We start from the raw sequence: 57,671 nt of genomic DNA, 5'->3' as shown, positions 1-57,671 counted from the left end.
TTCCACGTGATCCTGGAGCTTTGTACGGGTGCCTCTGCAATCTTCGGGGCGCTCGCTGCGGAGGAGGACTCCGCGGAGGATGGCTCTGGGGCCTGCTGACATGCGTCCAGTGCGGCCTTGATCTCCGGCGGGAGGATGTTCCGCACCACCTGTGTGAGTTCCTCCGTCAGGCGCTTGGCTGATTCTGCAGCCGCCCGATCCTGAGGTGTGGAATGGTCATCAGAATTGTCTTTCAACGAGCAACCAGCCAGCACTGCCTCGAAGTCTGAAAGATCCCGCGCCACTGAGGGCCCGGGGGCCAGCACGCACAAAGTCGAGCTGGCGGTTAGCGATAGGTTGTTGATTGACATTATACGTCCTCTGATTTGAGATCGCACCACAAGCCGGTCATGTGGCGCAGCCGAGAATCGCGACGAACAACGAGCAAGAAATGTCGATAGGCTTCGATGGCTCCTACCACGTGCTTCCGATTGCTCAGTGCGCCCCAGCGCTCAGTTCCGCTACAATCTATAGGCACATCGCCGTCTAGATATTCACGCCATATGGTAGGTTCGATTAGCTTTCCAAAAGCTGACGGCGCTCAGAGGTTTCACAGCGGCGGGACGCGCAATGATAGTGTGAGAGGCGGTGAGCGGTTCTCGATATCGGAATCGGCTTGCTTGTATGCTGATCGCTCGCCTCCGAGCCAACTGGGTCGAACTAACGAAGCCGAGTCTGCCGCTCTGCGGATGGTCTCGTGCGCTGATCCTTGCAACAACGTCGCAGGTCTCCGCAGCATCTTATGGTGAAATCATCCACGCGTAGCGACCTCGCGCCTAAGCCCAACGAGAGTGTTGGCGCTTGCGTTGATGCTGCCGACGGTATTGCCCCGAGCGGATCGAAGCTCAGCTGCGCTAGGCATTCTTCATGTCAATTTCTTAGCCGCTTGGCGAGTGTTCGCTCGAATCTACAGGCCAAAGGGAAGGGTCCAGCGACGGTTTGAGACGAATAAAATCTTCTTCTCGCCATTCCGCCGTGTGAGGCACACCCAGGACGGTGAACGTTGTTGTCCGGACATCCCTGGTAGGTATGAGATCGCAACTTCTTAGCATTTCGATCTGAGCGGGCGTAGCTGTTTGGCCGGTGAAGACCCAGTCGTCCTTGGCGCGACGACCGTTCGCCATGGCGAAATCTCCAATTTCCGGCGGAGCAACCCCTGCGGGCAGCGTGGGCTCAGCTTGAGACGGTCCAGCGTGAGGTGACCCGGCCCGCATGAGCCAAGGCTCAAGATCTTGCCAAACAAGGTCGTTGCCGAAATCGGAGGCGTCCGCGCGGTGTTGAGCGATCGGCTGTTGGGAATTGGACCGCTCGCCGCCGCTCAATGATGGCTCGACACGCGATGATCTGGCTCCGAGTTGCTGCCAAATTAGGTCCTGGCTGTATTCGGGTATTTCATGCAATGCCATTAGTTCACGCTCAAACTCCCTTGGACCGGCGGGCGACGAGCACGAGTGGGACGCTGGGCCGTTGTCCGCCGGGCTTAGCGCGTTGAAGTCCATCCTGCTTTTCCTTTTGACAACGGAGTGGCTTTCATTCTTGTGGGACGAAGCTCATTTGCATGACGGGCTTCGTGGTGTTGTTCAAAAGCTCGCATGAGGCGCTAAAGTGGCAAAGCGCTCACCGATGCTGCTGGCCAGAATTCTGGTTCGCATCCGTTGCTGCGGCCTGGACGTTGACAACGCCACCCTGCGGCATCGGCCATCTACACATCCGCGCTCTGACAATGGCAGCAGTAGCTTTCGAAGAGCTGACAGAGGGCATAAGCAGACGTATTGCATCTCTTCCTAGGTCATCTGTTTTTATCACGTCATCTCTTACCTGCATCGGGTGTGTGGACCACGCCGTTTTGATGTGGCGCCTCCGGGGAAGGAGCGTCATTCGGTCGTCCTTCGCGAATGACCACGCTGGAGGATCCCCGAAATAGCATCAAAACCGACTCGTGCGGCGGCTTTTCGGCACCGCTCGAGTTTCGCCGTGCCTGTGCCTCGGCCGCAAGTCCCTTTATTGTTTGCTCCACAAGCGCGACAAAGCGGGGTGGACCAGAGGCGAAGACGAGGCCATCTCCCGGTACGGGTCTCACGATGTAACGCTCGTCGGAGATGTTGAGCGCATCGAGTGCCGCCTTGAACGCATCAAAGCTGATTGGACTCAACACGAAAAGACGGCTTTGCGCCTCGCGCGCATCGGATACGTAGAGCACCAGCCCATCGTAGTACCATTGAAGATTGTAGAGATTGATCAACCGTTCGAGAAACTCTCGCGGTGGGAGATCCGGCATTCGCCCGCGAATCCGCCCCTTCACGCCTGTGCTGACATTGACTCTGATATTTAGGTTGTTACCGAATTCCTGCAGTGCGGCCGCGAGGTCCTGATCCAGAACTGTGTAACTATAAGGCGTCGATGGCAGCGCCAGGGGAGCGCCGAGCGCCTCGAATACGCCCAAGCAAATGAAAACACCAGCATAGAGAACTTTCTTCAAGATGTGCAGCCTTGTGGATGGGATGAGCATTCCTGCTATTGTTACACTTGAGAACAAGCACCGGAATTCGTCTCAAAATTGGAAAGCCGATGCTTCGTGCCAAATTGGAAGCTAACCGTGATCATTAGATGACAGAGTCTCGTCAGTTTTTGGTCAGCTTGCTTCTCTAAGGTGTGGCCCATTCGTGTGAACGAACGGCTCATCTCACCACGTAACAGAAATGATTTCCTCCATGTTGTTTGGCGTTACGTCGATCTCTGCCAACTCGGTCGAGTGTGCCTCCAACGGCTGTTTGCCGGCAATCGGCCAGTTTGACGAGAGTCTTGCGCAGGCGGCCTCGAACCAAGGTGTCGCCTCTTCTGTGCCCGAGCGCGCGCCAGCGCCATCTCTGCCGGAAGTGCAGCGCGCAGTCACGCCGGCGATCCCGCTTGGCGATCGCATCCTTCAGAGCATTTCTGCTATTCACCAGGGCAAACCACTTCCGTCGGGCGCAGTTTCGCCGACGCTCGTCGGCGAGCCTGATCCTACCAAGAGTCTCCAGCTTGGGCCGGCTGCGCAACCGGTCTTGCGTGTGCAGCAAGTCGAGGTACATCCAGCGGGAAAACCTGAAGACGCGGATCGTTTCGACGCGGCGCTGGCGAATCTGCGGGATGTTTACAACGGCGTCATCCAGGTTTCGCTCCTCTCGAAGGGGACGGGTGCTGTTAGTTCATCTCTGAACAAGCTTCTATCGGCGGGCTGAGCGGGCCGTTGGCTGTTTTGACGAAAGACAGGATCGGTAATGGCCGACCCGCAAGAAAGCGGCTTCATGCTCTCTTCCTGCTGCTGCTTTTGCTGCCCCTCGCCGGTTGCAAAGCTGATCTGTATACCAAAGTTCAGGAGCGTGAAGCCAACGAGATGCTTGGGCTGCTCCTGAGCAAGGGCGTCGATGCCATCCGTGTCGTGGGTAAGGATGGGACCAGCACAATTCAGGTGGAAGAAAAGCAGCTCGCCTACTCAATCGAGCTGCTGAATGACCAAGGCTTGCCGCGCCAATCCTTCAAGAGTCTTGGTGAGGTGTTCAAGGGGGCGGGCCTCGTTGCCTCTCCGGTTGAGGAGCGAGCCCGCTACGTCTATGCCCTCAGTGAAGAATTGTCGCGCACGATCAACGATATCGATGGGGTTCTCTCCGCCCGTGTTCATGTCGTTCTGCCGAAGAATGATCTTTTGCGACAGGATGCAACCCCGTCCTCGGCGTCGGTTTTCATTCGACACGCCTCCAACGCGAAGCTCTCAGCCTTGCTGCCGCAGATCAAGATGCTCGTCGCCAACAGCATCGAAGGTCTATCGTACGACAAGGTGGCGGTCGTGTTCGTGCCGGTTGAGCGGGCTCATCATGAGGTCTCTGTTGTGCCAGCGGCAGCTTCCGCCGAACCAACCAAGTTCATCGCAACCCACATTGCGATCAGTGCAGGAGGTGCCCTCGCCGCGTTGGGCATTCTAACTTACGTGCTGCTGAGCACACGTGGGCGACAGCTTCGTCAATCCTGGCGCAAAGTGACGAATCTCGGCAGAGGTGCCAGCAAGCCAGCGGTCCAGTCCGCCGGCAGAAAACTGTCCTCCGATCCGAAATAGGCGGCAAGAAGGTCCGTATCGATGGCATCCACTGACCAAAATCATTCACTTAACCCGCATTCCGATCGCCTACGCGAGCTTGCCGCTTTGATTCATCCGGACCGGTTTGCCGGCCATCTTGATGGCCGCCTGTCGGCCGCCACAGTGCTGCAGTTGCAGAAGACTCCGAGACTGCAGCAAAGACTGGTCGAATTGCTGCTGGGCAGTGAGCTGGTCTCAAACGGAACCGACTGGGGTAGGGACATTCTGCTCGGGCATGATCCGCGTCGGGCGGCCCTGCTCGCCGGCAGTATCTGGCATGCCCGTTCGGTGCTCAAGCTTGTGTCAAAGCATGATGCAGCGATTCTGATCGAAAATGTTGGTGTGGAAGCGCATGCTTTCGCAATCCGACACATATCCCGCGCCGTCGCAACCACATCGATTGACGATCCGCAGAAGCTCGCTATCCAGATTGAACATGACGGATGTGCCTGCCTTGGTGCTTGGCTCAAGGACGCATCAGAGCTTGACCGTGTGCGCGTTCTTTTCCGCTTACCTGCGGGGACCACCGCCGAATCCCCAGCAGCCGAACACCACAATTCAGCGGGTCAGTTACTGTCTTTGGTGGTGGCCCACTTGGCCACGGAGGAGCCAGCGGCATGACGGCCAATGAAGCAGTCTTGCCAGATAGCCCGCGGATACGACCGCTTGGTCCGCTCATACCAGCCGCGGAAGTCGGTATTTGGTACGATGCGGTGCAGACGCGCGCGCTAGCCGAGCGATATCTGCGGCAGGTTCGCAGTTGGGCACGGAAAGCCTATCAGCAGGAGCGGCAGCGCGGCCATTGCGAAGGTCTTAGGTCAGGCTCAGACGAAATGGCACAGCTGATCGCCCGAGCTGCTTCCGATGTGGCCCGGCGAAAAGCCGTTCTGCAGCAGGAGTTGCCACAGCTCGTGATTGAGATATTGACCGATTTGTTGGGCTCCTTCGATCCGGGTGAGATGTTGGTAAGGACCGTTCGTCACGCCGTCGAGCAAAGATCTGGCGGCGCAGAAGTATGCCTTCACGTCTCTCCTGTGAATGCTGATGCACTAAGGCATGAATTCGCGGCGTTCGATGGAACGGATGGTCGGCCGAAAGTCAGAATTGATCCGGACCCGGCCGTGGGGCTCGACCAGTGCGTTCTGTGGAGCGAGTTCGGCAGTGTCGATTTAGGACTTGCCGCGCAGCTCCGCACATTGCGTCTCAGCCTTAATCCATCTTCTTAGGAAGCGATCCGTGACCACGCAACGATCAGGCCATCATCAAGCGGCCGGAGAAGGAGATGTGCATGCGGCGATAGCATCTTTAAGATTCGCAGCAAAGGATGTCGATACGCGTGCCGTGCGGGGACGGATCACGCGTGCGATTGGCACCTTGCTCCATGCCGTGTTGCCGGGGGCCCGTGTTGGAGAACTTTGCCTGTTGCAGGATCACGCATCCGGATGGTCACTTGAAGCGGAAGTCATCGGTTTGCTGCCGGACGGGGTGTTGCTGACGCCCATTGGCGAGCTGGTCGGCTTGTCCCACCGCGCGGAAGTGCTCCCGACCGGGCGCATGCAGGAGGTGTCAGTCGGACCCGACCTGCTCGGCCGCGTGATCGATAGCTTTGGCCGTCCACTCGATGGCAAGGGGCCGATAAAGACGGTCCACACGTGTCCGCTCCGCGGCAAGGCGCCCAACCCGATGAGGCGGCGTGGCATCGTGCAGCCGTTTCCGCTCGGTGTTCGCGTGCTGGATGGACTTCTGACGTGTGGCGAAGGTCAGCGGATCGGGATCTATGGAGATGCCGGTTGCGGTAAGTCGACGCTGATGTCGCAAATTGTAAAAGGCGCGGCCGCCGATGTCACCGTCGTTTCGCTCATAGGAGAGCGTGGACGTGAGGTGCGTGAATTCATCGAACGTCATATTGGAGATGCCATCGCTCGCACGATCGTTGTGGTTGAGACATCCGATCGATCGGCAATGGAGCGGGCGCAATGCGCTCATATGGCGACCGCACTCGCTGAGTACTTTCGTGATCAAGGGCTGCAGGTTGTTCTGATGATGGATTCGCTGACGCGCTTCAGCCGTGCGATGCGCGAAATAGGTCTTGCCGCAGGAGAACCTCCCACCCGGCGCGGCTTTCCTCCTTCCGTCTTTGCGCTGCTGCCTGGTCTGTTGGAGCGAGCCGGTATGGGCGAGCGGGGTTCGATCACGGCGTTCTATACCGTGCTTGTCGAAGGTGACGGCACTGGCGATCCGATCGCCGAAGAGTCGCGCGGCATTCTCGACGGTCATATCATTCTTTCGCGCGCGCTCGCCTCGCGAGAGCATTTTCCCGCCATCGACGTGCTGTCGAGCCGAAGTCGCGTCATGGATGCGGTCGCCTCTGATCCACATCGCAAGGCGGCATCCGTCTTCCGCGATCTGCTCTCGCGCTACAATGAGGCGGAGTTCCTGATCAAAGTCGGTGAATACAAGCCGGGCAGCGATCCACTGACTGATCGGGCAATCGCTTCAATCGAAGAACTGCGCGCATTCTTGCGCCAGGGACAGGACGAGCCGTCTAGCTTTGAGGAGACCGTTTCATGGATGTCGCGTCTAACGGCCTGAATCTCGTGCAAGCGTCGAAATTGCGGCTGGTGAAAGACATGAGAGAGCGAAGCGCGCTTCGTGAATTGTCGAACATGGAAGCCAGGCGCCGGATTGCGGTCGAAGCGCTACAGCGAGCGTCTGAGAATCTTGAAGGCGCGGAGAATCGTCGCGCCAAGGTCGAAGCTGAACTTTATCAGGAGTTGGCCTCGCTCGAGACGATGTCCGTGGCCGAGCTCGATCGTCGCTGTCAACTCGTCCTTGGGCGACTGGCAGCAGAGATCGAATCGGCACGCCAGGCGCGTGAGCAGGCGCGCGTCGCGCATGAGCAGGCCCAGCGGACAGTGAATGAGGCGCGGACCATATGGGCCAAGCGTTCGGCGGCGAGCCAAAAATGGCAGGAGATTGAGGGCAATGTCGAACGCACTACCGCTGTCCGTTCGGAGTGTGCAGCCGAAATCGATGCCGAAGACGAGGTTTTGCTCCGACATCAAGGTGGCTCGCGCAGCCAGGCAGTCGGTGGCTCGAACTAATGGCTGGTTGTCTTATGACGTCGCGAGCTGCGCCCGTGGAACCTGTCGGTAAATGCCGTGGGTGAACCCGTACTATTTCAGCCAGCGGTAAAGTTGTCGCATCGCGTGGTCTCGTGGATCAACGAGGTCGCCGCACCGCGCACGGTTCTGCAGAGCCGCCTTGACGATAAGCCGGTATCGATCCGTATAAACCGGCTTGTTTGGCAGGCCGAGCCATATGCAATGTCGATGCTCGACTGCGTCTTTTGCGCCGGAGGCGAGACCGCTGTCTTGTCCTTGCCCCGCCTTCTTGTCGAGGCGCTGATTTCGACGGTCCAGTCTGGCCTTGCTTTACCTTCCGACCCAACCCGTTCGCTGCTTCTCGAACTTGCTCTGGAACCTTGGCTCGCTCGATTAGAGATCATGCTCGCGCGGAATTTGCAGCTGATCCGCATTGAAGGCGCAAAGGCCAAAGGCCCCTACTTGGAGCTCGACGTTACTTTCGGATCCCTGGCCGCCGAGGCCCGCCTGTTCTTGTTCGCGCCTCTTGACGGTCTGGTTCCGTCTGCGTTTCGTGTGTTAGGCGAGTTGATCGGCCAATTACCGCGAGAGTTAGGCAAGATTTCTTCGGAATTGCCGGTCGTGATTGCGAGAGAGATCGGCTTGCTGCGGGCGCCCGTCAGCCTTCTTCGTCAAGCACAGCCCGGCGACGCACTGCTGCCCGACGTCATTCCATTTGCCCATGGCCAGCTCATCCTCGCTGCGGACAAGTTGTGGGCGCCGGCGCAGGTCGCGGGCGACAGACTTATCCTTCAGGGACCATTCCGCCTGCAGTCCCATCCTCTAAGGTATGCAAATATGACGATACGCCCCCAAGCGGAGCAAGCAATCCCGCCCTCGGAAGCCGACATCGACAGTGTTGAGATCACGCTTGTGTTTGAATGCGGCCGCTGGCCCATCCCGCTGGGTACGCTGAGAAGCATCAACGAGGGGCACGTATTCGAGCTTGGCCGGCAGCTGGACGGTCCGGTCGACATTGTCGCCAACGGTCAATTGATCGGCCGCGGCGACATCGTACGTGTCGGTGAAGCGTTGGGCATCCGGTTACGCAGCAGGTTGGCCGTCAATGGTTGACATTCAACCGAGCATCCTTGCGCTTGTCGCGGCGACCGTCGGCCTTGGCTTGTTGACATTCGCAGTCGTCACGACGACGGCGTTCATCAAGGTTTCCGTCGTTCTCTTCCTGATCCGCAACGCGCTCGGCACTCAGTCCATACCACCGAACATCGTTCTGTATGGCGCTGCATTGATCCTTACCGTGTTCATAGACGCCCCGGTCTTTGAGCAGACATACAACCGCGTGACAAAGATGCAACTTCGTTACGAAACCGCCGACGACTGGTTGACCGCCGCCAAGGAGGGCAGCGAGCCGCTGCGCGCCCATCTCAAGAAGTTCACCACTGAGGAGCAGCGCACGTTCTTCCTGTCGTCAACGGAACATATCTGGTCGGAGGAGATGCGCGGCAACGCAACAGCCGATGATTTTGCGATCCTCGTGCCGTCCTTTTTGATCTCGGAGCTTAAGCGTGCGTTTGAAATCGGTTTCCTTCTCTATCTTCCGTTCATCACAATTGACCTGATTGTGACGACAATTCTGATGGCCATGGGCATGTCGATGGTGTCACCAACAATGATATCCGTTCCTTTCAAGCTCTTTCTGTTCGTCACAATCGACGGCTGGTCGCGGCTCATGCACGGATTAGTCTTAAGCTACGCATCTCCGGGGAATTGAGATGGACGAGGCCAGCATCCTCACCCACCTCAGTCGATCACTGGTCCTGTTCATGATCTGGGTTCTACCGCCGCTCCTGGCAGCCCTGGTGGCCGGATTGGGTATCGGCATCGTGCAGGCAGCAACCCAGCTCCAGGATCAAACCTTGCCGCTTACCGTAAAGCTTCTCGTCGTCGTCGCCGTGCTCGTTCTGTTTGCTCCGGTGCTGAGCGCGCCGCTGATCGAGCAAGCCAAGCATATTTTCACTGAGTTCCCCGCGCTCACAGCGAGGTATTAGTGCGCGGAACGCAAAGCTGTCTAAGTGTTAGCTATAGCGCGCGTTTGTCGGCCTTCTGTGAACCACAAAGGCGAGTTCGTCAGCTTATCGAAAGCTCGCCTCTCCAGCAGGAGACGATAGATATCCGAACTGTCCTGTTCGGCTCCCTGAGCCTGGCGTATTCGGAGGAAGAATGACCCATTCGGAAGTTCTATCCATTCGATTTAGGTTATGCTCACGTGATGGAATTACCTGCTGTGACCTAGTCCTCGATGCATTGCCTGGCGAGTTGTCGACGCAGTGAACGGGCGAACCGCTTTGATTGCAAGCGGCCCCACGGTTCTGGCGTTCTGGTGAATGAGCCTGCGAATGAAGGTGCCGCTCGGGACCGATCTCCACAGACTGCGAAATTGATGGAAGCGTCGAGGCCCTCAGATCTCCAAACCGCGCTGTGGCCGGTGAGAGCGGTAGAAGCTTGGCTTGTAGGCCGCGCAGCGGCGCGATTTCACCGGTGGTGCTCTCATCGAACGGTTATACCTCTGCGCCGGATGGCTGTAGGCATATGGATGGTTGAAGCCGAAGGCACCTGCCCTGTGGGAGGCCTGTCGCTCTGCAACCGCTGGAACACGAGATCCTTGACGTCTCACATCATGGCGACGCGAGTGCGACGGTTGCATTGGCTGAAGGAAGGATGAGCTGAGCTAAAATGGATGCCTTGTCACCCACCGAGACGCAAACTCTGATTCAGACTGCTGTCGAGTTCATCGTGGCGGCCGGGCTTGGCGCGGCCCGGGCCCTCGGCATTATGCTGGTCCTTCCGGTATTCACGCGACCGCACATTAGCGGGATTATCCGCGCAAGCGTGACGGTTGTGATTGGAGTGCCTTGCTTGATGCAGATCAGGAACGGCTTGAAGACACTAGATCCGGGCACCCGTATGATTGCGATCTCGCTCCTCGGTTTGAAGGAGATCTTTATCGGCCTGCTGTTCGGTTTTCTGCTTAGTATACCACTTTGGAGCATCCAGGCCGTTGGTGACATCATTGATACCCAGCGCGGCATCTCCAGCCAGGTAGACGATCCTGCCACACGCAGTCAAACCGCTCCTATGGGGCTCTTTCTCGGGACTGCCGCGGTTACGATCTTTGTTGTATCAGGAGGTCTGCAGACCATGGTCAGATGCCTCTATGGAAGTTATCTGATCTGGCCCGTGTATCGGCTGCTACCGCCCCTGACCCACCAAGGGGCAATGGAGTTTATCGGGCTTCTCGACCATATCATGCACACGACCCTCGTGGTCGCCGGGCCTTTGCTGGCTCTGCTGCTTCTGATCGACGTATCCCTCATGCTGCTCGGGCGCTTTGCGCCGCAAATCAAGCTGAACGATCTGTCTCCGACCATCAAGAATGCCGCCTTTGGCATCATTATGGTCAGCTACGCCGTCTTCCTGATCGAATATATGGGAGCAGAGATCATTCAGTTCAGCGGCGTGCTGGAGTGGCTCGAGAAGATCTTGAAATGAACGACACGAGCGAAGAGAAAAACCTTCCACCAAGTCACAAGAAGCTGAGAGACGCGCGTAAGAAAGGGCAGAGCCCGCGCAGCGCCGACTTTGTGACCGCGGCAAGCCTTTGCGCTGGTTTCGGCTGCCTGTGCTTCAGGGCGGGCCCGATCGAAGACGGATGGCGCGAAGCCGTGCGGCTCATCGACAAGCTGCAGGAACAGCCCTTCAACAGTGCGGCCCGGCAAGCGTTGGTCGGATTGATGGACCTTTCTATAACGGCCGCGGCTCCCATCCTAGGTGCGGCCTTGGTTGCGGCGATTCTGGCCGGTGTCTTGGCCGGCGGCGGGCTGACGATTTCGGTTGAGCCGCTTAAACCCGGCTTTGAGAAATTGGACCCCGTCAAAGGGCTGAAGCGGATTTTCTCCCAGCGCTCGGTTGTCGAGCTTGGAAAGTCTGTCGTCAAAGTGTTGGTTCTTGGCGCTACGTTCGTTTTCACTGTGCTCGCAAGTTGGAGGGCACTGGTATACTTGCCCCTTTGCGATTTGAGCTGCTTTGGTTTTGTCTTTAAAGAGCTCAAAGTGCTGATCGCGATTGCTGCCGGCGCTTTTCTGATTGGCGGCTTGGCCGATCTGCTCATTCAGCGTTGGTTATTCATGCGCGACATGCGCATGACGCAGAGCGAAGCCAAGCGCGAGTCCAAGGAACAGGATGGCAATCCGCAGATCAAGGGTGAACACCGCAGGCTCCGCCGGGAGTCGGCGAACGAGTCTCCGCTCGGCATCCATCGGGCGACAGTGATACTGACGGGGCGAGCGACATTGGTTGGGCTGCGCTACGTTCGGGGCGAGACCGGCGTCCCGGTATTGGTGTGCCGCGGTGAGGGCGAAACGGCTTCGCAGTTACTGGCGCAGGCGCGCGCCCAACGTCTAAGCATTGTCGAAGATCATGTCTTGGCGCGCCAGCTGATCCGAAAAGGTGCGATGGGCAAGGCCGTTCCGATGGAGTGTTTCGAGAGGGTTGCAAAGGCAGTCTTTGCCGCCGGCCTAGTTTAGCGTCGCGCAAAACAGCGATGCTTAAATCTCTGGTCAACGACCCAACTGTCTCAGAAGCGGATCTGCAAGCTGCGCGATCCCAAGAAAAGGACCGAGCAAAGATAGGATTCCGGGAGGCTCGTCGGCCGATTTCAAGACTGTTATGGATAATGCCAACCGACGTCATGCTGCTCGCGTCTTACCAGCCGATTATTGGGTTTCTGGCGCAACCCTGTTATGCGTCTCATCCTCCAAATTGCTCCTGTTGCCCGCCGACGTGGCCCCACGTGCGGTGAGGGGAAGCACTGCACGATCACCACTGGTCGGCATGACAGCGCCATTGCCTAACAAGTCGCCAGGTTCATTGACCATGACCGCAAGGTTATTTCGGACTGAGCAGCCAAGGGTTGGATTGAACGAATTGTCGTTCACCGTAGGACCAACGATGGAAAGGGAGGGGCAGACCGGAGGATGGGCTTCGAAAGTGATCGCTTCGATCCTCACCCCGGAACGAGCCGGCAAATCCACGCGAGAAGCAGACAGGCGGATGTTGTAGTTGGCAACGCCCATGGCGCGAGCCTCGTGGGCCACCTGTGCAAGGAGTCTGGGTGGGCCGATGACGCCCACATGGAGGGCATCCCGCCGGCCGCGACTGGTCGCTGCAATAAAGCTCCGCAGCCGATGCCGTTCGGGGCCACGAAGGTTCTGCAGGAACAGCACGCTACTCTTCTGCTCGACCTGGATTTCTTGGTCAGCCGGCGCCGGCCGGATCGAGGCAGTATTTGCGCAGCCCCCCAATGTTGCTCCAATAAGGATCGGGTAGCACAGATGTCGAAAAGTCATTTGGCGATCCTCATTCGATAATAAAGCCGGCGCTGCCGGTCAATCCTGGTGCGCTGGCGCGAGGCGCATCGCGCTCTCGCGGCGGCCGGGCTACCGTGTTCGTCAATATCCGCCCCGCGTCTGAGGGCGGTGAGATCCGGTCGCTCGGCGCACTCATTCGGTTGGGATTCGGTCCCGGCCGCACGATGTAGGGCGTGACAATAATGACCAGCTCGGTTTCACGTTTTCGAAACGATGAGGAGCGGAAAAGCGCGCCCAGGATCGGCACATCGCCGAGCCAGGGAAACTCGCCAATATCAGTGTTGAAGTTGCGTCTGATGAGGCCGCCGATTGCAAAGCTCTGACCGCTCGCGAGCTCGACCACGGTGCTCGCCCGCCGAGTCGAGAGGGCAGGGACCGCCATGCCATTGATTTTGACTTCGCCTTCGCTCGATAGTTCGCTGACTTCGGGCTTCACACGGACATTGATCTGATTATTGTTGAGAACCGTCGGAACGAACTCAAGGCTCACACCGAACTGACGAAATTGGACCGAAACCTGCCGGTTGTCCTGCATCACCGGAATAGGGAATTCGCCTCCGGCGAGGAAACTTGCGGCTTCGCCGGACATCGCCGTTAGATTCGGCTCAGCAAGGATTGAGGCGAGGTGCTCGCTCGCGAGAGCGTCGAGAACAGCGCTCAGGTTGGTATTGCCGGCGCTAAATCCAATCCCGATCGTGCCGCCGCCGCCGGCCGCGCCGGACCCGCCCCCTTTGCCGCTCACAAGGAAAGCGCCGTTTGGGCTCGAGGCCGTGAAGTTGATGTTGAGATCCTTGACGGCGCTGCGGGAGACTTCTGCCACCCGTACACTGAGATTCACCTGCAGTGAGCCGGCGACCTGGATCTTGTTGACAACCAGCGCGCCTGCGCCAAGAAACTGCTCAGTGACCTTCCTGGCGGTCTCGACCACATCCGCATTAGGCGCCGTACCGCTAAGGATCGCGCCGCGCGGGGTATAGCTGACCTGAATTGGATAGTCGCCGACCTCGGCCTTCAGCGCGGCCCGCAAATCCTCGATCGGTTGGGTGACGACAACACGCAGCTCGGCGAGAGCCTCTCCGTTGTCGTTCAAGGCAAACAGGCTCGTCCGTCCGGCCTTTTTGCCAAACACGAAGATCGTGGTGTTCGATGGCGCCTGATAATCCGCAATCGCTGGGTCGGCTATAAAGATGCTCGCAGCCGGTCCGGTCAGATGAATTGTCTTGCCCTGTGAGGAGGTAAGGTTGATCGTGCCCGTGGTGCTGCCTGGCGCCGCACGTGGCGGTTCCCCTTTGCCATCCCGCTTTGCCTGAGCTGTGACAGCAAGCGGAAATAGCAGAGCGAGACTGCACAGGACGTAGCAGAGGCGGGTAAAAGCGGCATAGTGCGAGCCGCTGGCGACCATCGGCGGCTCGCCGGCGTCATTGTTAACCACGTTCAAGGGAGTGCTGCTTTCAATTCGATCGGCTAGGCAGCCGATGCTGCGCCGATGAGTTCAAGGGTGTAACCGACACCGCGCGCGGTCTTGATCCTGAGCGTTGCACCCGCTTGGCTCAAATGCGTGCGTAATCGATAAATCCCGACTTCCAGCGCATTGGTCGACACCTCATCGTCAAATGCATACAAGCTATCTTCGAGCGATGCGCGCGGCACGGTACGGCCGGCGCGGTTGAGCAGATGTTCAAGAATGCACACTTCGCGGCGCGCAATTCTCAGTATTCGACCACCAACCGAGACTTGTCTCGCGATCGGATCGAAATGTAGATTCCCGAATGTCACCACCGGCGCCAACATCTGCGTTGACCGTCGCAAAATAGCTCGCATGCGGGCAATGAGTTCGTCGATAGACACGGGCTTGGGCAGAAAATCATCCGCGCCGGCGTTGAAGATCGCAATCCGCCTACTGAGATCATTGAGATTGCTCATCATCATAGTCGGCATAGACCGCCCCTCGCGCCGCAACTGCTTTAGCCAGTCCAATCCGTCTCCATCCGGCAAAGCCAATTCGAGCAGGACCATGTGGTAGTTCGCGCAATCGAGCGCGGCGGCGGCCTCATCCAGCGTGCGTGTCACGTCAACGGCGAAGCCGCGATTTAAGAGTTCGTCCTTCACGTCGCGAGCGAAGTCCGCGTGATTATCAACCAGGAGAATTCGCATTTCATCGCCTTTCGTCCATCCACGCCAAGACCTGAGCACGTCACGATCAACCCTGGGGCTCGATGCAACTGAGAGGCGGGTGCAATGATGTGAATTTGAACAGCCCGACCCGGGCCGGAGCATGTCGACAGACGATCGATATCTGCGGATCCCTCGTCATCGGATGATCCGCGGACCGCCGCGGGCTTCTTACGCAGCCGGCGGCGCTCAACGTGGCCCGCACGCCAGCAAGAGATCTGATCTCGTTTGAATGCCTGTAGGCCGCGGTAGCCTGCTGACGCCTCCGCAGGCCGCTTACAGCCGTTCTTCCATGCACTGCGCCGACGCCTGCGGCGCGATTAGAACCAAGCCGCGCAATCGAAACCAAAGCGTGGAAGGCGATCGAATTTGTGACCGCTCGAATGAGCCGAACCGACATTTAGAAACTCTCCGAATTCGTCTTGATCCGCGGTCAATCTTGCTGGGCTGTTGAGCCGTCGTGTCGTGGAGGTGTCGACGATGCAAGTTCTTCCGCATTCGAAGACACTTTACGCGGCGCATCTGGTTGGTGGCTTCACAAGCCGAGATGAGACGTACAAGCGATCAATGCCGCTCTCGGCTTTATGAACACCCTCCCCGCAGTCCTGCATGGCGCCAGAATGACTGGTTCTCGAAATTGAAGTTGGCGTGTGCCCGGCAACGGAGACATAGCGACCACCAGCATACTGCTCGCGGGCCGCGTCTTGCCGTTCTTGCGGGGCGATTGGCACTACATCCTCTGATCTGCGCATAAGCGATGTCGGACGCTGGCCCCGGGGAGGAGCAACGTAGCAGCGTGACGGGGAGGAGCGGCGGAGCATTGTGCTTTTGAGACGTTCGCAATTCTTGCTACCTGTCAGGAAGAGTTCACGCGAGCGGGTTTGTGTCGCGGGCTGTCGTAAATCCTACAATCTGACGCAAGGTGAGATTCAAGTACCTTTGGCCACTGCTCGTAGCATTCCTCCGCGAAGTCGCCGAGAAGTCCGAAGCGGGGACGATGCACTCCGACCACCATCGAGCTCTGGGCAACGGTCGTTTCTCTCGCTAATGTCATGAGATTTCGTCGATCCAATTAAGGCGGAGCTTGAGCCAAAGTCGATGACGGTGTGAAGGCACTCGTCTTTGCTGGGACTTAAGGCGGGACGTCACGGTGGTCCGGCTGACCCCATGCGCGACAACTTAGCAAAGAGACGGTGGCGAACCGTGTGATGCGTCTATGTGAAGAGCGGGCGCGAACTTCTGGGCTGCAGAGGCGCAAAGGCGCAAGGCGCGCTAAGCGGCAAGGGACGGTAGAACAAGCGATTGCCACGCGACATTCTTGAATGCTGCCTCCATAGATCGCGATCGATTATGAGGCTTTTAGGTAAGTTCGGCAAAATCGATTGTTTTGATGGAACGCATCCAGGTCGCGAATAGGCCGTGTGCGGCCACATGGTTTGCCGCGGAGCGATGCCTCCTTGATCTTCGCCATTGATTGATTCGCGCGCCAGCTCTTTTGATTGATGCGCTCACAACGGCATGTCGAGTTGCGACGGGATCGATGATCCGCCTTGCGCGGTCGCGTCATCCGGGCTCCACGCCAGGTGTGCCGGCGGCGATCGGATCGATGTTGGCAAGGCCGCGGCACCCTGATGATAGCGGTGGAAGAGCGAATAATGGTGCGAGCGTTTCCCCGAGAGAGCGTCAGCCACTCTGGGATGGGCGCGCTTAGTCCTTGCGCAGGTATGCGCTGATCTGAACATTATTCGCAAAGCGATTATCGCTGTCGTGAAACAGCGCCGCAGGGGCCAATGTTCCTTAGGTTGGTCGTCTTGGTGACCATGACGGAACGTCTGCGCGTGGCGCGCTCGCCGCTTGTCTAGTCATTCCTCTCCAGTTGTCCGCTTGTAGGGGTTTTCTTCGTTTGCGGTTCGGTAGCTGTCCAAATTGCCGCCCAGGACAAAGCGTTCGGTCTCTCGTGTTGGCGTTCTGCCCAGAGAGCACATCAGATCCAGGTCCGCATCGACGTTGTCCTGATCTTCCACATTCATCCTAAGGCGAATAGTGCTTAGTACGGCGTCCAAACTGCGGATTTCGGTACGGCGTATGTGTGTAGCATGTTCGCATTGTTGGCGATCGCTCTTGCCCAGTGGTCAACCGACACGGTGAGTTTGGATGGATCTTCGACGAGTGAGACAAATGGAGAAGCCGTTGTCTTGCCGCGCATGTGCCATCCAGCCTGGCGCGCCCGATCCAGGGGATATCGTTCCACAGGACCTCCAATGGAGGAATGATCCCGCGCCGTGTTGCGGACATGTTTTGGAAACGATACAGCTTGAGATAGGACGATGCCTCTATGTTTTCGAGAATGCGGTCCTGATCGACACGGCTGTCTCGCGGTGCGGTTGCGGGGGCTCATCGTGCTGATTGCTGTTCGGCCACGGCTATCTCGTTCTTGAGCGCTTCAAGCGTGGCACCTGTTAACGTCGCGGCAAGTTGCGCGCGCGCGGACGAATGATGCAGCTGGATAATGAGTGGACACCGGCGCCGCTTCATTTGCGAATTCGGTGATCCGGCAGCGGGAGCAGGTATTTGATGAACCGAATGCAGACGATGTAGCTGGTTTTCGAAGTCTGCTTGATCGTCCGACAACCGCACCGGTGAGCTGGCTTGAAGGCTCAATTCGTCTGCTTGCCCCCATCCTGCTGGCGCGGATGCAGCAGCGCATCTTGAGCGTCTCAGGCGACGGATACGGGAGCTGTTTGAGGGGCTGATGGTAAGCGCCGTTCCGCTCCCACCTTCTCACGGCACATGGGATAGGCGAGTTTCACGATCTCTTTGAAGGGATCGGCTTGTGTCTATGCTTGACCATACGCTTAATTCGGACGTGACGGCGCGCCGGCTGGAAGTGATCACGGAGACGGGACGCCGTCGTTGGTTCTCCAAGGACGACAAGGCCCGGATTGTCGAGGAGACGCTGGTCGCAGGCGCGGTCGTTTCCGAGATTGCCCGGCGACACGGGCTGACCCCACAACAAGTGTTCACCTGGCGCCGGCAAGCACGCCGGCAGCCGGCGCCGATGGCGGACGATCCGCAGTTTGTACCGGCGGTGGTAGACGCCATGGCACCAGTCGCGGTTGCTGGCCATGAGCGCAAGACAGCGCGACGTAAGGCCAAGCCGGATGTCGGGGCTCGCCGTTGCGATGCCGGGTGCATCGAGATCGAAGCCGAAGGCGTCACGATCCGGGTCGGCCGAGGCGCGGACGTGGCGATGATTGCGGCCATCCTCCATGCGCTGAAGGCAAGCCGGTGATCGGCCCGTCCGGAACTGTCCGGGTGATGGTGGCAACCAAGCCGGTCGACTTCCGCAAGGGAATGGAGGGCCTGGCTATGTTGGTGCGCGAGCACATGAAGGCCGATCCGTTCTCGGGTGCTGTTTATGTGTTCCGTGCCAAGCGGGCGGACCGGATCAAGCTGATTTTTTGGGATGGTACGGGTTTGTGCCTGTTCGCCAAGCGGCTCGAGGAAGGCGTCTTCCGCTGGCCGAAGATCGAGGACGGCGTGATGCGTTTGTCGGCGGCGGAATTGTCGGCGTTGCTCGAAGGGCTCGATTGGCGGCGTGTTCACGCGGCACGGGAGACGGTCGTCCCGACGCAAGCCGGATAATTGTGGGCCGCGCTGCGGCGAAGTGAATCAGGGGCATCGAGCACGTCGTCAGGCGGGCGCGAATATGCTCTGATTTGCCTGTGAGCGATAACCTTCCTGATGATCCCGAGACGCTGAAGGCGATGCTGCTGGCCGAGCGGCATGAGAGCGAGCGGCTGCGCCAGATCATCAAGGAATTGCAGCGTCATCGCTTTGGCCGCAAGGCAGAGTCGCTTCCCGAGGAGCAGATGCTGCTAGGCCTCGAGGACGTCGAACAGGTTGCGGCCTGTACAGAAGCCAGCCAAGACGAGACAGCTCCGGAAGGCCGGGCCGAACCGGCGCGCAAGCGCCGCAACAATCGCGGAGCACTGCCGGCGCACCTGCCGCGGATCGAGGTCGTCGTCGACATCGACGACAAGATCTGCCCCTGCTGCCAGGGCGAACTGCATCGGATCGGCGAGGACAGGAGCGAACGGCTGGACATGGTGCCGGCGCAGTTCCGCGTTGTCGTCACCCGGCGCCCCAAATACGCCTGTCGCGCCTGCGAGGACGGCGTCCTGCAGGCCGAGGCTCCGGCCCGGCTGATCGAGGGCGGACTGCCGACGGAGGCAACCGTCGCCCAGGTTCTGGTGTCCAAATATGCCGATCATCTGCCGCTTTACCGGCAGGCCCAGATCTATGCCCGCCAGGGCATCGCTCTCGATAGATCGACGCTGGCGGACTGGGTAGGGCATGCCGCCTTCCATCTGCGCCCGCTGCATGAGCGCCTTCTCACGGTGCTTCGCGCGAGATCCAAACTGTTCGCCGACGAGACGACGGTGCCGGTGCTCGATCCTGGTCGAGGGCGCACCAAGACCGGCCAGCTCTGGGCCTATGCCGCCGACGACAGGCCCTGGGGCGGCCTCGATCCGCCCGGCATCACCTATGTCTATGCACCCGACCGCAAGGCCGAGCGGCTGTTCAGCCATCTTGCCGGCTTCAAGGGCGTCCTGCAGGTCGATGGTTACAACGCCTATCCAAAGCTTGCCGAGCGTGGCGAGGTCGAGCTTGCCTTCTGCTGGGTGCACATGCGGCGCAACTTCTACGAACTCGCGACAGCCGGCCCGGCGCCGATCGCAAGCGAGGCGCTCAAGCACATTGCCGCATTCTATGCGATCGAGAAGGAGATCCGCGGCTGCAGCGCGGAGGAGCGCCGCCTCGTGCGGCAGCAGAAGAGCCGACCACTGGCCGATGCCTTCGAGGTATGGCTGCGCGCCAAACTGGCTCTCATCAGCCAGAAGACCAAGCTCGCCGACGCCATCCGCTACGCCCTCTCGCGCTGGCAGGGACTGACGCGCTTCATCAATGACGGCCGCATCGAACTCGACAACAATACCGTCGAACGATCAATCCGTGGCATCAAGCTCAGTCGCAAGAACGCGCTGTTTGCCGGATCCGACGGCGGTGCCGAACACTGGGCTGTCGTCGCGTCCCTGGTCGAGACTTGCAAGCTCAACGACGTCGATCCGCTCGCTTATCTCACCAACGTCCTGACCAGGATCGTCAAAGGGCATCCCAACCGCGACATCGACCAGCTATTGCCCTGGTCCTACCGCGCTCAAGCCCTCAAAGCCGTGGCCTGAGCACGACGCTTACGATCCGACGGCGGTGCCGAACACTGGGCTGTCGTCGCGTCCCTGGTCGAGACTTGCAAGCTCAACGACGTCGATCCGCTCGCTTATCTCACCAACGTCCTGACCAGGATCGTCAAAGGGCATCCCAACCGCGACATCGACCAGCTATTGCCCTGGTCCTACCGCGCTCAAGCCCTCAAAGCCGTGGCCTGAGCACGACGCTTACGGCTGATGGTTCTGCTCAATCTGTCATTCCGCGCGATGACACTCGCGAGAAGGTAAGTTCAGCGAACCTGACCTACGATGTTGTGATGTCGGAATAGCCGTCACGACCACTTGCGTCGGATTGCGACCGATTGTCTTGTTCGAAATGCAACGACGCTTCATGTCCGTGATCGGTCAAGCGCGTTGCGACGATCACGTCTTGTGGCGTTTCGCTCACGCGAAACTTTAGTTCCTTGGAGGAAGAAGAACATATGAACTTAACCGGCAGAGCCCTATTGATCCTGTTGTCCATGCTTTCTGCGACCACCGTGAGCACGCTGGCAAGAGCAGATGAGACCTCGCCGAAATACGCTGAGGTGCTCAATGCCCTGCAGACGGGCAAGAGCGTGAAGCTGATAATGGATATGGCCCGCTGTACTCCCGCCGAAGGGGGCAAGCCCAGCTCTGCTACACTGGCCGGATTGGCGATCAATGCCTTCAGGGTGACTACCCAGAATGGCATCAGCTTTGCCAATGCGCATCAAACTGTCGATAGCTCTGGACATGCTGTGACGGAATACATTCGCCATAGCCTCAGCCGTGACGGCAAGCTTACCGTGCGGGCTTCCAAGCTTGTCGTCGGAAGCACCGAACTGGTGAACCAGGGCGAATTCATCTGCGAAGTGCCCGATGGGGCGAGGTTCATCTGGTAGCAGAAAGAACTGCCCCTGGTCTGAATGCGCATTGGCTTTGACTGTTTTAGCGGTCTAGCCGGCATCGCAAGCCATCAAATGATGGTCCTCGATAAGTAACGACGGCCAGATCGCTTCTGGCCGTCTTTTCGCGGCGGTGCCGATGATGCGCGAAGTGCGTCGGTGCGCTCGATACGCCCTCGAGGGGCGGGTTGTGGTCATCGGGTCTTATTGATCAGAAAGCCGTTGCGGCTATATATCGTATTGCGAGATGCTAGGCCCTCTCGGATAGAGCACTTTAACAAGTCATCTTCGCACGTTTGTACGCGTCTCCTGTGGGCACATAGTGTTGATCAATTTGCTGGCTGCGATGAATACGACTGATAGACAGTCAAGCCAGCGAGTAACCACGCGCTCGTGTTTTCTTCTCCCGAGCGTTTTCGGCTGAAAGGCCGCGACGCCGAGTTGGGCTAATAGTTTGATTGATGCATCCTACTTCAGATCGCGCTGGATCTGGCCTAGGGACGTTCACGCATAGTCTGGCCCTCGTTCGGTCGCAGGTCCAACGGCGCTGGTGCCTGCTTTGGTCAGGCGGTCCCATCGTAAGGACGATGTCCCTCGTTCAGCCAAATTGCGGCCGATGGAAGAGAAGAACGCCGCCTCCGGGGAGGCTTTCAGCCGTGTAGGGCTCTCCGTGGATGAAAAAACGGGTCATGGGACATCCTGGTTCGGCAGAAGACCCAAATTTTGGAGCATGTCGACCATGACAGGCGAAGCTTCTCGGGGGCCGTGCCTCCAGTCATTACCAAACAACTCTCCGAGCTCAAGTAATTGCGGAGCCGGCTGATGACCCGGCGCCGGTTCGGCAGACGGGGGGAGAAGATGAGGCGCCAGCGCCGAAGGAGCGCTCTTTTGCAACTCGAAGGAGGCCGGCAGACCGAACCCTGTCGCAAGACCGTCGACATCTGAAGCTGCCTCGGGCGCGGCGGGCGCAGCTTCATCTGGTAGAACGAGGCGAGGGTGATGAATGAGCTGAACGTCGTTGCGGCCTTCCGGTCCCAACACGGCCGTATAGCGTTCGCCGCAAATTTCATAGTTCATGAAGGGATATTTCGCATCAGGCAAGAAGTCCCACTTTCCCAACGTGGACAACATCAGCTCGGGTGCATGCTGGGTGCCATGTGAAAAGTCTTTGGGCACGGCGAACGACACGTCAAATGTATCGCCGACGGCGGGACGAAGATGGATGAGTTGAACGTCATGATAGCCTTGCGGACCTAATACGGCCGCATAGTTTTCACCGCGAATGTCGAAGCTCCTTACCCGCTGTGTTGCATCCGGCAGCAAACCCCAGCGCCCCAGCTTGGAGCGCATCATATCTGGCGCGGGCTGGGTGCCGTGCGAGAAGGTCTCTGGAACGACCAAAGAAGCATCGAAGCTATCAGTGGCCGCTGGGGGCGTCTGCTCTAGCATGGCTGGGGCCGCATCGTCTCGGCGCGTCGTCAGTGCAGGATCTCGTGCAGATGCAGGATTTTGCGACCAGGCGCCGGGTTGCCAGGTTTCGGCACCGAAAAGATCTTTCTGGCCGATACTTGGCGTAGAAGGGTGGGCGGCTGACCACATTTCCGACCAGAACTCCGGCGCGTCGAGACCGTCAGCAAGGAGGTAGCCTTCACGATCCACGGCATGAAATAAATCTTCCTGAGCGGCACTTTGCACAGCCGAGCCGGTGGCTGAACTCATTGGCTGCCACCGCACGGGAGCATCGAAAGTCATGGTTGGCGGCAGCAGCTCCCGATCCGCAGCCTCGGAAAGCTCTTCCGGGGCGACACTTTGTACGGGCCAGTGGGCACTTGAATTCATCCCCGGCCACAGCACCGGTGCAGTGAAGCTAATTTCTGGCGGCAGGTCCTCGCGATCGGGGGCATCCAAAACTTGGGCCCCGAACCATTGTTCGTGCGAGGGAGAACGCATGCTTTGCCCAGACGCCGGTGAAAGCAAGCTGGGAACAGGAAGCTCGCCGCTCCGCTCGCCGGCATCGAAAAGCACATCCTCGGCCACACTTTGCTCGGGAAAATGAGCTGCCAAACCCATTTCTTGCCAACGCTGCGGAGCATTGAAACCGTGGTCTGAGAATTGTGAGCCCCGAAGCACTGCGCTTTGCAAAGACCGCTCTTGATCGGGATGATGGGCGGCCGACTCGGCGGCTGGCTGAGCTGGCAGACGCAAGGTGCTTGCTTCAGGCCCCGAATTGCTTTGCCTCACGAGTGCCCGATAGTCGCGAAGCCGATTCAATGCGTAGATGAGTTTCTTGTCGTTTGGAAATTTGGATTCAGCATAGCCGAGCAAGGCCTCGTGACTGAGCTTAGCCATCGACAAAGGTCGGAGTTCCGCCGCCAGCTTCCGGAGACTACTGGCATAATTATCGGCAAGTTTTTGCTTTATTGGTCGACCAAAACGTACCTTTGCGGCTTCCCTGATGAGCCGGTCGTCTTCCTTGGACGGGCGGTAATGGATCGTGATGGGCCGAGCGGTGGGATCAGTCTCGCGATACTGACTAAACAAACGATAGAGCGGCGACAATAACTTTGCCATTTGGCAGCAGCTTCTTGGCGCGGTCGAGCAACGTATCGCCATCGAGCCCGGCGATCGATTGGTCGGACTTCTCGAGCTCTTCAGCGAGCTTGCGAAGCCGACGATCATAAATTTCGACGGTGGTCGCGTTCGGTGTTGGCCCTCTCCTGAGGGCCGCGCCAGACGCCGCCTGGATGAGGCGATCATCTTCCGCAGCGATCTTATAAAGGTCCCTGTGGGGTACGTTGGACCGAGCTGTCGCGCCTCTCCCAGATGCTGCTCAAATGCCGCTTGTGGCGGCTGTTGTGGCCGTTGCACAGCGGCATCGGATGCGGCGGAGTGTTGTCGGCTGGGTTGATATCGGTGAGTCGGTCCATGGTCTCTTCGTAGGCAATCGCTGTCTGGTTCCATGCTACGAATGTTAGCTTTCCAAAATCTGACATGACCCGAGGGATGGATTAGGGCTTGGTAGATCCGTTCTTCGAGCGCGCTGCCCCTTTGTTCGGCGAATTTGTTCTTCGGGGCACATGAGCATCGGACAATGAATCCTGCGGTCACGCTTATCTCCAACATGCGGTCGCCGAGATAGCTGCGTCTAAACCTTGTAACACCCTCCTGAGTATTCCGTCATTCTGTTTGCTCCTTTCAGGTGCCGGAGCAGGTCACTGCAAGAGAAGGAACGCAGCATTCGTCGGCGCGGATTGGTGCTCAGGGGGATTGCAAATCTAGCATTGGCCATTTGCCAGAATCATTTTGACCAAGCTCGTATCATCGCCAACAATGCGCCGAGTTTGACATCCGCTAAGGATGTGGTGTCAGCCTCCTGGACATGTTGATGGTGCGCTTGCACCACGGCCTCGAACATTCTCGATACGTCTGACACAGGCCGGACATTTGCAGGACGGGCGCGTTCGTGTGTTCGAGAACACATCAGACATTCGGCGCGCTGGTGTGATCAGCAGATTTGCTGCCGAGTCTGGCAAATGAACGCAGCCGCGCGCTTTCGCTCGGAAATCATCTAATAATGCGATGAAACATCCGAAATTAGCGATGTGCGTTTGGTGATTGAACGGGCAGACCTCGGCGTGCGCGCCGGGAGTGCGAACTTCGAAGAGGTGCTGAAGAGAATTCATATCCAGGACTGGAGGCGGTAGCCTTATTAGCCAGGATCGTGGCTCCAGTGATACACCGCAGGAAATCTGGCAGCGCAACTTGCCTCCTGAACGGTGTGTGGACCGGTCTGCGCCTGCAAACGAGCACCACTGAGCACGTCGTATGTAGCCGTTGGCAGCCCAATGTCCGCGATCTTGCGCACCCGGCGTCTGAAAGCGATCGCCGATACGGTCACAAGATCCAATGCTTGGCACAAGCCGAGACCGCCCCTTCAGCGGAGCAACTTGGCAGGAGCTACTGGGCCCGGCATCATCTGATCCGACCGTAGGCATGAGTGTCATGGTGAGCTGAATTGAGAGCAGCTTCTTGAACGAAGAGGATCGAGAGATTGCGAGAGAAGAGGATGCCAAGCGAGGAGAGTAGATTGGAATACTCAACTATTGCGTTTGGCTGCTTTCAACCTCTACACATCCTTTCGTGACGCGCGGTTGCGTCGGCGGCGGAGTCCCTTTGTGATCGAAAAGAGGCGTTCAAAACGTGGCGGGGCATCTTGGTGAGCTGGAGAGCTAAAATGAAGGCGTTCGTTTTGAAACAGCTCAGCGTTGGAATCGAGTTCGACACACCTAGTCGCCATCGCGCATGCGGCCTGACCGAAGGCCTTCTGCGCCTGTCCCGCGGACTTTCAGCCGGACTTCCGAGAAAGGACCCGTGGTCCTCGCCGGCGAAGGTCGGATTGCTAACACGTATCGAGCGGCTAAGAGGCCGCTGAATCCGGGGGTGTGATGTCTTCGATCAGTCCTATGCTCCATATCGGCTTAAATCTGCATGGTGCTGGCGGTCACTCTGCCGCGTGGCGCTGGCCGGGCACAAATCCAAGCGCGTTTTTTGATATCGAGCACTACGTTCGGGCTGCGAAGCTCGCGGAGCACGGTTTGCTAGATGCGGTATTCCTCGCCGATACCCCCGCGATAAGTTTCGACATCACGCACCAACCGCCGCTCAATGGGCTCGAACCTACGCTGGTTCTCGCTGTGATTGCCCGAGAAACGCAGCGGATAGGGCTGATCGCCACCGCATCGACGACCTACAATGATCCCTACAATCTCGCCCGCCGTTTCCAATCGCTCGATGTCATCAGCGGTGGCCGTGTCGCGTGGAACGTAGTCACGACCTCGAGCCCCGCGACGGTGGCGAACTTTGGTGGGCCACAGGTCGCACGAGCGGATCGCTACCGACGCGCCGAGGACTTTGTTGAGACCGTCCGCGCTCTCTGGCTGAGCTGGGGTGGCGAGATGATCATCGCGGACCAGGCTGCGGGAATCTACGCAGATCAGAGTCGATTCCGGCTGCTCGATCCTGATAAGAATGGTTTTGGCATCCGAGGCCCGCTCACACATCCCGCTTCGCCTCAAGGTTATCCCATCATCGTTCAAGCGGGCGGTTCGGATCCTGGACTGCGGCTCGGTGCCCGCAGTGCAGATGTCGTGTTTGCCGCAGCCGGAGACTTGACAACGGCGCTGCAGGAGGCCGAGCGCCTGCGTGCTCTCTCTCGTCAATTCGGCCGCCCTGCGGCTCCGCTCATCCTTCCAGGTCTTGTCACCTGCATCGGCGGAACTGAAAAAGAGGCGGCTTGTCGCAAAGAGCAACTTGACGAGTTGCTCGATCTGGATCGTGCCATCACCGCTCTTGCACGAAGTATGGGGGTGGCCGCCGAGAAGCTTAGCCTCGAAAGGCCCATCCCGGAGGAAATGTTGCCCGATGCAGACAGCGTTCCGTTTTCTGTCGGTCACCATCGCACGATCGAAGCTCTGGCGCGTCAAGGCCGGACGGTTCGCGAGATCATCAGCAGCGTTCAGGCCTTTGGCCACCGCGTGCTGGTGGGCGCCCCCGAGCAGATTGCTGATTCGATCGAGGCTTGGTTCCACGCTGGCGCGGTCGATGGTTTCAACATCATTCCGGACGTTCTGGCCGACGGCACTGCGCCCTTTGTCGAGCATGTCGTGCCCCTCCTCCAGAAGCGCGGTCTATTTCGCACAGAATATCGGGGAGAGACATTGCGCGAGCATTTGGGAATTCCTCTTCACATCTAACCAGTGAGAACGACGAGCGCGTCAGCGGTCTGACGCTGCATTCTCCCGTCCGCATTCATTGCCTGGAGCTTGGAAATGTCTGTATCGAATACGCAATCATCAAGGCGTTTCACCTGCGGGTCGAACCGTCCAGGAAGAAGAGTAGCGGCGAGCCTATTGGTGCTGCAAAGTCTGTCACAGTTCGCGCCCAGCGGCCATGCCCAAGAGGCGTCGGCCGGCAACGTCAAACGAGGAGGCGTTATTCGTTACGGGCATTTTCAAGAACCGGCGTGCCTCTTCGGGGGATGGGTGCAGCAATGGTATCTGCAACGCCAATACAGCGACAACCTGGTTGCGCGCAGCGAGGATGGCAAGATTGTGCCATGGCTGGCCGAGTCATGGACAATCTCCGATGACAAGAAGGTATACACATTCGAGATAAAGCCGAATGTGAAGTTCACGGATGGCACTCCTCTGGATGCGCAAGCGATCGCTGACAATATCAACGGATGGCTCAGCAACGACCCTGATCTTCGTAATCCGACAGCCGCCCCTTATCTCAGCGATAGCTTCGAATCGGCAAGTGCAATCGCTACTCTGAGGCTACAGGTAACCTTGAAGGTGCCATTCCAACCCTTGCTGAACGTGTTCGCCCAATCCTCACAGGGCATTCTCTCACCATCCGCGCTCAAACGCGGCCTTGCGGTGAATTGCGAGAGCCCTGTCGGCTCAGGTCCATTCATTGTCGAGGAGTGGCGCCATGGACGGGAGGTCACCTTCCGCCGCAATCCCGACTACAACTCGGCGCCGGCCACCGCCAAACATAAAGGACCGGCTTACGTTGACGGGATCAGCTGGAAGTTCCTGCCAGACCAGACTGTTCGGTACGGCTCGTTCCTTACGGGCGAGACCGATGCCATATACGATATCCCGGCAATCGCATGGAAAGAGGCCAATTCCCGTTTTCCAGTATTGCGGCACATTACTGGCGGTACCCCTCTGCGCCTGGCCTTGTATTCGGCCCGCCCACCATTTGACGACGTGCTCGTCCGAAAAGCGTTCGCCTATTCTACTGACCGAAAGGCTGCGGTCGACACATCCTTCCTTGGCTCTTTGCCATTTGAGGGCAACGGTGCGCTAAGTCAGAGCTCGCCGGAATACCTGCGCGAGCTGGGGCAGTCCTATGGGTACGATAGTCGGAAAGCCAATCAGCTGCTTGATCAGGCGGGTTGGACCGAGCGTAATCCTAACGGCGTTCGTGTCAAGAATGGCAACCCGCTCATCGTGCGTGTGTCATATTCGAACGCTTTTCTGAAGCCAGATGGCGAGCAAGCCTTGCAAGCTATCCAGCAGCAGGCAAGGGCGGCCGGTTTTGACGTACGTCTTCAGCCCACCAATCCGGCTGATTTCTTCGCCGGAAAAAACCTTGGACCCAATGATTATGAGATCGTTCTTCTCTATTGGGTTGCCCCCGGCGCGGAGATATTCCGGATTTCGTGGAAGCCCGATCAGAATGGCGAGCCCAATCGCTTCAATCCCTCACGCTATCAGGATCTGACGCTTTGGGACATCATTCAAAAGGCGGAGCAGGAGTTCAATGCGCCGGAACGTGCCGCCCTCTATCAGCAGGCGGAACGGAAGATCGTAGATGACGCTGCTGTGATTGGCCTCACGGTGTTGGATGTAACCTTGGCGACCAAGCCAAACCTGAAGGACGTTTGGCTGGATCGCGGATCGGTTGGCGAACCCGTCTTCTATGACGCTCATTTCGATGGCGGGAAATGACGCCATGAGGATAATAGCCCATCAGCCCGTCGTTTGGGTCGCGCGCCGGATATTATCCGGTGTGGTTGTGGTGTGGGCTGCCGCAACTTTTGCGTTCTTGATTCAATGTGTGCTGCCTGGCGATCGCGCCCAGATCATCATCAACGTGACGAGTGGCAACGTCGGGCCGGCCTCGGCGGCGGAGCTTGCAGCGATCAATGCGAAATATGGCTTCGATCAACCGCTCGCGGTTCAATACGGCAGATACATATTGCAGGTTCTGCATGGTGACCTTGGCGAATCGTACCAGCAGCATCGGCCCGTCGCAGCGATCATCGCGGAACAGATTGGCCCCACAATCGCTTTGGCCATCGCGGCGCTGGTGACCGCATGGTTTATTGCAATTCTGACAACCTTGTTCATCGCTGGCCGAGACAACACATGGTCGAAGCTGCTCAATGACACGCAAGTCTTTTTGGCGACCGTGCCGCCATACTGGCTAGCCACAATTCTGCTGGTTCTCTTTGCGGTAAAGCTACGTATTTTTCCAGTTATCGGAGGAAATTCGCCGATCGGGCTCGTTCTGCCCACGCTTGCGTTGGCTCTCGAGCTATCGGGATTCTTCGGACAGGTCGTTCAGAACGAGTTCACGCGCGTGCTCGAGCAGCCCTTCGTTACGTCGGCAAGGGCACGGGGTATGAGTGATTTCGGCGTCAGGCTTCGCCATGTTCTCCGCCATGCAGCATTGCCGGGCATTACCTTATCAGGCTGGGCGCTCGGCAAACTGCTTTCGGGTGCTATTTTGATTGAGGCGGTTTTTGCCCGCCAAGGCCTGGGCGGAGTCCTTGTCGCCGCAACATCCTCGCGAGACGTTCCGATTGTCTCGGGAGCTGTTTTGATCTCTGCGGGTCTATTCGTTCTTGCAAGTGCCATCGCCGACCTGACTTACCGGGTTGTCGATCCGAGGATCAAGTTGACATGAGCATGTTCGCCGAAACCAACGTGTCTCGGCCACTGAAAGAACTCCTGGCGATCGTCCGCGATGTTCCCTTTCGAGTTGCTGTCTGTCTCATCGTCATTGGCTTCTTTGCCCTCGCGGCTGTCGCGCCAACGGTGCTGCAGACGCACGATCCGCTTGCTATTGATCTGGCATCGGCATTGCAGTCTCCATCGATCGGCCATTGGTTGGGAACTGATCAATTGGGTCGAGATCTTTACTCTCGCGTGGTGGAGGGGGCAGGTCAATCCATGACTATCGGGCTCGGCGCGACGGCACTGAGCATGTCCATCGCGATCGTATTCGGCGTCGCCGCTGCACTTTCTGGCGGCGTATTGGACAGCATCCTCAGCAGGATCGTTGATGTGCTCTTCGCAATTCCCACACTCCTTCTCGCCCTTGTGTTTGTGAGTGTTTCTGGGCCGTCGGTTTCGACTGAAGTCATAGCTGTCGGAATCGGCACAGCGCCAGGCTATGCGCGCATGATCAGGGGCCAGGTTCTTTCCGTAAAAAGGGCAGGGTATGTGGAGGCCGCCAAGGTGCTGGGCCATCCATTTCGCCGTATCGTCTGGAGGCATATTCTTCCCAACGCCATGAACCCGCTGGCGGCGATGATGACGATCGGCGTGGGTCAGGCAATTATCTGGGCTTCCGGGCTTGCCTTTCTCGGTCTTGGCGTCGCGCCGCCGGCCCCTGAATGGGGCGCCCTGCTTAATGCCGGGCGCAATTATGTGATCTACGCCTGGTGGCTGGAGATCATACCCGGTCTGGCAGTGACGGCGTTTGCGCTAAGCGTCACCATTGTCGGGCGCCATCTACAGGACCGTCTGGAAGGAAAATGGTGAATGTTGCAGGTTCGTCCCAAGCCTATCTCGCAGCAGGCAGACCTCCTCACTGTCGATTCGCTCTGTGTTTCTTTCGGGCGCGGCATCGCCGAGAAAGCGGCGGTGCGCGGTATGTCCTTCTCGCTCCGACCGGGCCGGTGCCTTGCGATCGTTGGTGAATCCGGTTCGGGAAAGAGCGTGACTGCGCGGGCGCTCGTAGGCCTCGCAGGTCGTCACGCCAATGTTTATGCACGCCAGCTGAGCTTCGAAGGGACGGACCTGATCGGCCTTAAGGATCGTGCGTGGAGGCGCATCCGCGGCAACGAGATTGGCTTTGTATTACAGGATGCACTCGTCTCGCTTGACCCGCTTCGCCGGATCGGCACAGAGATTGGTGAAGGCTTGCTCCTCCATGGTGCGGTATCATCGCGCAAGGAACTCGCGCGGCGGGTCATTGCTCTCCTTAAGCTCGTTGGTGTCCCTGAGCCCGAGATCAAGGCTCAGCAGCTGCCGCACCAATTGTCCGGCGGCCAGCGTCAACGGGCTCTCATCGCTGCAGCACTTGCGCTGGATCCACGCATCCTTATTGCCGACGAGCCCACTACCGCTCTCGACGTGACGGCGCAAGCCCATGTGCTGGCACTGCTCGAGGAGACCAAAACGAGGGGCAAGGCGCTGATCCTGATCAGCCACGATCTGGCAGTGGTCTCCCAGGTGGCGGATGAGGTCCTTGTCATGCGAGGAGGCGAAGTCGTCGAGCGCGGCATAGCCGCCCAGATTTTCAAGGAGCCGCGACACCCCTATACTCGTGAGCTGCTGGACGCTGTGCCATCAGGCCGGCCACGCGGCTCACGCCTCTCACCATCCACCATTGTGCGTTCGCCTCGGTGGCAAACGCTGCCACCCGTGCGATGCCTCCCGAGATCTCATTCCATCCTGCTCGAAGCAATAAACCTCGTGAAGCGCTTCAAGGCCCCGGATGGCACTCTAAGGGCCGCTGTGGACGGCGTCTCCTTCGAAGTGAGATCCGGTGAGACTTTGGGCATCGTGGGTGAGTCCGGATCAGGAAAGTCAACGATAGCGCGCATGGTCCTGGCGCTCGAGGAACCTGACGAGGGAGCCGTTCATTTTGCCGGCCTGCCTTGGACCACGCTCGCCGAACGCGAACGGCGGGTTCGGCGGCGGGCGATGTCGATCATTTACCAGGATCCTCTTGGCTCGTTTGATCCACGCTGGACGGTCGGACGCATCATATCCGACAGCCTTTCGAGCGACGTCGAGACACGGCGCATGCGGAAGGAGTGCGTCAGCGAGCTGCTCGATATGGTCGGACTATCGCAGGCCTTGCTGGGCCGGCGACCGCTCGAGCTCTCGGGCGGTCAGCGCCAGCGCGTGGCGATCGCCCGCGCGATTGCAACACGTCCCGCCATCATCGTCTGTGATGAACCGGTTTCGGCGCTCGATGTCTCGATCCAGGCTCAGGTCTTGGACCTGCTCGGCGATCTGAAGGAACGCCTCGGGGTAAGTTATCTCTTCATATCCCACGATCTCAGTGTTGTTCGCCATATCAGCGATCGCGTCATAATTATGCGCCGAGGGAGAATCGTCGATAGTGGTGCCACCGAAGAGATTTTTTGCAATCCACAGTCTGAATATACTAAGTGCCTTATCGCCGCCATGCCGCGTCTTGTCCGCGACCAACAGCTTGATCATTCAGCTACGGTCCTCGAAGAAGGCATTCCATGAATGCCTTCGAATTCGCTTCCTTTACTGTAAGATCGACTAGCTCCGATCGCGGGCGAATTCGCTTTGGTTGCGATTGAGGCGCCGGTTCATTGTTCGACCGGAATCGTCAATTGACGAGATGGACCGGACGGCGCGGGGCAGGGCTTACCGAGCTCGAACAATCTCGCCGTGAGGTCAACGATTAGCCTTGCGCCGAATTGCAAGTCGTCGATTGGGTGCCTGCAAGACCCGCAACTCCTGCGTTTCCCGCAAACATGCTCGATAGTTTCGCTCTCGCGACAGCGTTGTGCTCATGGTGCGGTCCCTGACAACGAGACCTTGTTTGTCAGGTTCGAAACATTCGGCATCGATGTCGCGGCCCCCATTCAGCCTTTAATCGCAACTGATGCGCCTGGCACGCTCATTGCTGTGTCGAAAATGAGTTGACGCCGGCTATGGGCTGACTGGGGCCCTGTCAACGATCACGTTTCCGCTCGCAAATCGTAGGCCCATTATGAAAAAGGAAGACCTTGACCGAGCGGATTCGAGGGAAAGCGGTGTGAATCTATTTATAACCGGGAGAGAGAGCAACTTCTGGGGGCATTGTCAAACGAGTGTTGCGGTTTTCAGCGTTACCACACCGCAAGCGTCAGTGGGGGCATGACCAGAATTCGGATGACATCTCGCAAACGCGCTGGCTACGGGGGGGCGACACACGAGGAGCCTCATTGACGCATCGTTTCGCCATGTCGCCGGCGAGTCCGCCACTCGTCGCATCGCGTATCTCAAACGTCGGGTAAAAAGAGGAAATGACCGACCGCTCGTAATCCGGGCAATACGGAATCGTCGACATGTCGCAAACGATCGGCGCTGGTAGCGCGTGCACCGCGAATGAAGGGGCAGAGCACGGGGCAGACTTGAGTAACAACTTTTCATCAGACGGCGAGTTTGTTCGGTACTGGAGCCGGGCTGTCGATCGGCCGCGCGCGGTGGCCGCTGTCGGGAGGCGAACCGAGGAGGCGATCAGAAGGACTGGGATTGGTTTGCAGCTGTCCTCCGAGGACTTTAGTGGTCTCGACCTGTCAGAATTCCCGTTGCGACGCTGTACCCTCAATCGTGCGCAGCTCTACGGAGCCAAGCTGGACCGAGCAGACCTTTCTGGGGCCAACCTCATATGTCCTGGGATGGAGAGGGCAAGTTTCCTAGGGGCCAAGCTCGATTTTGCCTATATGCACGCGATTGCAGCGCAGGTCTGCAACTTCGATGATGCCAGTCTGCGCAATGTAATTGATGCAACCGGCAGTCTATTTCACGGTTGCAGCATGAAAAGGACGCGCTTTGACAACGCCATGCTCAGCGGCCTTCTTGCCTACCAATGCGACGCCAGTGATGCTGTATTTGATGGCGCGGAGCTACAGGGATCGACCATCAATGAATGTTTCCTTCCTTCCGCTTCCTTCCGCTTTGCCAAGCTGAGCCAACTCACGATCACGAAAGCACATCTGGCATCTTGCTCGTTCTCCCAGTCAAAGGGGGACTGCTTATCGATCGTGCGTCCCACCTCGGTCGATGGTCTGATCCTGGAAGGCGCTCATCTTCCGTATCTGAGACTCTCAAAGGTAAGCGGCCGCATCGCAGCGAGAGCCATGAGCGCACCATTTGCCGATATTCACCTCTCAAATCTTCCAAATGCGGAGCTTGAGCAGGCAGACTTGAGCCAGGCGCGGCTTTTGTCCGTAAGCTTGTCCGACGCAAACCTGGTCGGTGCTGTGCTCAACGGTGCATCCATTCATTCCTGCCAGCTCGACGGAGCGGACCTATCTCTGGCATCCGGCGAATGTATTTCGATAACAGAGAGCACAATGCGAGCCGCCAAACTATCGGGCTTTCGTGGCCGCTGTGCCTTTGTGCGCGACTGTGATCTCGAGCGCGCAGACCTATCCAATGCTTATCTCTACAGGTCGATGATCACAGGTGATCCCCCGCAATCAATGGCACTGGATGAGGCAAATCTCGAAGGATCGAATCTCGTCCAGGCATATCTCGCCGCAGGAATGACGAGAACCAATCTGGAAGCAACGCGGGCCGCGTACGTTCGCATGAACCAATCGTCCTTGCGCGAGGCGAACCTGAGTGGGATGTCGCCATTCCAGGCCAGCTTCGTAAAGGTCGACTTTTCGGACGCTAAGATAACCACATTCGAGCCACCGTTCTTTGCAGACCGATGTCCGGGACTACAGGCCGCTCTGAAGGGGGATCAGCCACGCGAGCCATCAAGCTATCTAACCGAATTCTCATCGTTGATAAGACGGGGTCGAGAAGGGTCCACCTGACGGCTTTGGAGACTGCAAAACAGAAGGGAATGCAGTGACGGTGGGCTCAGGACAGGTCTGGGCGGTCGGCCGAGCTGTGAGCGAGCGCTAAAGCGCTCTGGGGCTCGTTGGCATTCCCGGCGGATACGAGAGGCAGGGCAGACCTTGTGCGCGATCCGACCGATCAGATCGCTCTTTTGGCGTTCAAAGAGACGGGAGTAAGAAAATGCATCTAGCATGTCTTTCCGCAGGTAAAGCGTTCATCCGGGAGGTGGCGAGAACAGGGCAGACTATCGGGACGGTACATACTCTCGGCGCCCTGCATCTCGGGCATGCAGAACTGATCAGAAGGGCGGCATCGGAGAATGACGTCGCGATTGTTACAGTCTACCCGAACAAGATCCAGCTTAGACCGGGTGGAGGCTACGATTTCGATTTAAACGAGGATATTGGACTTGCATTGCGTTCGGGAGCAACCGCCGTGATTTCCTCCAACGACATCGAAATGTTCCCGCTTGGCTATCGAACCTTTGTATCGCAAGGCGAGTGTGCTTTGCGTTTAGGGGGGCCTGATGCGTATTTAACGGAAGCCGTTACCGGAGCAGTCCGCTGGATCTGTTATGCAAGGCCAACTCGCAGCTACTTCGGGCTGAAAGATATCGGTCAGGCGATCTTGGTGAAGCGCGCTGTCGCAGACCTCCTTCTGGATTGCGAGATAAGGTTTGTGCCGACCGTGAGATACAAGAACGGAGTGCCCATTTCGTCGCGCCTGAGGCGTTTTAGCCGTTCCGAGCTTGATGAGCTGTCGTGTCTTTTTACAGCACTCAACCATTCGAGGAAAGAGATCGCCCAAGCGGTATCTAGCGTCAAGGATCTGGTAGCGTCGGCTACATCTCAGGTCAAGTTCCGACACTTTAAGCTCGATTGTGTTCGAATCGTCAGTGCTGACAACTTCGAAGACCTGGAGCAAGTCAAGTTCCCTTTCATTATTTTTGCAGCGGCAACGGCTCATGGTCTCAAGATCTTCGATAGTATCTACGTTCCAGATCAGGATACTCTCGTGAGGGGTCCGTCGGATATCTGGGTCGATCTGCCGGAACAGTTCTAGCCAGACGACTATTCGTCCATGACCTTGAGAAGGGTATCCGCTCCGGCGGTACCTGAAAGTGCGGGCTACCTTAGGAAGGTGCATTCGGCTTGAAGTTGCCTCCAGCGCATCGCCATCTCTCACCAGCGCGCTGGTAGCTCTCATTGATCTCTGAATAGATCGACTTGGGAAGTCAATGCGATCCTGACTGCCCGAGATGGTAGGGCTGCGGCCGCTGCACTGTGAAGTAGTCTGGTCTAGCGGCCCGTCGCAGCCAAGCGCCGCGGCAGCTCGAAGCGATCAATCGCGCCTCCAGAGCGTCAGACTCTCGAGAGCAGAATCTGCAGGGATGATCATGACAAGGCGATCGGAAGATTATAGGCGTGAGGATCCGTGTGCTATCCCTCTGAACAAGCTGGATGTAAGTGAGGGCAAGCGCTTTCAGGACGGCAGCATATGGGCTTGCTTCGAGCGGCTGCGAAAGGAAGATCCCGTTCACTACTGTCAAGACAGCGCTCATGGTCCATATTGGTCCGTAACGAAATACCGCGATATCGTAACGGTCGACACAAACCACAAAGCGTTTTCGTCAGAGCAAGGTGTCACTATTGTCGATGTGCCTGGCGAGCACTGGACCCCGAGTTTCATCAAGATGGGGCCTCCCAAGCACGCCGAGCAGCGCAATACCGTGAGCCCGATCGTCGGACCGGAAAGCTTGACGAAGCTCGAAAGCTTGATCCGGTCTCGGGTCAGGGCAATTCTCGCGGGCTTGCCGCGCAATGAGGCCTTCAACTGGGTGGACATGGTGTCCATAGAGTTGACGACGCAAATGCTCGCCACGCTGTTCGACTTCCCATTTGAGGATCGGCGACTGCTGACCTATTGGTCGGACGTCGCCGTTACAGCTCCGAAAGCAGGCCATGCAATCGACGGCTGGGACAAGCGAAGCACGATCTTGTCCGAGTGCCTGGACTATTTCACCCGGCTTTGGAACGAACGCATCAAAGCCGAGCCGCGCCTCGACTTGATTTCCCTGATGGCGCATTCGCCTGCCACACGCCAGATGGAGCCGAGTGAGTTTCTCGGAAATCTGATTCTGCTGATCGTTGGGGGCAATGACACCACGCGCAACTCAATTACCGGCGGCCTGCTGTTCATGAATCAGTACCCCTCCGAACTGCGAAAGCTAGTTGACAATCCCAAGCTGGTCGAGAGCGCCGTGTCCGAGATTATTCGGTACCAGACGCCAATTGCACATATGCGCCGTACCGCCGCCATCGACAGCATCGTAGGCGGAAAACAGATCCGGAAAGGCGACAAGGTCGTCATGTGGTACATCTCCGGTAACAGGGACGAAGAGATCATTGAGAACGCCAACAATTTCGTGATCGATCGCAAACATGTGAGGCAGCATCTCTCGTTTGGATTCGGCATCCATCGCTGTCTTGGTCGACATCTTGCGGAGCTGCAGTTGAGAGTCCTCTGGGAAGAAATGTTGTCCGCGGAATTGTGGTTCGAGGTTGTCGGCGAACCCGAGCGGATTGCATCGAACTTCGTGCACGGCTATTCTGCTCTCCCCGTGCGGATTGCAGCCTAGCCTCAAATTGATGCTCACGCAGACGGCAGGCGGCGGATCGGGCTTGTCCGAAATCTGCAAGCAACGCAGTTGGGGTGATCGCAGCGCAACAATGCTGCATGTCGGAAGCTAGTTACCGGCCCAGCAGACGCTTGGAAGGACCTGCGAGAAGCAATAGGTGAGGCGCGCGTCTCGAGCCGCAAGCGCTTGGCCTGCCGAAAACTGGCCCTCAACGGCTATTCCGATGCAGCTCTCCGGCGCGCCTTCAATAGCCGAAACCATAGAGGCCAATGACCTTGATGTTGAAGATTGTAGCCGTGGCAGCGATTTTCCTTGGAGAAGCTCTTTCGATACTCGCCGAGTTGATGGCCTCAAGGCAATTCGGAAAGACGGGTGGCGATCTGGCGATGCTTTGGCCGATGTTTCTCCTGGTGAGCTTGGGTGGCATCCTTCTCATTTTCGGATACGCGCTGGGCTACATGTATCTGAAGAATATCTGGATCATTGTCGCGATATCGGTGGGGGCCATCCTGGTCGTGGAACCGATGCTCACCGTTCTGCTCTTTAGAGACGTCCCGACAGTCGGTTCGCTGATTGGGCTGCTTCTCGGCACCTTTGGTGCGCTCGCTGCCTTATTTTTGTGAAGGTGATCTCACCGGCCCCGAATGGGCACCGCACCTTTGTGAAATGCAGCGTGAGGATCTGCGGAAGGTCGATTCAGCCGGTTCGAACGAGGAAAAATATCGATGCTGATCGACCTTCAGAATCTCGTCGTCATCTGTGTAGGGCCGCTGGATGTTTAGCTCTTATGTCAAAGTCCTTTTGCCTTTAGCAGGACGCGTGCGTAGGTCTGCCTATCGATATAAGCTGCCCATTTCTGGTTGACCTTCATTCGCCGATTTGGCCGGGAGTGTTCTCCCGCCTACCTACTATCGTTTGGGGACGGCTCGACTCGGTCGGCGTGGACGGAGCCCCCGGCAGAGCGGCAAGACTTCTACCGAATCTCGCCGAGACCAGGGCCCTCAGCCGCGGTCACGTCACGGCCGCTACACCGACGCAGTTACCCGCGTCGCTCTCTTCAGCAGCGCTCCGATGGAAATGGAACTCCAGGTGACATCGGCTTTCTTGTGCATCCGCAAGAACGCTTTTGGTCAGCTAGTCGTCAGGCACGCGGTTTATCCAGACGGGCTGCACATTCGCGACTTTTATCGGAGACGAAGCATGACGGGGATTGGCCGAGCTGGCACATCGGAGGGGTGGGCCGCAGGAGGCGACAGCACCGGGGACGTAAGCCGTTCGAGCCTGGAGCCCAGGCCTTTACCGGGAGGACGCAATCAATCCTTCGATGCCGTGATGGAGCGGATGCGCTCTGGGCCTCAAGACAGAATCGCGGCGCTTGGCAAGCCAACGTCGGATGGGGCGCCGCCAACGCGGGACGAGATCAAGGCAGCAAGGCAAAAAATGGGTAGCCTGCTTGAGGAGCTTGAAACCAGCCGCCGAGCGGCCACGCACCCCCAGAACTTGCAAGAGGCGCAAGAGCTGATCGATCAGGTCGTTAAAGCAGGCTCAACTGTTCTGGAGTACTACGCGGATCTGCCTGCCAACTTGGCGCGTCGCATTCTGCCCGACGATCGGGCTCGCCGGCTCCGCGATGACACGGTGGACGCGGCCGATGAATGTAACGCAGTGGCCACCCAGATTGTCTACGAGCTGGAGAAGAAAAGAAAGGAAGCATTAGGCTGGCTCGAGAGGATCAAAAGCACCGGTACGCCCGCCCAGGTGAGCGGCGCCTTCAAGAGCGTGGCGAACCACTATGCAGCCTGCATGGATTGGTGGGGAAAGAAGGTGTTGCGCTTCGAGCGGACACAGTCTGTCTGTGCGGCTACTGCCAGCTTGCCAAGCAGCACGCCCGAGATGCGCAAGGCCGAAGAGGCCGCACTAAGACTGCATACCGGCTGGGCTCTCAATACGAAGTGCATGCATCTGCAAGCGCGGATCGCTCTCGCGGAGCTCTTGATTGACTCGCGAGCGAGCACGCTCGACCCAGACGTGCGCGATGCGCTCATGGACGAGAGCGGGCGGGTGCGTCTGCTCGGGACCTTCATCGGGGATGTTTTTCCGGCATTCGTCTCCACGTCCGACTCCGTTCTGAACCGCAATGGAGCAGTGCTCGACGCGGAGCATCGCTCCGTTCTGGAAGGAGTCATGGAGCGGCTTTCGGAATTTGCATCCGGGCTGAGCGCCATCGTTACCAGCCTGAGGCAGGTCGGAACGGGAGCTGAAGTTCCCCTGCAGTTGCTGGACGAGATCGTGGAAGGGGCGTGGGTGACCGCAAACGAGGTCATGCGGCTGCTGGCATTGCAGCCAACTAGGCCAGCCACGATTGAACCGCCGGCTTGGGCTGAGCTGCCGGAAAATACTGCCGGGGTGAGCCAGGGCAATTCAGGTCGCAGAAAAGGAAAAGGAAAAGCAAAAGGAAGGCGCGCAGCAGCTGCAGGCGAGGGGAGTTCAACGGCCAGCTCATTCGAGCCGCAAGTCGCGAGGCCCGATACCGCTACGGCTCCGACGCGCAAGGTTATCGTGCGCTCAGAGCTCGGTACCAAGAAGCTCGCCACCACGGAGGAAGCACGCGCCTCATCCGCTACAACCGAGCACCTCCAGATGTGGCAGGCGCCGCCGTCCAAGGAAGCCCTGGCAGGATTATTTGAGCGATTGGATAAGCTGCTGCAGTTCGATCTGCCGGCGCAGCAGAGCGCGGTCTCGCAGGCGCGCCAGATGAAGCCCGAGGACGCCGAACACATCTTGGATCGGGTTATTGCGCGCTTGCAGACGCAGGCCGACGAAATTGATGTCTGTGTAACCGCGCTGCAGGAGCCTCGCCGACGTGGCCTGCTCACGCCTTCGCAAGTTCCCGAAGTGCACGACAAAATAGTCCGGCTCAAAGGGATGTTGTCCGAGCTGCAGGGACAGGCAAGATCATTGAAAGCGCAGAAGGCCGCGATCACGAGCGATTGCATGAAGACCTACCCGTTTCCATCGCAAAAGTACCTCGAACAGTTGCGCGCGGCGGGGGAACTGGAGTCAGTGGATCCGCCGCGCGCCTTGAAGGGAGAGCCAGGGAAGCTATTCGAGATCAAGCTGCAGCCCAACGCGCTGCGCACCGGCGCGCTGCCAAGGCCGATGTGGGTGCACATCCATACCGAGCGGCCGGTTCATGCCTGGCAATTGGCAACGCTTAGCGATCGCGAATTGGCCGCCTGCCACGTGAAGTCCGACGAACAGCGCGGATACAATCAGCATTGGCAGAACGCGCGAGCCGCCGAGGGTCACGAGAATGTCGTGATCCACCGCGGCAAGCTCACTCCTGCGTTCTGTAGGTCCTTGTTGAGCACCGCCGCTGGCCGGCCGTGGCAGCCGCTTCCCGATCCGCAGCACGTTTCAGCGCAGCTGGCTCGACTGGGGATCTAGTGAGCTGGTTGCCTTGCGGCGGTGAGCATCCCGACCGTTTTGACGAATCAGACCGGGCGGTGCACAACAACGCTGCCTGTTTGCTACTCTTGCAAAAGGCGACGACGGCCCCAGCATCACGCCTCCTTGGCCCCCAAAGGTGCTGGGGCTCGTCGTTCTTCCTTGAGCGTCTCGAGCCGAGGGACGTCAGAGATGCTTTGCTTCAATCGCAATGGCGCGCCGAGCCGCCCCGACAATCACAATACATGGGCGTATGGTCAGTCATATTGCTGCTTGTTCAGTCGCCGTCACGAGCGACCGACGGCGGCATCGCCCGAAGAGCAGCCTCGACCGGCCGATCAGCTTGGCGGAGGCTGTCCATTGAGTCAGGGCCCGAGCTCACGACAGCAACCCAGACATAGGTCTGACCGTCGTTTTACAGCTCGATGCCATGCGCCCAAAGCACCCGGTGCATCACCGCGCCTTTGATCTCGCGGGCGATCTCGCTAACGACTTGAGGTCCTAATGTTCGCTCGGCATCGGCATCGCCCGTTAGGTCTGCTTCGGCGAGCCGTTGGTTCAGCCGAGTGTGAAACTCGTCGCCCATCGCCTCGACCAGGCGCTCCTCCATTGCTGCATGATCTTCGGGGGCGATGCGCCTCAGCACTGTTTCCCAAGGCTGCCAACGCGTTGCTAGATAGTCCGCAAAGCCTATCGCTTCCTGCTCCCGCACCGTTGCGATCGCTCTCTCAAGGTCGTCGCCGTTGACGTGAGAGACCGTTAAAAAGCGCATGTCGGGAGCGACGTGTCGCAGCTCCAGCGGGTCGCGCAACTGCGTCTGGTAGGCGAGATAGACCTCGATCACGTCGACCGGTATGGTGGGACTAAGCGCATTGACCGTTTGGCGCGCTATCCCGTCCAGCGCCTCCAAGCGGAACATGACGCGGGCATGCTGGAGCAACTGGGCGAGCCGATCGTCGTACAGGCCGTCCTCGATGTCAGCGTTCAGCCGTGCGGTCTGCATCCCGTTCCACGTCAAAGTGACCCGATCCTCACACCTCGCGCACGCATCGGAGGTCAGCTGGAAAAACAACTCGCGCAGTCGAGGCCTCGCCGCGGCCTGCCGCAGATCCTCGCCCACGGCCTGTCGAAACTCGTCATTGCGGTAATTCACCGTGCCGGCAAGCCGGTCGAGGAAACGAGCATAATCTTGCGCACCGGGCTCGTCGGCGAAGCCTTGCCACATTGCCAATGTGATTGGGTCCTGTCCCAGCCAATCTTCGACAACCTCGTGCAGCGGCCGGGGCGCAGCTTCCGTCGGCTCTGCGTTCAGCGAGAAAAGAATTCGCGGGCCGGCATAGTCCGCAGCAGTCGTTGCTCTCAATAAATTACTCTGCACCCGCTCTTGCAGCGGATTATCCGTCAGATCGACCGCCGCATCGCTGCCTAGTTGCAGCAAGCTCTCCGGTACGTCCGTCAGCCTATTATTGCTAACATCAAGTGCTTCGAGGCCAGCCGGCAGTTCCGGCAGCCGGCCCAGCCGATTGTTGCGGGTCGATAGCAATTCGATCCGCAGCGGGAGAGGCTCGGGCAGTTCAGTCAGCTGATTGTCGTCGAGATCGAGGCCCTCAATATCGGCTGGAAGGGCGGGTAGGCTGGTCAGCTGGTTGCTTAGGGCGGTGAGCTCTCGGAGCGATGCCGGAAGGGCGGGCAGACTGGCCAGTTGATTGCCACCGACGTCCAGGGTCTGCAGTCCGGCTGGAAGATCAGGCAAGCTGGTCAGCTGGTTGTTTGCAGCGTCGAGCTCCTCAAGCGTTGCCGGAAGAGGGGGCAGATCGGTCAATTGGTTAAAGTCAACGTTGAGGCTACGCAGCCCGGCTGGAAGCTCGGGCAGGCTGGTCAGGTGGTTGCCGTGAACGGTCAGTTCCCGAAGGGTTGTCGGCAGGGCAGGCAGACTGGTCAGTGAGTTGTCACCGATGATCAGTAAACGAAGCCTGGATGGCAGGTCTGCTGGCAGGCTGGTCAGTTGGTTCTCCGCTGCATTGAGCGCACGGAGCCGGGCCGGAAGTACTGACAAGCTTGCTAACTGATTGTCTCTCAAGCCCAAGGCCTCAAGCTCGAGCGGGAGTGTGGCGAGCAATGCAGTCAGGGAGAGGGAGGACAGATCCAGCGCCTCATTCCCATCCTCCAGCCAAGCTCTCATTCGGTCGACAGCGGTTTGGCGATTCTCGTTTTCGCCCTGCCCCTCTTCCGCCGCCCACGCCTCCAGAACGTGGTCCTGCGACCAGGCCGAGCTCGCAGCGGACGGCCGCGCGTCCGTCACAGCCTCGTCCCAATGCGCCGCTAGGGGAGAGCCGGGTTCTGAGGCTTCGGATTGCGACGTTTCGGAGTCGGAAATCGCGAAAATACCATCACCGTCAAGCTGCGCCCGAGCTCTATCCATTGTTGCCGCCTCTCCCATGACAAAATGAAGCAAATGCGCTGGAGCGCCGCTTCCGCAAAGCCGATCTCTCACCATGGCGACGATCCATCGAGAAGACGAGGCGGGCGATCATGGAGCGCGGCTCAAGTTGGAAGGGCCGAACACGCTCGCTGGTCCGCGCACCAATGACGGCTTCCAGACATCCGCACGATTCCGATTCTCGAACGGCTCGGTCTGTTGAGGGAATCAGGTTCATTCTCCTCTTGTAGATTGAGCTAATCAGGTCGAGCCTCTCGTCTGAAACAAGATGTTCCATGCTAGGATGCTGAGCTGTCGATAAGCTGACTATTGCCATCGCTTGAGAAAATCGGAGCCCTTGCAGCTTTGCTGGCGGCCTATTGTCAATGCCTGAGCTGAGTTCAGCCGAGATGCCGTCATCTCACTGTCGCGTTTTAACTCGCAGGCTGGCTAATCTGACAGGACCGGGAAGGGCGAAATCCAACAGCCATATCCGACGGTGGCAAGCTCTGGCCACGAATGCGATCACGCTAGGCTGCTAGCATGCCGCCGCGGTCGGCGACGCCCAAGCCTTGTGACCTGCGGCGCAGCCGAACAAAAGGCTGCGTAAGCGATCTTCGCTCCCCGCCCACGCGGGTGATGAACAATCGTGCGTCCAAGTGAGACGCCAGTGCGTTCGGGGCAGCGCATATCGGGATCATGAAAACCGGCTATGATCTCGCTCGGACTGCAAGTCAAATGCAAAAAGAGGCTGCTCTCGAGCGCTCCGAGACATGCATCGACCACTTCGAGGCGCGTCGAGCGTTCGATCACGAAGCAGATTGTGCAGGTTCCGAGCGGGTTAAGATTGCGCCATACGGTGATGTCCGAGCTTATCCATTCCGTAGATAGATCTGATCAAGAAAATCAATTTTACCGCTTACAGCGTCGTCATATAGACCCTCGAGGACGGTGGGGGCTAACCTAGGGAAGCGATTTCTCGAATGAAAAAGTCTGTGTTAGTGACGGCGAGCGCCCTCGCGCTTGCAACGGCGTCGATGCCTCCTTTTGTTGCAAAAGTTGCCGCGCAACCGGTTGGCGGCAGGGTGGACGTAGCCGATACAACATATCCTCAGTGCGCGGACGACCCGTTGGAAGGAATCTGCGACTTGTTCTTTTGTTTGACCGATCCCTCGTGCGTGCGACACTGAGGACGGAAAACAAGTCAAGCAGAGAACGAGGATTGAGCCTCGTGCGGCCGCTTGCTAGCGACAGCGGCCGCGTCCTCATGGCGTACGGTTAAACTGGCAGATGGTGCAAGCGCCGCCGTCTTCTCTTAAGATGATCAAAGTGATTGGTCTTTCAGCCCAATCGGTGGCTACTGCCCAATGGGCAACCGTCGCATCGGCGAACGTGGGGTAAACGGGAAAAGTCGTTTTAGACTGCGACGCTGTGTTCTGATGCGAGCCCCAGCTCGATCTAGAACTGGTCGAATTTCTATTGCTTTTCCATGCCACGCCCATAGCGCCCTTCGGTTCGGTGGTTCGCATTTCGGACGTCATGGATGTCCATTGCTCCCGCTATGCCTAGGGTAGCCGTCGTGGCGTGACGAAGGTTCGTTTATGGTTAGGCGTAAAATTGAGTGGCGCCGTCTCCGGCATCATGAGCATGGCAAAGAGCCCGGCCGCGCTAGCGAAAAGCATGTACCAGGCGGGCACGAGTGCGCTCCCGGTAAGGTGGATTAGCCAGGTGACGATCGGTTGAGCTGTACCTCCGAAAATCGCAATCGCAAAAGCATAAATCGTGGCGAAGGCGCCACCACGAATGTTCCTGGGCAAACCTTCGGCCATGCTCACGTAGAAAGCGCTATACGGTATCGTTCCGATCAGGGTGAGGGCGCTGAGACCTCCTAGAAGTGCGAAGGCACTACGGCTCTCTGCAATCCACAAGAATACCGGATAGGTCATCAGCAATACAGTGACCTGCGGCCATATCATGATGCGACGGCGGCCTGCGCGGTCGGCGAGCAGGCCGCCCAGCAGTGCTGCAGCGATTCCGACCGCATTGCTGATGAGCGTGGTACCAAAGGCGAGCGGCGCGGAAACGTGGAGGGTGTTCATCGCGTAAGTGGTCATATATCCCGTAACATAAGTCGTGATCGTGCAGCTGGCCAAGATGACAAATCCCAAGCTCATGATGCGGCGATCGGCACGCGATTGCTCTCCAGGCGGGGTGACCGGAACGGGCGCCTCGGGCCGGTGCAGCGTTTCGGGAAGTGCGCTCCGCAACCAAAGTCCAGACGGCAACGTAGCGGCACCCAGCAACAGCGCGATCCGCCATCCGTACGCATTGAGCGCTTCGCTTGTCATGGTGAGCGAGAGTATTTCTCCAACCAACGCTCCGGCCGTCGCAGCTATCTGTTGGCTCGCGGGCTGAAAGGAGACAGCAAGACCGCGGGCGTCAGCGGGGGCCGCTTCCATCAAGTAGGCGGTCGTCGGACCCACTTCACCTCCGAGAGCAAAGCCTTGCAGCAAGCGTGCGAAGACGACCAGTAACGGAGCGGCAAGTCCTATTGTCTCGTACGATGGCGTGATAGCTAACAATAGGACCGCGGCGCTCATCATGCTGAAGCTGGCGGTCATCGCGGGCCGGCGGCCGGCCCGATCCGAATACGAGCCAAGTACGATGGCCCCGATCGGTCTGGTCACAAAACCTGCGCCGAAGGTTGCGAGTGACAGCATGAGGCTAGCGAACGCGTTGGTTGCCGGGAAGAACGCCTGGCCGATCTGGATCGCAAAGAAGCTATAGGTCCCGAAGTCGTAGAATTCGAGAATATTGCCGATGGTTGCGCCCAACACGGCGCGGCTCGTCAAGCGTTCCTCTGTGGGACCGAGGACCGGCTCCAGCCTCTCCCGAGTAGATTGCCTCGACATCCTCGACCTAGTCTGGGCGCGCCCTGACCTCAAATTTTCGCCAGGCAGGTCGCACTGTTGCATTGCACTGCCCGCCCTCGTCCGTCCGGCCATTGCGAAGGTCAACATCTAGGCAAAGCGCGCCACGACGAAGCTCACCGTAACGTCTGCAATAAAAATGCCTGCCTCTCCGCCACCATTTAGCCCTTGATCTGATCGCTGGACTGGCCGGCAAAGACAAATATGCGAACCTGCTGCATTCGTCAGTTCGCTGCAGAATGCGCTGCTATGGCGAGTTTGCGACAAAATCGGCGGGCGCCGAACACGATCGACGACGACACGGCGATTTCAGCGGTCCCCTGGTTGCTTCCACACCTTGAGGATCAAGTGGGGCACGCCTTCAGCGCCAGGCGCTCGCCGCCACTCAGGGCGCCTGCGGAGGTTTCTCGCGCGCGTGCACGATCACTAGTGATCGGTGCTCCACCTTACGTTGGGGCCGGTCGCCAGCGAGCGGGCGAACCGGCTGCTCCCGGGCCGCTCGCGTCTGCGACCATCGAGACCCAGGTCGTCGGTCTCGCCAACGGACCGTTGGAAAGAGTTTTCACTCGTGTCCTGAATCAAGCAAATCGTCGTAATTCGTGCACGCAGTGTCGAGGTCGCCGCTGAAATGTCCGCTTCCTCAAAGCGCGCCCTGACACGAGCGCCATCTGCATCGCGCTGAGCATCAATAGCAGCCGGGACAAAGTTGGCCGTTCGTATTGCCTCACCTGAGGATGTAACGTTCCGCTCGACCGATGTAGCTCCGGCTTAGTCCGAGGTTGCATCATGGTGCGCCAGGATCGGTAGGCACTGGGGACGCCGCAGAGTGCCCATTACACGCAGTGGCAGCCGCGGTCCCGGAATCACCGGCACCGCCGCACCTTTAGCCGTACGCAGGATGATCGGCTCGGCTGCTTTGCGTCTGAGCGATATCGTTTTTCACCAGGGTGCACAGTTCGCTCCGCGGTTGCCGGCCTCTCACGTAGGTCGCGCTCTCGTCTGTTCTCGCGCTGGCACGGCTATGGTTAGCGGCCCGAGCATAGGCTCAAAGTGCAAGCCAGGACGACTGGTCGCGAGCAGAGATCGAAATGTAGATGTTCAGTGCAAGACTGGGTCTCGCCGCGATCCCATCGCCTGGACCTCCTAACCAGCTTTACCGCCAGGTAGATGCGATGCACGACGCAGACCTGCCGCCGACTGGGAGGTCAGGCGGAGTGAGACTTGGCTCGGGGATGATCGCAATCCGACCTGGCAGATGCGGCCGGGATTTGTCTCCCTTCTTCGACCTTTGTCAGCTTCTCGAAAGCCAGCCTCTTTAACACTCGAAATTGGCCTCTCGATGACGAAGCCGCTCATGTCTGTTGGTGACAAGCTTCAGCTCACTCCCTGTCGGGAGATCTTCAAGAGGCCTTTGTTCTCATAACAGAAAGGGAAGCTCTATGGATCCGAACCCGATCGATAATACCCCTTCACTAGAATCACCAACGACGCACACCTGGACACAGGAAGATCATGATTTGTTCAGTCAGTTCTTGAATGAAGCTGGACCATCATCATCTGCCGCACCTGAGGAAGCGGTAGATGTCTCGTTCGCCGCTCCCCAGAGATTTTCACACGGTTCGCAAATCGCACCTGACTTCATGGTCGAGAGGCTGTTCCACCACGGTCTCTTACCGGACTCGGACCAGCCGACGGTGACCTATGAAATCCGAGGTCACCGCTACACGGCCGGTTTGGATGGGTCCAATCGCGTTCTTCTTTTTCATAACCCCCCGGAGGACCAAGTGGTTGGGGCCGGCCGGGAGGGGCTACCGGAATTCGGGGCTTTCTGGACGGAGCACCGGCGCTTCGGGACGCCGTTACCACAGCAATGGGCCACACCTGCCCTGATCGACAAGCTGCGCGAAGAAGGTTTCATGCCGACCGAAAACAACCCGACAACAATACAGCTTAACGGACGGGCCTACAAAGCCGAATTAGCCGAAGGAGGGTTCGTTAAGCTTACGCGGGTATAACGCGCAACCCGACGATGGAGCGATCGCTCCGGACTGGAGCCCTGCAGTCACTTCGGTTGTCCTTACCTGGATAGACAATTCACCGCTTAGCAGTGGATTGCTCGCGCCGCCAGTGGGTACGCATCATCGGACCCACTGGCAGCCCACGAGATGCAGCGTCCTCCTGGCCATTTCGTCTGGGTGGCGCCGGTTCCTTCATCCGGGGATTACCCCCGTATTGTCTCACCTGAGGACGTGACTTTCGCTTGACCGATGTAGCTCCGGCTGTCGGCCAGTCCGAGGTTGCACCATAGCACGAAGGAGCGGAGGACTGGAGGACGTCGCGGAATGCTCATTACACGCGGCCAGCGTCGCACCTTTAGCCGTGCGCAGGATGATCGTCTCGGCTGTCTGAGCGATCCCAACAAACGCCGCACGATGGTGCGCTGCGGCGGGCCAAACCGCCCGGGGTGTTGCTCTGCGAGGCGGAGACTTGCCAGCGGGCCAGACAGTGCTTGGCCGCCAAACCAGCGCTCGATGTCGGCTGGGGTCGCCCAAATTGGGCAGCGAATCCGGTGACCGTGCAAGGCATCCTCGGGAGCGGCGTAGGCGCTGCCGGTGCGAGCCTAGATAGTCTTGGCAGACGCGGAGGTATTCTTGAAGACGTGGCCGCAAAGCTCGCGTAGCTGCAACGACCGTCGCAAGTGGCGCAGTCACTTTGCGTAGCAGTGGGACTTGCGCGAGCGCATTTAGCGGATCGGAAATCCTGTCAATTGGCACTACCAGATCTGGGCGTTCTGCAAGCAGTACCGGTCGTGTCCCAGCTGGTGGTGTAGCTGGAGCGAAGCCGCTCGCGAAGCGCGCCCTCATATAGCGCCGTAGCGAGCGAGCGGCTTTGCGGGTGGTCACCGATGATTCGTCGGTAAGGTTTGGATTGCGACAGCCAACCTGATTCGAGGAACCACCGATGACCGACGACATGATGAACCTGCGCGCGCTCGTGGAGAAGACCCCTGATGCCGATCTGTTGCGCGAGATGATCGGCTTTGCCGCCCATCGGCTGATGGAGCTGGAGGTCGAAGGCCTGACCGGGGCCGCCTATGGCGAGAAGAGCCAGGAGCGGCAGGTCCAGCGCAATGGCTATCGCGATCGGAGCTGGGAGACGCGGGCCGGCACGGTCGAACTGCGCATTCCCAAGCTGCGCAAGGGCTCCTACTTCCCGGGCTTCCTGGAGCCGCGGCGAATGGCCGAGAAGGCGCTCACCGCGGTGGTGCAAGAGGCCTATGTCCAGGGCGTCTCCACCCGCTCGGTCGACGACCTGGTGCAGGCGATGGGCATGAGCGGCATCTCCAAGAGCCAGGTGTCGCGGCTGTGCGGTGAGATCGACGACAAGGTGAAGGCCTTCCTCGCCCGTCCGATCGAGGGCGATTGGCCGTATTTGTGGATCGACGCCACCTACGTGAAGGTGCGCCAGAACGGGCGCATCGTCTCGGTCGCGGTGATCATCGCAGTCGGGGTCAACAGCGACGGCCGGCGCGAGGTGCTCGGCATGGATATCGGCCCCTCCGAGGCCGAGACGTTCTGGACCGCGTTCCTGCGCAAGCTCGCCCGCCGCGGCCTGCGCGGCGTCAAGCTCGTGGTCTCCGACGCCCATGAGGGGATCAAGGCGACCGTGGCCAAGGTGCTCAACGCCAGCTGGCAGCGCTGCCGTGTCCACTTCATGCGCAACGCGCTGGCGCATGCCGGCAAGAGCGGGCGGCGTGTCGTCTCGGCCTTCATCGCCACCGCGTTTGCCCAGGACGATGCCGAGACCGCACGAGCGCAGTGGCGAAAGGTCGCCGACCAACTCCGCCCTAAGCTGCCAAAGCTCGCCGCCTTCCTCGACGAGGCCGAGACCGACGTGCTCGCCTACATGAGCTTCCCGGCCGCGCACCGCGCCAAGCTGCACTCAACCAATCCGCTCGAAAGGGTCAATGGCGAGATCAAGCGCCGAACCGAAGTGGTCGGCATCTTTCCCAATGAAGACGCCATCGTCCGCCTCGTCGGGGCGATCCTGCTCGAGCAGAACGACGAGTGGGCCGTCCAGCGCGGCCGCTACATGACACTGGAAACCATCGCCCCGTTGGGCGATGATCCCGCCGTCAGCTTCCCGGCAATCGCCAGCTGACCGATCCGGCCCATGCCGGCGAACGTGGTGACCCGCACTCAGCTACACCACCCCACGGGACACGATCGCAGTACCTCTATCGTAGGGTCGCGGCAGATAGCATGCACATGGATGTGTGCAGCTTCGAACCGCGGAAAAGAACGTCATGGCAAACTTCAATCTCACCTCCCCATCTATTGCAAGTGCATGCGACGGACAGCACGCCGTCACCGACCTAAAAGTCTCTAAATGGAGAGCGCTAGCCCCAAGACGTCGAGGTTTCCAGATGACACGCGGAATGAAGCCGATGTCGCGGATGGTCGCAGCAACAAGGCGCGCGCTCGCGATGTGCGATCTCGACCGGTGCTGCGCAATCTGGTGGCTCTATCGTCTCCATTTCGGGTTCACCGGCGACGTGATGTTGGGGCTCGCCGCGGTCACGGTTGCTCAGAAGAGATCCCCCTGCGGAATTTAGGAATCGTGGCGTCGAGCGCCTTCATACGGGCTCGGCCGCCGAACCTGTTGCAGGTTGCGCGTTTGGCTGGCGGACAAAGGCGTTGCTCAACGCGAATCGCCCAAGTCTCTCCCACCCAACAGGCCGCAAATCACAACGAGTACTGGCGGCCTGCGCGGGGCACTGATGGTGCCGGCAAACGCGACCAGCAGGCCCGTGAAGATCGGACTTGTGCTCGTACTTTGATACCCACGAGGCGGCTCGCGTGAACAGCCCTCAGGGCAAACCGGTGTGTTAGCCTCTCGATCCCATGGCTAACTTCATTGGCAGTGTGGAAGGAGATAGGGACAGCGCTTATCTCATGAAGTCGTAACAGAACACCACTGAGAGCATGTCTGAGTGGTTGCAGGAATTACCGTGGCAGATTGAGCCGGTATTGAGAGCCCAAACGTATCATTGACCGAATGCGCAACGGCCTGTCAGCTTGCGGTAAGCTATCACCGATACAGAGCCCTTGGGGTTAACGGGATGTGGCAGGGACAGCGCTTTTGCTCCAGACGCGATCCGCGCCGAGTCACCTTTCCGCTAGTCTCAACGGCAGTGCGGATGTGGTAGGGACTAATTTGGCCTGGTTTCAGCCCCCGGGTCGGTTAGCACCGAGCCGCACCCGCACTGTTTTACATCTCGCTTCACCCGATCGTGGTGGCCATCTCGACAAGCTTCGCAGGTACTCTGGCGAAGGTCGGTACACCACCTCAAAAGGTGAGGGCCACGTACTTCCATTTCTGCCGCAGCGCGCGCAATGAGTGGCGTTGGACACTACATACCGCCACGAGAGCCGCCTGAACCGCGAGTTCGGCCGCCAACGCTTCGGCGATGAAGGCTATGCCTTAGAAGAGTTGGTCGCGGAGCTTGGCGCGGCCTTCCTGTCCGCCGATCTCAGCCTAACACCGGAGATGAGGCAGGATCACGCCTCCTATATCGCCTCCAGTGCTGAAGAACGGACGCGCGATCTTCGTGACCTCGCCCAATGCCCAACGGACTGCCTGCATCGTTTCAGGCCAGAAATTCCGCCGCGGCCTGAGCGGCGGTGGCAATCATCGATCTGGACCTCGCCATTTTAGCTCCAGATAGCTTGGGTCTCTAATGGATTCTAGACGAAGTTGCTGACTGGGCGTTCATCCTACTTACAGCGGGGCAGTTCTTCGCACGCGTTTCAGATTGATAATTCGCTGCGGCCGCAAGCATTTTGATTGAGGATGCGTGGGTGAAGCGCGAGGCCCGGTCTCAATCGGGTGACAGTACCGACCGTGCGAGGTCAACGGCCCTGCTCACGCCTTGCATACCACGATGTCCGTAGATGCTGCGCGTCGCTCGTTGCCCCCACCATGGGCTGCGGCTCCGGCTTGTGTGCTTCGAGGCCGAGCCCAATGACTTCAAGTTATTTCCAACCGACATAGATCGCGATCACGTCCCACGAACTACCGGACGGCAACACAAGCCAGACCGTAAAAGCAATTGGGATGCGTACTCATAAATCTTCGTCGACGTCCGGTTCGCCCCGACACCGACCGCCTCTATGCAACCGCAGCAAATGTCGCGATGGGCCATGTGTGGACGGCTCCAGGTGCAAGGAGAATCTTCACGTCGCAGGATTGGTCGGAGCAGACATGTGTCCGGCCTGTTTGCGCGGTACACATGACCGCTGGCCATAATGCCCTCCGCGGATCAGGTCCCCGTCAAAAGCGCGCATTCGAGATGCCATGGCCCAAGTGGGTTATCCTGATCGCCGGATCGACCGGCACTGCATTACGTGCTGTTCGCCCTCCCAACTGTTACGTCACGCCGGCGATGTCGGCGCGATCTCGTTTAGGCCGCCAGCGCGGCCGGCTCCTGGTAGCGTTCGTTCCTCGCCATCATCGCCCAGGCCATCCTGGCGAGCTTGTTGGCAAGCGCGATGGCCGCGACCTTGGTGGGCCGCCGGGCCAACAATCGCGTGAGCCATGGCCGATGATCGGTGCCATGGATCTTGGCGTAGCGGATTACGGCGAGCGCGCCAGCCGTGAACAGGCTACGCAAATAGCGATCGCCCTGCTTGCTGATGCTGCCAAGCTTGTCTTTGCCCCGCTCGAGCTCTGCTTTGGCACGAGACCAACCCAGGCAGAGAAGTCCCGTCCGGATCGGAAGGCTCTGGGATCGGCAATGCTGGCGACAAGCGCTGTTGCTAGCGCCGGACCGACGCCAGGGATCGCGTGCAGCCGCTTGCTCGTTGTGTTTGATCGATGCCAGGCGATGATGCGGCGGTCGAACTCCAGGATCTGGGCCTTCAGCGCGCGCAATTGACCGCCAAGAGCAGGAAGGCACATGCGGGCGACCTCCGGGACTCGGTCTTCGGCTCTATCGGCGACGACTTTCAGCAGTTGCTCGACGCCTCGCCGCCCAACAGGGGCGACAATCCCGACGTTGGCAAGATAGGCGCGGATCGAGTTGATGACCGCGGTCTGCTGGCGGATGAAGAGGTGGCGCGCTCGGTGAAGCATCAGACAGCTCTGTTGCTCGACGGTCTTGGTCGGCACGAACCGCATGTTGGGCCTCGTCACCGCTTCACAGATCGTCTCCGCGTCCGTAGCATCGTTCTTCTGCCGCTTGACCTAGGGCTTCACATAGGCCGGAGGCATTAATCGCACCATATGTCCCAACGCCTGCAATTCACGGGACCAACGGTGCGATGATGCGCAAGCTTCGATCCCCACCAGGCATGGCGGCAACTTCTTGAAAAAGGCCAAGACGTGGCGGCGCCTCAACTGACGGCGTACAACCACCTGGCCGGCTGCATCAACGCCGTGCACTTGGAAGACCGACTTCGCAATATCAAGATCAATCGTCAAAATTGACTGTATGGCTGCTCCTCCGAGTCGGGAGCCTCAAAACGGCGCCCACTCCTTGGCACTCTCGAGCCGGTGGAGGAGCCGGGCGAGAAATACGGCTCGTCCACTCATGAGGATCTGCGGACAAAACTTGCGTTCGAGTAACGCTGCTCGTCGATGACCCAGATTTAGCCGAGGTCGGATTAAGGGCCGTCCGCAATGGTTGAAATCCATGCGTTTGGAAATGCTGTGCAATGATTGATAGTCGGCGTGCCGTATGCCGATAGGCAGCCGGCGCCTCGCAACCCACCGGCAATTTGGGATCCGAGGCGCGCCCTGGCATAGGGCGCCACGCATCCAGCGGCGAGGGGGCAAGCATGGCTCGCAATGTCATCATCTTCTACTAAGACCCGCAAAAGCGGTGAAGAAGCCCCGCAAGGTAGCGAGCGGCGAGAAGGAAGTGCTTATGCCGATTGGTTCGCCCGCACATGGGCGCGCGCGCTCATGGCGCGCGAGGAGCCGCCATTCGGTGTCACATCCGAGCAACGAGACACTCGAACAGGTCGTGTCCCAGCTGGTGGTGTAGCTGGAGCGAAGCCGCTCGCGAAGCGCGCCCTCATATAGCGCCGTAGCGAGCGAGCGGCTTTGCGGGTGGTCACCGATGATTCGTCGGTAAGGTTTGGATTGCGACAGCCAACCTGATTCGAGGAACCACCGATGACCGACGACATGATGAACCTGCGCGCGCTCGTGGAGAAGACCCCTGATGCCGATCTGTTGCGCGAGATGATCGGCTTTGCCGCCCATCGGCTGATGGAGCTGGAGGTCGAAGGCCTGACCGGGGCCGCCTATGGCGAGAAGAGCCAGGAGCGGCAGGTCCAGCGCAATGGCTATCGCGATCGGAGCTGGGAGACGCGGGCCGGCACGGTCGAACTGCGCATTCCCAAGCTGCGCAAGGGCTCCTACTTCCCGGGCTTCCTGGAGCCGCGGCGAATGGCCGAGAAGGCGCTCACCGCGGTGGTGCAAGAGGCCTATGTCCAGGGCGTCTCCACCCGCTCGGTCGACGACCTGGTGCAGGCGATGGGCATGAGCGGCATCTCCAAGAGCCAGGTGTCGCGGCTGTGCGGTGAGATCGACGACAAGGTGAAGGCCTTCCTCGCCCGTCCGATCGAGGGCGATTGGCCGTATTTGTGGATCGACGCCACCTACGTGAAGGTGCGCCAGAACGGGCGCATCGTCTCGGTCGCGGTGATCATCGCAGTCGGGGTCAACAGCGACGGCCGGCGCGAGGTGCTCGGCATGGATATCGGCCCCTCCGAGGCCGAGACGTTCTGGACCGCGTTCCTGCGCAAGCTCGCCCGCCGCGGCCTGCGCGGCGTCAAGCTCGTGGTCTCCGACGCCCATGAGGGGATCAAGGCGACCGTGGCCAAGGTGCTCAACGCCAGCTGGCAGCGCTGCCGTGTCCACTTCATGCGCAACGCGCTGGCGCATGCCGGCAAGAGCGGGCGGCGTGTCGTCTCGGCCTTCATCGCCACCGCGTTTGCCCAGGACGATGCCGAGACCGCACGAGCGCAGTGGCGAAAGGTCGCCGACCAACTCCGCCCTAAGCTGCCAAAGCTCGCCGCCTTCCTCGACGAGGCCGAGACCGACGTGCTCGCCTACATGAGCTTCCCGGCCGCGCACCGCGCCAAGCTGCACTCAACCAATCCGCTCGAAAGGGTCAATGGCGAGATCAAGCGCCGAACCGAAGTGGTCGGCATCTTTCCCAATGAAGACGCCATCGTCCGCCTCGTCGGGGCGATCCTGCTCGAGCAGAACGACGAGTGGGCCGTCCAGCGCGGCCGCTACATGACACTGGAAACCATCGCCCCGTTGGGCGATGATCCCGCCGTCAGCTTCCCGGCAATCGCCAGCTGACCGATCCGGCCCATGCCGGCGAACGTGGTGACCCGCACTCAGCTACACCACCCCACGGGACACGATCCTCGAACAGTCGAGGAACTTGCCGCAGCGGTGCTGGTATTGCTGGGGCGGTACCAGGTTGTATGATTTATATCTCTGAAAGCATTAGTGTTTCTTGGACCAGGGATGTCCGAGACCGATGACATTTCGGAAAGTCGACGAACGACGACATTTTTCGTTGTCAGCGAATGGCGACATATGCTAATGTAAGCGAACGCTGACATTCCGGATTGCCATGCTTATTCGTACACCTGCCGACCTCGGCGCTGTCATTCGCGACAGACGCAAACGCCTCAAGCTAGACCAGGCGACACTGGCCAAGCGGATCGGCGTTAGCCGTCAATGGGTGATTGAGGTCGAGCATGGTCATCCCCGCGCAGAGCTGGCCCTTGTCCTCCGTGCTCTCGACGTTCTCGGCATCCCGGTGGACACCAACAGTGGAGGGCCCACGAGCCGCGGGTCAACGTCCGTAGTTGATATCAACGCCATCGTCACCAAAGCCAAGAAAGGCAAGACATAATGGCCGAGCTCATTGCACTCTTGCATGGCGCCGAAGTCGGTCGCGTCCGCAGTGACGCACGCGGCCGGCTTTCCTTCGTCTATGAGAATGCATGGCGCAACGCGGAAGTGGCCTATCCCCTGTCGCTATCGATGCCGCTTGCCGCCGAGGAGCACGGTCTTGCCACCGTTCAGGCCTTCTTGTGGGGGCTGCTTCCTGACAACGAACAGGTGCTCGAGCGCTGGGCCAAGAAATTTCAGGTATCGGCGCGCAACGTGTTTGCCCTCATCTCTAACGTCGGTGAGGATTGCGCCGGGGCCATCCAGTTCGTCACGCCTGATCGATTCGAGGCTCTGAAAACAGGCAAAGATGACAAGATCGAATGGCTGGACAGGCAGGCGCCCAGCCCAAAACTGCGCTTGTCCTCAAAGGCAACAAATGGGGCACTCCGTCCGGGCGCATACCAACCACCCACATTTTGAAACCACCGACGGGCCATTTCGATGGTCACGCCGAGAATGAGCATATCTGCCTCCAGCTCGCACGCGAACTCGGGCTGCCAGCTGCTGAGACCCAGGTAATGCGCTTCGAACGGGAAATCGCGATCGGGGTTGAACGCTACGATCGGCAGGTCAGCGGGAACGACATCATCCGCGTTCATCAGGAAGATATCTGTCAGGCCATGGGCATCCCGCCGACCAAGAAATATCAGAACGAGGGCGGGCCAACGCCTGCCGATGTGGTCGAGCTCTTGCGTACCTACTCGACAGACCGCGAGGCTGACCTTGAGACGTTCGTCAGCGCTTTGCCCTGCTGCAGCGCTATCCGGCTATGCCTGTGGTGGAGTTCCTCAACCACGAGCTGGCCGGCCACACGCGCATGCTGGACCAGGTGATGGCGAAAGAACGCTTTCCCGCGCCCTGGGAAGCGTTGATCGAGGCCATGGCGGCCATCCGCGCGCAGTACTACGAGACCTCGACCAGCCGCTACCGCAGCGACGCTGCGGGGGGAGGCTAGCGTGCGCCGGCTTGAACGCGGGAGGCGGCGGCGTGCGCGCGCTGCCGTCGGTTCGATCCGACGCAACACCGTCGCCCGATGCGACGGATGCCCTCGTTGTCCACCGTGTAATATGCTGTGGTAGAGGGGAAGCGAATGGTCGGCCTACGGATTGCCGATGAAAGGGGCTGCCATCGCTCATCGCGAAATCCCAGAGATGCTGCTTCAGCAGCAGCAGAACTCCGCTTACGTTTCTTGTGCGCGCTGTGGTTGTATGCCGCAATACGCGTTGACGATAAGCCGACAGCCATCATCAGCAGCATCATCGGGGCGATGCCGATCCTGGCTGCCTACTACGTCAAGAGGCATCGTGAGGACTTTACACACAGGGTGGCCGGTGCTTCCTACTGTATTTGCGCGGGCTCTTCTGGTTCCTCATATGCTTCGCCGTGCTGGGCGGAATCGGCTATCTGTTGGTCCGGTTCGGAGGCCCCGGATCGTAGGATTTCGCTGGACCAAGATCGGTTACGGCGTGGAATCGACGGGTTGCTTTGCTGAATCGAGCGGATCCATGAACCACTTCTTCAACGACCCCCGCGTGCACTTCATGCGCAACGCCCTGGCGCACGCCGGCAAGAGCGGCCGGCGCATCGTCTCCGCCGCCGCGTTTGCCCAGGACGACGCTGAAGCAGCGCGTGCCCAATGGCGAAGGGTCGCCGACCAACTGCGTCCCAAATTGCCCAAGCTCGCCAGCTTCCTAGATGAGGCCGAGACCGACGTGCTCGCCTATATGAGCTTCCCGGCCGCACACCGGGTCAAGCTGCACTCGACCAACCCGCTCGAACGCATCAACGGCGAGATCAAGCGGCGGACCGAAGTGGTCGGCATCTTTCCCAATGAGGACGCC

General features: G+C 59.1%; 41 protein-coding genes and 4 pseudogenes (2 of these 45 running past the window's edge). 36 read left to right on the top strand and 9 right to left on the bottom strand.

Features of this window, described 5'->3' with window-relative positions:
• On the bottom strand, nt 1-350 hold the 5' end (the start) of the coding sequence (locus N2605_RS27890) for an HrpF/NolX family T3SS translocon protein (RefSeq protein WP_260344001.1). The gene continues 1,450 nt to the left of window position 1, outside the view; the window shows 350 of its 1,800 coding nt (coding positions 1-350); it begins with the start codon at nt 348-350; its stop codon lies off the left edge, out of view.
• A 1,496-nt stretch (nt 351-1,846) separates the two neighbouring features.
• Entirely contained in the window at nt 1,847-2,548 is a 702-nt protein-coding gene (locus N2605_RS27885) for a secretin N-terminal domain-containing protein (protein WP_260343999.1), read from the bottom strand.
• A gap of 202 nt (nt 2,549-2,750) precedes the next feature.
• Between N2605_RS27885 and N2605_RS27880 the strand changes: the two genes are divergently transcribed.
• The 11 genes from N2605_RS27880 to N2605_RS27830 all read left to right on the top strand — a co-directional run bounded on the left by N2605_RS27880 (nt 2,751) and on the right by N2605_RS27830 (nt 11,840).
• Nucleotides 2,751-3,260 (top strand): nodulation protein NolB, encoded by a 510-nt coding sequence (locus tag N2605_RS27880; RefSeq protein ID WP_260343998.1) that lies wholly within the window; start codon nt 2,751-2,753, stop codon nt 3,258-3,260.
• 17 nt (nt 3,261-3,277) lie between these two features.
• Nucleotides 3,278-4,132 (top strand): type III secretion system inner membrane ring lipoprotein SctJ, encoded by an 855-nt coding sequence (gene sctJ, locus N2605_RS27875; protein WP_260347511.1) that lies wholly within the window; start codon nt 3,278-3,280, stop codon nt 4,130-4,132.
• Between the two features lie 21 nt (nt 4,133-4,153).
• Nucleotides 4,154-4,774, top strand: coding sequence for a nodulation protein NolU (locus N2605_RS27870; protein ID WP_260343997.1), 621 nt, complete (start codon nt 4,154-4,156; stop codon nt 4,772-4,774).
• On the top strand, nt 4,771-5,379 hold the full coding sequence (gene sctL / locus N2605_RS27865) for a type III secretion system stator protein SctL (protein WP_260343995.1): 609 nt from the start codon (nt 4,771-4,773) through the stop codon (nt 5,377-5,379). The genes N2605_RS27870 and sctL overlap by 4 nt, the downstream gene beginning before the upstream one ends.
• Before the next feature lie 10 nt (nt 5,380-5,389).
• Nucleotides 5,390-6,745: a type III secretion system ATPase SctN gene (gene sctN / locus N2605_RS27860; RefSeq protein WP_311735336.1), complete on the top strand. Its 1,356-nt coding sequence runs from the start codon at nt 5,390-5,392 to the stop codon at nt 6,743-6,745.
• Entirely contained in the window at nt 6,721-7,257 is a 537-nt protein-coding gene (locus tag N2605_RS27855; protein ID WP_260343994.1) for a hypothetical protein, read from the top strand. Before sctN ends, N2605_RS27855 begins: the two co-directional genes overlap by 25 nt.
• Before the next feature lie 57 nt (nt 7,258-7,314).
• Entirely contained in the window at nt 7,315-8,370 is a 1,056-nt protein-coding gene (gene sctQ, locus N2605_RS27850; RefSeq protein WP_260343993.1) for a type III secretion system cytoplasmic ring protein SctQ, read from the top strand.
• Entirely contained in the window at nt 8,363-9,028 is a 666-nt protein-coding gene (sctR, locus tag N2605_RS27845; RefSeq protein ID WP_260343992.1) for a type III secretion system export apparatus subunit SctR, read from the top strand. Before sctQ ends, sctR begins: the two co-directional genes overlap by 8 nt.
• A gap of 1 nt (nt 9,029) precedes the next feature.
• Nucleotides 9,030-9,305 (top strand): EscS/YscS/HrcS family type III secretion system export apparatus protein, encoded by a 276-nt coding sequence (locus tag N2605_RS27840; protein ID WP_260343991.1) that lies wholly within the window; start codon nt 9,030-9,032, stop codon nt 9,303-9,305.
• A 685-nt stretch (nt 9,306-9,990) separates the two neighbouring features.
• Nucleotides 9,991-10,806 carry a type III secretion system export apparatus subunit SctT gene (sctT, locus tag N2605_RS27835; RefSeq protein ID WP_260343989.1) on the top strand — a complete coding sequence of 272 codons (816 nt, stop codon included), beginning with the start codon at nt 9,991-9,993 and terminating at the stop codon, nt 10,804-10,806.
• A complete protein-coding gene (locus N2605_RS27830) occupies nt 10,803-11,840 on the top strand; it encodes an EscU/YscU/HrcU family type III secretion system export apparatus switch protein (RefSeq protein WP_260343988.1) in 1,038 nt (345 codons plus the stop codon). Before sctT ends, N2605_RS27830 begins: the two co-directional genes overlap by 4 nt.
• A 189-nt stretch (nt 11,841-12,029) precedes the next feature.
• Here N2605_RS27830 and N2605_RS27825 read toward each other — a convergent pair whose 3' ends face one another.
• The 3 genes from N2605_RS27825 to N2605_RS27815 are packed head-to-tail and all read right to left on the bottom strand — an operon-like array spanning nt 12,030 to nt 14,837.
• The gene (locus N2605_RS27825; RefSeq protein ID WP_260343987.1) at nt 12,030-12,662 is read right to left on the bottom strand and encodes a CpaD family pilus assembly lipoprotein; all 633 of its coding nucleotides are present in this window, start codon (nt 12,660-12,662) and stop codon (nt 12,030-12,032) included.
• Nucleotides 12,663-12,672: 10 nt separating this feature from the next.
• Nucleotides 12,673-14,121 carry a type II and III secretion system protein family protein gene (locus tag N2605_RS27820; RefSeq protein WP_260343986.1) on the bottom strand — a complete coding sequence of 483 codons (1,449 nt, stop codon included), beginning with the start codon at nt 14,119-14,121 and terminating at the stop codon, nt 12,673-12,675.
• 26 nt (nt 14,122-14,147) lie between these two features.
• Nucleotides 14,148-14,837 carry a response regulator gene (locus N2605_RS27815; protein WP_260343983.1) on the bottom strand — a complete coding sequence of 230 codons (690 nt, stop codon included), beginning with the start codon at nt 14,835-14,837 and terminating at the stop codon, nt 14,148-14,150.
• A gap of 2,531 nt (nt 14,838-17,368) precedes the next feature.
• On the opposite strand from N2605_RS27815, the gene N2605_RS27810 reads away from it, so the two are divergent.
• From N2605_RS27810 to N2605_RS27785, 6 genes and pseudogenes are all read left to right on the top strand, one after another.
• Nucleotides 17,369-17,608, top strand: coding sequence for a hypothetical protein (locus N2605_RS27810; RefSeq protein ID WP_260343982.1), 240 nt, complete (start codon nt 17,369-17,371; stop codon nt 17,606-17,608).
• A gap of 86 nt (nt 17,609-17,694) precedes the next feature.
• Nucleotides 17,695-18,147 (top strand): IS66-like element accessory protein TnpA, encoded by a 453-nt coding sequence (gene tnpA, locus N2605_RS27805; protein WP_260343607.1) that lies wholly within the window; start codon nt 17,695-17,697, stop codon nt 18,145-18,147.
• Nucleotides 18,144-18,500, top strand: coding sequence for an IS66 family insertion sequence element accessory protein TnpB (gene tnpB / locus N2605_RS27800; RefSeq protein WP_063980520.1), 357 nt, complete (start codon nt 18,144-18,146; stop codon nt 18,498-18,500). Before tnpA ends, tnpB begins: the two co-directional genes overlap by 4 nt.
• 122 nt (nt 18,501-18,622) lie before the next feature.
• Nucleotides 18,623-20,101, top strand: a complete 1,479-nt coding sequence (tnpC, locus tag N2605_RS27795) for an IS66 family transposase (RefSeq protein ID WP_260347495.1) — start codon at nt 18,623-18,625, stop codon at nt 20,099-20,101.
• 15 nt (nt 20,102-20,116) lie between these two features.
• Nucleotides 20,117-20,305: pseudogene (locus tag N2605_RS27790) on the top strand (transposase domain-containing protein); the annotation flags it as partial.
• Nucleotides 20,306-20,550: 245 nt separating this feature from the next.
• Nucleotides 20,551-21,009 (top strand): VirK family protein, encoded by a 459-nt coding sequence (locus N2605_RS27785; protein WP_260343981.1) that lies wholly within the window; start codon nt 20,551-20,553, stop codon nt 21,007-21,009.
• A 690-nt stretch (nt 21,010-21,699) separates the two neighbouring features.
• Here N2605_RS27785 and N2605_RS27780 read toward each other — a convergent pair.
• Nucleotides 21,700-23,583: a hypothetical protein gene (locus N2605_RS27780; RefSeq protein ID WP_260343980.1), complete on the bottom strand. Its 1,884-nt coding sequence runs from the start codon at nt 23,581-23,583 to the stop codon at nt 21,700-21,702.
• Nucleotides 23,584-25,475: 1,892 nt separating this feature from the next.
• Here N2605_RS27780 and N2605_RS27775 point away from each other — a divergent pair.
• From N2605_RS27775 to N2605_RS27730, 10 genes are all read left to right on the top strand, one after another.
• Nucleotides 25,476-26,765 (top strand): NtaA/DmoA family FMN-dependent monooxygenase, encoded by a 1,290-nt coding sequence (locus N2605_RS27775; protein WP_260343979.1) that lies wholly within the window; start codon nt 25,476-25,478, stop codon nt 26,763-26,765.
• 159 nt (nt 26,766-26,924) lie between these two features.
• Complete coding sequence (locus N2605_RS27770) at nt 26,925-28,529, top strand: ABC transporter substrate-binding protein (protein ID WP_260343977.1); 1,605 nt, start codon at nt 26,925-26,927, stop codon at nt 28,527-28,529.
• Entirely contained in the window at nt 28,501-29,490 is a 990-nt protein-coding gene (locus tag N2605_RS27765; RefSeq protein ID WP_260343976.1) for an ABC transporter permease, read from the top strand. Before N2605_RS27770 ends, N2605_RS27765 begins: the two co-directional genes overlap by 29 nt.
• Entirely contained in the window at nt 29,487-30,350 is an 864-nt protein-coding gene (locus N2605_RS27760; protein WP_260343975.1) for an ABC transporter permease, read from the top strand. Before N2605_RS27765 ends, N2605_RS27760 begins: the two co-directional genes overlap by 4 nt.
• Complete coding sequence (locus N2605_RS27755) at nt 30,351-32,075, top strand: dipeptide ABC transporter ATP-binding protein (protein WP_260343974.1); 1,725 nt, start codon at nt 30,351-30,353, stop codon at nt 32,073-32,075.
• An 830-nt stretch (nt 32,076-32,905) separates the two neighbouring features.
• Nucleotides 32,906-34,387: a pentapeptide repeat-containing protein gene (locus tag N2605_RS27750; RefSeq protein ID WP_260343973.1), complete on the top strand. Its 1,482-nt coding sequence runs from the start codon at nt 32,906-32,908 to the stop codon at nt 34,385-34,387.
• Nucleotides 34,388-34,592: 205 nt separating this feature from the next.
• Nucleotides 34,593-35,474, top strand: coding sequence for a pantoate--beta-alanine ligase (locus N2605_RS27745; protein WP_260343971.1), 882 nt, complete (start codon nt 34,593-34,595; stop codon nt 35,472-35,474).
• A 334-nt stretch (nt 35,475-35,808) separates the two neighbouring features.
• Nucleotides 35,809-37,050 (top strand): cytochrome P450, encoded by a 1,242-nt coding sequence (locus N2605_RS27740; RefSeq protein WP_425248823.1) that lies wholly within the window; start codon nt 35,809-35,811, stop codon nt 37,048-37,050.
• A gap of 269 nt (nt 37,051-37,319) precedes the next feature.
• The gene (locus tag N2605_RS27735) at nt 37,320-37,673 is read left to right on the top strand and encodes a hypothetical protein (protein WP_260343966.1); all 354 of its coding nucleotides are present in this window, start codon (nt 37,320-37,322) and stop codon (nt 37,671-37,673) included.
• 577 nt (nt 37,674-38,250) lie between these two features.
• A complete protein-coding gene (locus N2605_RS27730) occupies nt 38,251-40,497 on the top strand; it encodes a hypothetical protein (RefSeq protein WP_260347509.1) in 2,247 nt (748 codons plus the stop codon).
• Between the two features lie 415 nt (nt 40,498-40,912).
• Here the strand turns inward: N2605_RS27730 and N2605_RS27725 are convergent, their stop codons facing one another.
• Both N2605_RS27725 and N2605_RS27720 read right to left on the bottom strand, forming a co-directional pair.
• A complete protein-coding gene (locus N2605_RS27725) occupies nt 40,913-42,919 on the bottom strand; it encodes an NEL-type E3 ubiquitin ligase domain-containing protein (protein WP_260343964.1) in 2,007 nt (668 codons plus the stop codon).
• Between the two features lie 1,562 nt (nt 42,920-44,481).
• Nucleotides 44,482-45,828 (bottom strand): MFS transporter, encoded by a 1,347-nt coding sequence (locus N2605_RS27720; protein WP_260343962.1) that lies wholly within the window; start codon nt 45,826-45,828, stop codon nt 44,482-44,484.
• 1,457 nt (nt 45,829-47,285) lie between these two features.
• Here N2605_RS27720 and N2605_RS27715 point away from each other — a divergent pair.
• From N2605_RS27715 to N2605_RS27705, 3 genes are all read left to right on the top strand, one after another.
• Nucleotides 47,286-47,861: a hypothetical protein gene (locus tag N2605_RS27715; RefSeq protein ID WP_260343961.1), complete on the top strand. Its 576-nt coding sequence runs from the start codon at nt 47,286-47,288 to the stop codon at nt 47,859-47,861.
• A gap of 946 nt (nt 47,862-48,807) precedes the next feature.
• On the top strand, nt 48,808-50,007 hold the full coding sequence (locus tag N2605_RS27710) for an IS256 family transposase (protein ID WP_260343346.1): 1,200 nt from the start codon (nt 48,808-48,810) through the stop codon (nt 50,005-50,007).
• A 1,245-nt stretch (nt 50,008-51,252) separates the two neighbouring features.
• Complete coding sequence (locus tag N2605_RS27705) at nt 51,253-51,564, top strand: zincin-like metallopeptidase domain-containing protein (RefSeq protein WP_425248822.1); 312 nt, start codon at nt 51,253-51,255, stop codon at nt 51,562-51,564.
• Nucleotides 51,565-52,309: 745 nt separating this feature from the next.
• On the opposite strand, the pseudogene N2605_RS27700 reads toward N2605_RS27705, so the two are convergent.
• Nucleotides 52,310-53,340, bottom strand: a pseudogene (locus N2605_RS27700) (IS110 family RNA-guided transposase).
• 684 nt (nt 53,341-54,024) lie between these two features.
• Between N2605_RS27700 and N2605_RS27695 the strand changes: the two are divergent.
• The 6 genes and pseudogenes from N2605_RS27695 to N2605_RS27670 form a co-directional block, all read left to right on the top strand.
• Nucleotides 54,025-55,224 (top strand): IS256 family transposase, encoded by a 1,200-nt coding sequence (locus tag N2605_RS27695; protein WP_260343346.1) that lies wholly within the window; start codon nt 54,025-54,027, stop codon nt 55,222-55,224.
• 280 nt (nt 55,225-55,504) lie between these two features.
• Complete coding sequence (locus N2605_RS27690; protein WP_260343960.1) at nt 55,505-55,789, top strand: type II toxin-antitoxin system Y4mF family antitoxin; 285 nt, start codon at nt 55,505-55,507, stop codon at nt 55,787-55,789.
• Nucleotides 55,789-56,250: a HipA N-terminal domain-containing protein gene (locus N2605_RS27685; protein WP_260343959.1), complete on the top strand. Its 462-nt coding sequence runs from the start codon at nt 55,789-55,791 to the stop codon at nt 56,248-56,250. The genes N2605_RS27690 and N2605_RS27685 overlap by 1 nt, the downstream gene beginning before the upstream one ends.
• Nucleotides 56,151-56,663, top strand: coding sequence for a HipA domain-containing protein (locus tag N2605_RS27680; protein WP_260343957.1), 513 nt, complete (start codon nt 56,151-56,153; stop codon nt 56,661-56,663). The genes N2605_RS27685 and N2605_RS27680 overlap by 100 nt, the downstream gene beginning before the upstream one ends.
• A pseudogene (locus tag N2605_RS27675) lies at nt 56,579-56,785 on the top strand (terpene synthase family protein); the annotation flags it as partial. The gene N2605_RS27680 and the pseudogene N2605_RS27675, both read left to right, overlap by 85 nt.
• Nucleotides 56,786-57,356: 571 nt before the next feature.
• Nucleotides 57,357-57,671 (top strand): annotated as a pseudogene (locus N2605_RS27670) (transposase); its annotated part runs 139 nt beyond the window's last position; the annotation flags it as partial.

This window comes from Bradyrhizobium yuanmingense (assembly GCF_025200905.1).
GTDB lineage: Bacteria > Pseudomonadota > Alphaproteobacteria > Rhizobiales > Xanthobacteraceae > Bradyrhizobium > Bradyrhizobium yuanmingense.
Note: the sequence above shows the minus strand (reverse complement) of the source record. Positions and strands in the feature narration are given on the sequence as shown.

What these genes read in the sequence shown, in the direction of transcription:
- N2605_RS27885 (WP_260343999.1), bottom strand. Translation starts at nt 2,548, where the DNA reads ATGCTCATCCCATCCACAAGGCTGCACATCTTGAAGAAAGTTCTCTAT.
- N2605_RS27880 (WP_260343998.1), top strand. Translation starts at nt 2,751, where the DNA reads ATGTTGTTTGGCGTTACGTCGATCTCTGCCAACTCGGTCGAGTGTGCC.
- N2605_RS27870 (WP_260343997.1), top strand. Translation starts at nt 4,154, where the DNA reads ATGGCATCCACTGACCAAAATCATTCACTTAACCCGCATTCCGATCGC.
- sctL (WP_260343995.1), top strand. Translation starts at nt 4,771, where the DNA reads ATGACGGCCAATGAAGCAGTCTTGCCAGATAGCCCGCGGATACGACCG.
- N2605_RS27855 (WP_260343994.1), top strand. Translation starts at nt 6,721, where the DNA reads ATGGATGTCGCGTCTAACGGCCTGAATCTCGTGCAAGCGTCGAAATTG.
- sctR (WP_260343992.1), top strand. Translation starts at nt 8,363, where the DNA reads ATGGTTGACATTCAACCGAGCATCCTTGCGCTTGTCGCGGCGACCGTC.
- N2605_RS27840 (WP_260343991.1), top strand. Translation starts at nt 9,030, where the DNA reads ATGGACGAGGCCAGCATCCTCACCCACCTCAGTCGATCACTGGTCCTG.
- sctT (WP_260343989.1), top strand. Translation starts at nt 9,991, where the DNA reads ATGGATGCCTTGTCACCCACCGAGACGCAAACTCTGATTCAGACTGCT.
- N2605_RS27830 (WP_260343988.1), top strand. Translation starts at nt 10,803, where the DNA reads ATGAACGACACGAGCGAAGAGAAAAACCTTCCACCAAGTCACAAGAAG.
- N2605_RS27825 (WP_260343987.1), bottom strand. Translation starts at nt 12,662, where the DNA reads ATGACTTTTCGACATCTGTGCTACCCGATCCTTATTGGAGCAACATTG.
- N2605_RS27815 (WP_260343983.1), bottom strand. Translation starts at nt 14,837, where the DNA reads ATGCGAATTCTCCTGGTTGATAATCACGCGGACTTCGCTCGCGACGTG.
- tnpA (WP_260343607.1), top strand. Translation starts at nt 17,695, where the DNA reads ATGCTTGACCATACGCTTAATTCGGACGTGACGGCGCGCCGGCTGGAA.
- tnpC (WP_260347495.1), top strand. Translation starts at nt 18,623, where the DNA reads ATGCTGCTGGCCGAGCGGCATGAGAGCGAGCGGCTGCGCCAGATCATC.
- N2605_RS27780 (WP_260343980.1), bottom strand. Translation starts at nt 23,583, where the DNA reads ATGGCAAAGTTATTGTCGCCGCTCTATCGTTTGTTTAGTCAGTATCGC.
- N2605_RS27775 (WP_260343979.1), top strand. Translation starts at nt 25,476, where the DNA reads ATGCTCCATATCGGCTTAAATCTGCATGGTGCTGGCGGTCACTCTGCC.
- N2605_RS27765 (WP_260343976.1), top strand. Translation starts at nt 28,501, where the DNA reads ATGACGCTCATTTCGATGGCGGGAAATGACGCCATGAGGATAATAGCC.
- N2605_RS27760 (WP_260343975.1), top strand. Translation starts at nt 29,487, where the DNA reads ATGAGCATGTTCGCCGAAACCAACGTGTCTCGGCCACTGAAAGAACTC.
- N2605_RS27755 (WP_260343974.1), top strand. Translation starts at nt 30,351, where the DNA reads ATGTTGCAGGTTCGTCCCAAGCCTATCTCGCAGCAGGCAGACCTCCTC.
- N2605_RS27750 (WP_260343973.1), top strand. Translation starts at nt 32,906, where the DNA reads ATGTCGCAAACGATCGGCGCTGGTAGCGCGTGCACCGCGAATGAAGGG.
- N2605_RS27745 (WP_260343971.1), top strand. Translation starts at nt 34,593, where the DNA reads ATGCATCTAGCATGTCTTTCCGCAGGTAAAGCGTTCATCCGGGAGGTG.
- N2605_RS27740 (WP_425248823.1), top strand. Translation starts at nt 35,809, where the DNA reads ATGACAAGGCGATCGGAAGATTATAGGCGTGAGGATCCGTGTGCTATC.
- N2605_RS27735 (WP_260343966.1), top strand. Translation starts at nt 37,320, where the DNA reads ATGACCTTGATGTTGAAGATTGTAGCCGTGGCAGCGATTTTCCTTGGA.
- N2605_RS27730 (WP_260347509.1), top strand. Translation starts at nt 38,251, where the DNA reads ATGACGGGGATTGGCCGAGCTGGCACATCGGAGGGGTGGGCCGCAGGA.
- N2605_RS27725 (WP_260343964.1), bottom strand. Translation starts at nt 42,919, where the DNA reads ATGGATAGAGCTCGGGCGCAGCTTGACGGTGATGGTATTTTCGCGATT.
- N2605_RS27720 (WP_260343962.1), bottom strand. Translation starts at nt 45,828, where the DNA reads ATGTCGAGGCAATCTACTCGGGAGAGGCTGGAGCCGGTCCTCGGTCCC.
- N2605_RS27715 (WP_260343961.1), top strand. Translation starts at nt 47,286, where the DNA reads ATGGATCCGAACCCGATCGATAATACCCCTTCACTAGAATCACCAACG.
- N2605_RS27710 (WP_260343346.1), top strand. Translation starts at nt 48,808, where the DNA reads ATGACCGACGACATGATGAACCTGCGCGCGCTCGTGGAGAAGACCCCT.
- N2605_RS27695 (WP_260343346.1), top strand. Translation starts at nt 54,025, where the DNA reads ATGACCGACGACATGATGAACCTGCGCGCGCTCGTGGAGAAGACCCCT.
- N2605_RS27690 (WP_260343960.1), top strand. Translation starts at nt 55,505, where the DNA reads ATGCTTATTCGTACACCTGCCGACCTCGGCGCTGTCATTCGCGACAGA.
- N2605_RS27685 (WP_260343959.1), top strand. Translation starts at nt 55,789, where the DNA reads ATGGCCGAGCTCATTGCACTCTTGCATGGCGCCGAAGTCGGTCGCGTC.
- N2605_RS27680 (WP_260343957.1), top strand. Translation starts at nt 56,151, where the DNA reads ATGGCTGGACAGGCAGGCGCCCAGCCCAAAACTGCGCTTGTCCTCAAA.